This window comes from Gluconobacter thailandicus F149-1 = NBRC 100600, assembly GCF_000964465.1.
Taxonomy (GTDB): domain Bacteria; phylum Pseudomonadota; class Alphaproteobacteria; order Acetobacterales; family Acetobacteraceae; genus Gluconobacter; species Gluconobacter thailandicus.
This window is the reverse complement of record NZ_BANH01000011.1, coordinates 57,672-101,773: the sequence shown is the minus strand read 5'-3', so window position 1 is coordinate 101,773 and position 44,102 is coordinate 57,672. Positions and strand designations below refer to the sequence as shown.

Below are 44,102 nucleotides of genomic sequence, written 5' to 3'. Positions count from 1 at the left end.
TGCGCAGAAATGCTCACCCGTGATTTTCCAAACAGGCTCTAAGATGATATGTTATGCATAGCATATAGTATATGCGCGATTGAGATGCGGTGTCATATGATTTTCAATATTTTTATAAAAATTAACCTTATAAAGGTAAATATTTATTCTCAGAGGGTATTGTAAAATAAAACTTAAAAAATAGAATGACAACGATTTTTCGATGCCATTCTAAATTGGGTTAATACTTATAGTATAATTGGTGGTGCACTCGAAATCCATGTAGGTAAAGAGATATCATTTTCTTTTTCCCAGAGTTTTTGCTCGCTTTGACTTCGAGAGGATAGAAAAGCAAAGGCGACATCTATGTCGCTTGCGGAAGTCAAATCTGAATATGCTTGGGGCTGAGAGAATTGAGACAATTTGGATACCAAATTGCTGAAGTGTTTTGGAAAGTCCTCTACCTTATAAAGGTGTATCTGCTCCCATGCGTGCATCCATTGGCGATTGCATTCAACGGTTCCTGATTTTGTATGAGGGTCAGGAGTCAGCCAACAGACCGACCGTCCTGAATGTGGATTGCGAAGACCGATATTGAATGTGTCTTCTTCTACCGGCTCGATTTTGAAAGGAATTACCTTTCCAAATCGGTCATCAAACTGGAGGTGTAGAATATCGTCTTCTGTTTCGCAGGTTAAATAAAGTGTATCAGGATCTTCACTAATTATAATTCCATAAATAGGCACATAATGACTTGGGTCAGCATTTTCTGTTACACTCACCACGTTTCCGGTTTCTCTATCTAGACTTGCACGGGATGAATGAATTGAAAAAATATTATAGACTTGAAAGCTGACCGATCCTGTATAGCCTTTCCAAGGCTGTATTTTCTTTATTTGCCCATATAGGGACAATTCGTAATTCTGTCGAATTTGTCTGACAATTTTTCTGACACGAAGAAGGAAGGAAGCATCTGGGGGATCGAGTGTGTCATTGACGTCGAAATCCTTGAAATAATTCATTGGCACAGGCGCATCCCTGATGTCGCTGCGTCTTTCTACCTTGTCCAGAAAATCAGCCAGACTGCGGCATGCGTAATGCCGGACACGAGCGTTATTCCATGAAGGATAGTTTTGAGTTCTTTCGGGATGTAGGGGATCCCACTGTATTTCTATGCCCTCTGAAGTAATATATGGGCCACTTACATCGAAGTGGTGAGGATTTATGTAACGACTGCTAGTCTTATCGAGTCGAAAAATTGATTTGACGATTTTGTTTGCGTCAAGGGAGTCAGTATTAGATCGACGAGTATAGGATTCGAATGGAGAAGAGTTTGGTGGTCGAGTTATGTATCCATTGCTTCCAAAGCAACACCAGTTGACTGCAATGGCCGATGCTTCTGGAAATTTCTTCAAGAAAGAATGCAAGTTTTGATTGTGACCTAAATCCAAGTATTCGTCGGAATCAAGAAACATCATCCAGTCAAATTTATTCTTAGCATCTGTAATGGCTTTTTCATATGTAAATTTTTGACGATGGTTAAAGCGAACGGATTTTTCAGACTTCTCCAGCCGCACATCGAAGGATTGCGCAGCTGCTTTGACAATGTCGGCGGTCTTATCTGTTGAGTCGTCATCATAGACGCAGATCGTCGTAAACCCTAGGGCAATGTGCCATCCTAACCACCACGCGATATCTCGCTCTTCGTTTTTGACAAATACAGCGAGGGCGAGGCGTTCTGACATTTCTTAACTTCCTTGATCCATAGTGAAGCTTTTGAAAGCTCCATTACGGCAATACCTTCGGGTCCGCTTACAGTAATATGGTTTTTTTCTCGCTGCAATCGGCAGGCGTTTATGATTTTTTCAGAAAAAGAAATAACAAAAATATTCCTATTTTAATAAGTAAAACAAAATAAAAATACAGAGGACCACCAATTAATCTGTATTTGTGGCCCTCTGTATATGTCAATTACTTGAGGCTTTTCTTAAGAAATCGATGCTTTCTACGCATGCGGCAGCAGCTTCGCGTCCCTTGTTTTCCGCGTCTTCGCGTGAGCGCGCAACGGCCTGAGCTTCAGTGTAAGTCGTCAGAATGCCGAAGGCGATTGGCACTTCGGTTGCAAGCTGGGCCTGCATGATGCCGATGGTTGCACCGAGAGAAATGAACTCGAAATGCGCCGTGTCACCCTTGATGACGCAGCCAAGGCAGATCACGCCTTCATACTTGCCAGATTTCGCCAGCTTTTGCGCCAGAAGGGGAAGTTCGAACGCGCCGGGAGCATCATAAACATCCACATCCGTAATGCCGCGCTCTTCCATCCACTCAAGCGCGCCGTTCTTCAGGCCGCCCGTAATCTCCGTGTTGAAGCGACTGACGATGATGGCCATTTTCGGTGCAGGCGAAAGACGAAGGTCCGGTGCGACGGGGATATGCTTGCTCATGCGGGCTGTTCCTGAAGAAAGTGACCCATCCGCGTCCGCTTGGTGGCGAGATAGGCTCTGTTGAAAGGGTTGGCCTCGATTTCCAGCCTCTCACGGGACTGAACATCAAAGCCGAAGCGGACAAGATTGGATTCCTTGTCCGGGTTGTTCGTCAGAAGGCGGAGAGAGGTTACGCCCAGATGCCGGAGTAGATCGGCTGCGGCATCCCATTCCCGCGCGTCGGCAGGCAGGCCGAGGGCCTCGTTGGCCTCAACCGTGTCCAGGCCCGCATCTTGCAGTTCATAGGCCCGGATCTTGTTGGCTAAGCCGATACCGCGTCCTTCGTGGCCTCGCAGATAGACCAGCACACCAGACTCTGCGGCGGAAATGCGTTCCAGAGCTTCCCGAAGCTGTGCGCCGCAGTCGCAGCGCAATGAACCAAGAGCATCCCCCGTCACGCATTCCGAATGCAGGCGGACAAGCGGCACGCCCTTGGACGGGTCGCCCTTTACGAGCGCCACATGCTCCACACCATCAACGGCCCGGAAAGCATGAATACGCAGGTCATGGCCGCCAAAAATGCTGGGGAGAGCCGAAACAGCAACCATCTCGCCAGTAGCCGGAACGGGTGTGCTGATCAGCTGGGCGTCATTCACGGGGCCACGTCCATGCTCACGGCACCACTCCTGAAGATCCGCAATGCTGACAATCGGAAGACCATGCTTTGCTGCATACCGGCGCAACTCCGGTAGGCGCATCATGCTGCCGTCATCAGCCATGATCTCACAGATCACACCAGCGGGTTCAAGGCCTGCAAGGCGTGCGATGTCGATCGAGCCTTCCGTGTGCCCATTGCGCGCAACCACACCTTCGGGGTGCGCCCGCAGGGGAAAGATGTGACCAGGCGAAACAACGTCCTCAGTCGTCGCATCCGGATTGGCAGCGACCACGATTGTCCGGGCGCGGTCTGCGGCGGAAATGCCTGTCGTGACGCCCGTGGCCGCCTCAATGGAAACCGTGAAGGCCGTTCCACGTGGATCTCGGTTGCGGCTGACCATGGGGGGGAGGCCAAGACGATCAACCTGCTCGGCTTCCAGTGGAAGGCAGACAAGCCCACGCGCTTCTCGCACCATGAAGTTGATGGCGTCCGGCGTGGCGAACTGTGCCGCCATAACCAGATCGCCCTCATTTTCACGGTTCTCGTCATCCACCATGACGACCATTCCGCCTGCGCGGATGGCCTCGATGGCGGCTTTCAGCGATGGCTTCATGATGCAACCTTTCCAAGTGTAGGGGAGAAGCGCAGCAGGTTCTCGACATACTTGGACAGCACATCGACCTCCACGTTCATCCGGGTGCCGATTTCCAGAGAAGAGAGATTCGTGTGTTCCCAGGTGTGGGGAATGATGGTCAGACCAACCTCGAACCCCGTCTGGTTGCCCCGAACAATCCCGTCATGCAGTTCGTTAACCGTCAGGCTGATACCATCAAAGGTGATGGAGCCTTTCTCCACGACATACTGGCGCAGATCCTGCGGCACAAAGACGCGCAGGGCATAGGAATCGCCAGCTTTCTGAACGCTGGCAAGGGTCGCGACATTGTCGACATGCCCTTGGACGATATGCCCGGAAAGACGTGTGCTGGCTGCAACGGCACGCTCAAGATTGACCTTCGAACCGGCCTTGAGTTGATCCAGCGGCGTACGGGATAACGTTTCGCCACTCAGGTGGAACGTCGCGAGGCCGGTGGCATCGAACGTCTCGACCGTCAGGCAAACACCATTGATCGCGACGCTTTCGCCGAGTTCCAGATCCGGAAAGCCCGTCTCGATGGTCAGGTCCATGGCCTTGTCCCGGAGGGAGACAGAACGGACAGTGCCCAGACGCTCTACGATTCCAGAGAACATGCGTTTTCCCTCAGCAGTCGAAGCGGGCTCTCGTCCCGCGATTGAAGTGTGATGTGATCGGTGTCGCCATCCTTGCGAATGGTCAGCCAGTCATCCCAGAGACCGGAATTGGACACGGTTTTTAGAAGGGCAGGTCCAGCTTCCACCATGGCCCAGTTCACGCCGCGATCTGCCAGCATGGCTGGGACAGCCAGAAGGTCCGTACTTGTCAGGACTTCGAATCCGGCCTGCTCCATCTCGGCTTTCCAGTCCGCCGGAAGGCGTCCGTGACGGTCGCACACCACCAGCAGGCGTCTGGCGCGATTGGCATGGTCTGGAACCCGACGCACGGTGAAGCGTGGCTTGTCCGCAAGAACGGTGCCAACACCCGTGATGATGGCGTCCGTTGCGCGACGAAGTCTGTGCGCCAGCGTCAGCGATGATTCGGACGTAAAAGTTGTTTGACCAGCAGGTGGAATCATGGAGCCGTTATGATCCAAAGCCTGCTTCACGCTGATCCAGGGCCGATGACGCATTACGCGGCTCTGGAACGGGGCCAGTAGCGCACGACAATCGCGATGAAGATCGGCCAGTTCCGGAACATCCTCCAGAAACGTGACATCACATCCTCCCGGCATTTCCTGAAGACGTGCAGCTCCCCCGGCGGCCTGAAGAGTAGGATCTGCAACTCCGATCCAGACATGTTCAACGGGGCTATTGCGCAGGGCCTCGCTGCATGGCGGTGTCCGGCCCGTGTGGTTGCAGGGCTCCAGCGTCACAAGCGCCGTTCGGACCTGATCGAGCACGCCGACATCCCGCGCCTGCGCAAGCGCCATGGCTTCGGCATGTGGCTGGCCAGCTTTCGGATGAACGCCAACCGTCAGGATACGGCCTTCGCCATCCAGCAACGCACAACCAACAGAAGGATTGGGTGAAGTCGCCCCGAGCGTGTCTATCGCGTGAGCAATGATCACACGAAAGCCATCCCGGATCGGAGCAAGATTTGAAGATGCGGAAAAGGCGGTCTGTTTCAACAAGGCTGCGGTCTTCGGTCCCAATCAGGGACGTCCGCAGGGCGCACGCCGCCCTTAACCGATGATGAGCGCAGGAACGGCGTGCATATGCACACTGTCCCTACCCGACATCGGGCAAGTGCTGCATTCTCTCTCATCCGGACTATGACCGTCGGCTCTGGAGTCTCACCAGATCTGCTTGACCCTTCTTCCATATAAGGAGGAAGGCGCTCGCGGGCTCAGATAGACCGAAATCCATCAATACCGCCGGTGGGGAGTTTCACCCCGCCCCGAGAACGTCTGTTCAGACTGGAATATGAGACCGGGAAATTACAGATTACAAGTGGAATCACATCAACACTGGTTAAAAACACCTCAAGTCTCACATTTCGTGATCTTGTCGGTTTGGGGAGCGGGCAAGAAAAAACCGCCGGAGAGCCCCCCGGCGGTTGATTCATTGATCTTTCGTCTGAACGAATAAAGATCAGTGTGTGGATGCATCCGTGTGACGCTGGATAGCATCCTGCGTTGCGTTGGCACCGCGGGACACGTTGTGACCCACAGCGCTCACGTCCTGGCCAGCACCATGAACAGTGTTGCAGGCCGAAAGAGAAACGGCAGCACCGGACAGCAGCGTCAGGGACAGTGCAACACGGGCGATGGACTTGATGGACATTAGATATAACTCCTCCGAAAGAGCGTTCGGTATCGAAACGCTATTCGAGATGGAAAGTTCATTGAAGGTAAGGATTTTGTGTGACTGAAATATTTCAAAATGAAACATAAATTCCCGCTCAAAATCATAACCTTATGAACAAAACCGCCTGTCAGACGCTATCCCCTTCGTATCACAGCAACGAGGACCAGATGTCTGCCCAAGGTCACCAAACTTCCGCCTCACCTGTCATTGTCTGGTTCCGGGAGGACCTGCGGTTCAGCGATCATCCAGCATTACAGGCGGCTACCGCCACAGGGCACCCGCTGATCTGTGTCTATGTTCTGGATGATGAAACACCAGCTCTTCACGCCCTTGGCGGTGCATCGCGATGGTGGCTGCATGGGGCTTTGTCAGACCTCAGAAGTACGCTGAGCCGCCATCATGGCACGCTTTTGACGCTCAAAGGATCGGCGGAAAAGCTGATTCCGCAACTCGCTAAGGAGACTGACGCGCAGGGCGTATACTGGCATCATCGACTACATCAGAAAGAGCGTGAACAGGACGAACAGATCGCGTCCGCGCTCGATAAACAGGGTGTTTCTTCAGAGGCGTCCTGGGGAACAGTTCTGCTGGACCCTAAGCAGGTTCAGACCAAGGAAGGGCGATTCTATCAGGTCTTCACGGCCTTCTGGAAAGCCTTCCAGAGTCAGGACGTGCCTGTGCCTCTCGATCCTCCTGCGCATCTGTCATTTCACCCGCTGCCCGATGACCTCCTGAGTAAATACCGTCTTGATGAGACAACCCTTCTCCCCACGCACCCGGACTGGGCAGCCGGCTTGCGCGCCACTTGGGAGCCGGGGGAAAGGGAAGCACACGAGCATCTCGAAGACTTCCTTCGGCATGACTGCGCCCGTTACGGCAAGGGTCGTGACGAAATGGGCCGGGAAGGAACGTCGCGTCTGTCGCCCTATCTTGCTTCTGGCGCCATTTCTCCCCGTCAGGTCTGGGAAGCTATCCAGAAAAAGGGCGCGCATGATGAAGGCGCGAGGATATTCCTCTCCGAAATCGGGTGGCGAGAATTCGCGAAATATACGCTCTTCCATCAGCCACGTTTGCCTGACGTTAGTCTTGGTCAGAAATTTGGAAAGATGCCGTGGCGAAAGAGCGAACAGGATCTGACTGCCTGGCAACAGGGGCGGACGGGTGTACCTGTCGTGGATGCTGGAATGCGCCAGTTGTGGAAGACAGGATGGATGCACAACCGCGCCCGGATGATCGTGGGATCATTCCTGACAAAGCATCTGCTGATTGACTGGCGTCAGGGCGAAGCGTGGTTCCGCGATACGCTTGTGGATGCGGACTGGGCGAGCAACGCCATGAACTGGCAGTGGGTCGCCGGGACAGGCATAGACGCGTCCCCGTTTTTCCGCATTTTCAATCCAACGCGTCAGGGCGTCAAATTCGATCCGGATGGCGATTACATTCGTCAATGGGTTCCGGAGCTTAAGAAGCTGTCTGGAAAAGATCTGTTCGAGCCCTGGAATGCAAAAGAGGAAGATCTGGAGAGAGCAGGCGTGACGTTCGGGAAAACCTATCCAAGACCAATCGTAGATCTGAAGGAAGGCCGGGACCGGGCCATGGCCGCTTTCAGAAGCCTGTAAGCCTGACTGTCAGCCGGGGAAAGGCCCGGCTGACAACGGAATTTCAGAGACCGCCGTTCAGGAAGTTGCTTGCGTCGGTGCGGCTCTTCTTGCCGAGAGCGTTCAGGCGGTTCTTCTGTTCCTGAGGCGCATTCTTCAGCGTCTGAAGTCTTTGGGTCTGTTCTGTGCGCGTGGTGTTCAGCTTGTCACGCTCGCTGTTGATCTGCTTCTGAATACGCGCCTTCTGATTGGCGGGAGCATTCGTGTACTGGTCCTTGAGGGACTGGATCTTCTGGGTACGCTGTTCCTGCGCAGCCTTGGACTGGGCCTGATAATTCTGAAGCCGTGTATTCGCGCGGTCTTCCTTCTGCGCCAGATTTCCAAGAAAATCATTCTGGCTGGTGCTGTTCTGCGTGGCGGCAGCCGGGTCAGCTGCATGAGCATGAGAAACAACAGTAGCGGAGCCCATCAGAAGGCTGATGGCGAGCATGGAACGGAAGAAAAGACGGGATTTCATGAAGTCTCCTGTAAATGTCTGGCGGGAAGACATCAGTTCATCATGGCGGGAATGTGGCCCCGCAGTGATGACAGGACTATTCGAGACCTTCTGCGATGGCAGAAATGCGTTCAAATTGCATAATTGTAATGTGCGTAATGTTGCGAATGCTTATGAGACCCTCCCGTTTGAAAGCACTCAGCACCCGACTGACTGTTTCGATAGTCAGTCCAAGATAATCAGCGATATCCGTACGGGGCATCGGGAGATCAAGTTCGATCTGATGTGGAGTTTCCTGACAGGCCGCGCCCAGAAGGCGGATACGCTCCATAAGAAATGTGGCGAGGCGTTCCCGGGCAGTCTTGCGGCCTAAAAGCGTCATCCGTGCCTGCAGGAGGCTGAGTTCACGGGATGCCTCCTGTCGCAGTCGATGTTCCAGATTGGGAAAGCGAGCTGTGAGTCTCTGCATGGAGGCATGCGGAAAACGACATAGAACCGCAGTGCCGAGCGCCTCTGCGCCGAATGCATAGCTTTTGGATGCCGCCAGCCCCAGAAAATCTCCGCCTTCAGCAAAGCCCGTAATTTGGCGTCGTCCATCAGGAAGAAGTGTGAAAATTTTGACACGTCCACCAGTCACAACAAAGAAATCGTGAGCCGGAGAGCCTTCCTCTATAAATGATCGACCATCCGGAACCGTCATTTTTGAAGACTCGCTTGCCAGGATAGCGAGATCACAGTCTTCGATCGCGCTGCAGATACTATGTTCACGCCCGATGCAGTGTGAACAGCGGTCATGAACTTCTTCCGGGGGGCGTGACGACGTCATGACTGTTTGTTCTCTCCCGGCATGAAACATTTCCTCTGACGGCCACACCTATAGCACATAATTCCCCAGACTTGATCCAGGTCAAGGTGAGGGAGGGGGAGGAGTGCTTTCTGAGGTCAACTATTGTTGATGGAACCTCCCGTATGAAGACGTCCGCTCTCGCGCTGGTCGCTGCCCTGGGTCTGGTAGCAACTCCTGCTTTCGCACAGACAACAGCTCCGCAGGCCACTGTTTCTGCTCCCATGACTGCGGCTCCTGTCCCGCAGGTCAATATCGTGCCGCCAGCTTCGGGTCATTGCGGCCTGTTCGAAACCTGCGCGAACACGAAGATCGGTCTCGGCAAGGGGGACTTCCTGATCCGTCTGTCGGCTCTGGGTGTGCTTCCGCAGGATACGTCTTCCCGCGTGAAGGTGATCGGCGGGCGCGTGAAGGCAACCAATCAGGTCGCTCCGGAATTCACGTTCGAATACTTCTTCACGGATCATATCTCCCTCGATCTGATTGCGGCCAGCACGCGTCATGAACTGGCTGCAGAAGACACCGCTCTGGGCAAGGTCGATCTGGGTAGCACATGGGTTCTGCCGCCAACGCTGACGCTGGCCTGGCATTTCCGTCCGCACAAGCGTTTCAACCCGTATGCAGGTGTCGGCCTGACGCTGGCGTTCTTCCACAACATCAGCCCGGCTGGTGGCGCCGTGCAGAAGCTTGACCTTCGCACGACGGTCGGCCCTGCAGCGAATGTCGGTTTCGACTATCAGCTCGTCGGCAACTGGTTCTTCAATTTCGACGCCAAGCAGATGTGGCTCTCCGTTCCTGCGTTCATCAACGAGCGCGGTGGAGCTGCCGGTCCTTACATCCACGCACGTGACAGCCTGAACCCGACGACGGTTGCCGCCGGTATTGAATATCGTTTCTGATCTGACGTCTTCAGACTGAACAGAGAAGCGGCTCATTCTTTCGGATGGGCCGCTTTTTTTGTGTAATTTTTAAGTCAGAACCATAAAATTTTTGCAATATGTTGCAGAGAGGCTTTAGAAAGTCCGAGTTTTCAGCTTCTAGTGGTTCCGGCTGACGGTGTGTGGGGTGTTTCCCTGCCATGAAATCGTCGGGGTTCAGGAATAGCAGGGCACTTTCTGCCTTTGCCGCTGTCGCGGCGAGGGCTGTCCAGCAGAGACGGGGTTTTCGAAAAGTATGCGTGTTGCGCGCGTCAGCGCTCTGGCCGTTGGCCTGCTGATTCTTGTCCTTCTTTTAGGTTTCTTTCTGAGAACTTGTCTGCTTGCTCCATCGCATGTGGCTGCGCCGGACGCGCCCATGCTGACGCGGCAAAATGGCAGTATCGTTGTCAGAGATGGCAGCCCTCTTCAGAAGCGCCTGGTTGTAACCCCCGTTGCGTCCTCCAGGGATACGACGGACGTTGTGCTGCCAGCTCAGGTTGTCGCTATGCCTGACCATCAGGTGAATGTGCTTGCACCTGCGACGGGCCGCATCATGAGTGTGGCCGTTCAGCTTGGGCAGCATGTCTCCCGCGGACAGGTCCTTGCGACCGTGGCTGCCAGTGATCTGGACCAAGCCTGGGCAGATGATCGTCGTGCCCGCGCCGCACTCGACTTTGCCAAGCGAGCCTATGACCGTGCGCGTGGCGTTCTGGCTGCTGGTGGAAACGCCGTAAAAGACCTCGAATCCGCCCGGAATGATCTCGCTCAGGCAGAAGCTGAGGCTCAGCGTACGCATCAGCGGCTCCAGGTTCTAGGCGCGCGTTCCGATTACGCTGCGCAGGGACAGGTTCCTCTGGTTTCCCCCATTGATGGCGTTGTCTCCACAACAAATATGGCCGTCGGGGAAAACATCACCGACTCAACGGCCGTTCAGATGACGCTGCTGGATCTTTCGTCTGTATGGGTTGCGGCAGCTGTTTCAGAAGATCGTACCGATGATCTGGTCGGTAACGTCACGCTGGATGTCACTTTCCCCTCAATACCGGGACGACATTGTGCGGGTCCGATGGCAACGCTGGATCCCGCTCTCAAGCCAGAAACCCGACGGGTGAACGCCTATGTAGTGTGCTCTAACCAGGACGGCAGACTGCGGCCAGGTGTGTTTGCCTCGGCAAAGCTCAATATTCCTGCAGATGCCTCCATTCTGGTGCCAAAGTCGGCGTTACTGATGAACAACGATCAGGTGTCCCTCTTCATCGAGACGTCTCCGCGCGTTTTCCAGAGACGTGTCGTGACGATCACTTATGATGAAGGCGATGATGTTCGGGTTCAGTCCGGTCTTTCAGCGGGTGAGCGGGTCGTGACAAGCGGCGCCATCCTGTTGAACGATGACTGACCGGACAGGCCAGCCACAATGATCGAACGTTTTATCGCCTGGTGCTTCGTGCGCCGGAACATCGTTTTTTTCGCTGCGGTTCTGCTTGCCCTTATGGGCAGCTTTGCATGGCGTATTCTTCCTGTTGAGGCTTACCCGGATCTGGGCGCCGTCAGTGTTCAGGTTACGACGCAGCAGTCGGGCCTGGCGGCTGAGGAAATGGAACAGCAGGTCACGATCCCGCTGGAACGTATGCTGGCCAGTGTGCCGGGTGTGGCAGACAGTCGCTCGACCAGTACGTTTGGCCTGTCGCTTATCACGCTGATTTTCCGTGACGGCACGGATGTGTTCTGGGCCCGTCAGCAGGTGGAAACCATTCTGGCCAGCAACACGCTGCCCAATGGTGCACAGCCAACGCTGGGTCCGATTTCCGGCCCGACAGGCGAGATCTATCGCTATACGCTGGAGTCCGATGACAAGAACCTGATGCAGCTTTCGGACTCGCAGAAATGGACTGTCATTCCTGCGATGCTGCATGTGCCGGGTGTTGTCAGTGTCGATAATTTCGGCGGTTTCACCCGTGAGTATCAGCTGATCCTGAACCCCTCGTCCCTGATGCGATACTCGATCGGTCTGGAAGACGTTCTGACAGCAATCAGGAACAATAATATCAATGCTGGCGGCGGTCGCGTTTCGCGTGGGGAACAGTCCTATATCGTTCGCGGTGTAGGAATGATCCATTCGCTGGCAGACATGGGCAGCATCGTTGTCGCACAGCGCCACGGTGTGCCGGTTCTGATCCGTGATCTGGGAACGGTACAGTTCGGGCATCAGGTGCGTGAGGGCATTCTCGGCAAGGACCATAACCCCGATACCGTCGAAGGGGTCGTGACCATGCTGAGCGGGGCGAACCCGTCCGTCGTGCTGGAAGACCTGCACCAGACAGTCGCCAAGCTCCAGAAGCAGCTTGCCCCCCAGCATATTCGTCTTGTCCCTTACATGGACCGTGACAACCTCGTTCTTTCCACGACCCACAAGGTCACGGAAACGATGATTGAGGGCATTCTGCTGGTCGGCGTCATCCTGACGCTCTTCCTTGGCAGTCCGCGCAGCGCCATCGTTACGGCAGTGACCATTCCGCTGGCCCTGTCTGTCGTCTTTACCCTCATGCATTTCTTCGGCATGGCGGCAAATTTATTCTCGCTTGGTGCGGTTGATTTCGGCGTAATCGTGGATGGCGCCATCGTCATCATGGAGACGATCCTTCGCATTCGTGAGGAGCGCCCGACCGAAGCCCTGAATGCTGAAGATGTCCTGACCGTCGCCAAGCGCGCCGGACACGCGATCTTCTCGTCCACGCTTGTCATTATTCTTGCTTACAGCCCGCTCTTTGCGTTTGAAGGCAGTGAGGGCAAGCTGTTCCGCCCGATGGCCTATACGGTCAGTTTTGCGCTCCTTGGCGCACTGCTCTGCGCTTTGGCGCTGATCCCGTCCCTGAGCTTTCTGGCCCTTCGCAAGCCGCGCCACATCTGGCGTAACAAGCCGCTTGAATGGCTGCACGAACGCTATACCCACTGGCTCGGGCACTTCATTGATCGCCCGTTTATTGCCTATATCGGCGGTGCTGGCGCACTCGTTGCCGTCGTGTTCCTTGGCATGACGATCGGCCGGGAATTCCTGCCGGATCTTGATGAAGGGGCTCTCTGGATTCAGGTTCAGATGCCCACGGGCATTTCCCTTGAGAAAGGGGAGCAGATCGCCAATGAACTGCGTAATGCTGTGCGGGAGTTTCCGGAAACGTCCTATGCCATCACGCAGCTCGGACGCTCCGATGATGGTACGGACCCCTGGACGCCGTCCCATATTGAAATGCCAGTTGGCCTCAAGCCTTACGATCAATGGCCGTCTGGTGAAAACAAGGCACAGTTCGTGCAGCGTCTGCGTGCCAGACTGGCCAAGGTGCCGGGCATTGATTTTGGCATCAGCCAGCCCATTCAGGATAACATGAGCGATCTGGTGGGCGGTGCTCACAGCCCGCTCGTCCTGCGTGTTTACGGTAACGATTTTCAGGAGCTGCGCCGGATTGGCCAGCAGATCGTTGATGTCCTGCATCAGGTTCCGGGAACGGCAGAAGCCTCGATCTTCCAGGAGCCCCGCATCCCGCAGATTGCCGTTACGGCTGACCGTCTGGCCGCGGCCCGCTATGGAATCAGCGTCTCCGATATTTCCGACATGGTGTCCTACGCCATCGGTGATGCGCCGATCTCTACCGTCTATGAGGATGACCGCTTCTACAACGCAACGCTGCGTATTCCGCGTAAGGATGCTCAGGATCTCCAGAGCCTTGCGCAGCTTCCCTTGCTGGATGCGGAGGGGGCCTACATTCCTCTTTCACAGGTGGCGCATGTAGATCTGCGCATGGGTGAGAGCAACATCGCTCATGAGCTGAGCCATCGCCAGATTACGATCCGCGTGGATAATGGTCAGCGTCCTCTGTCGCAGTATCTTGCGGACGCACAGGCGCAGATTGAGAAATCCGTCCATTACGACAAGGAAAAATACACGCTCGAATGGGCCGGAACGTTCCAGCAGCAGGAGCGTGCCCAGAAGCGTTTGACGATCGCTTTGGCCATCATGTTTGCCATGATGCTGGTCCTGCTGTTCATCGAGTTCGGCAAGATCCGTCATGCCCTGCTCATTCTGAGCGTCGTGCCTCTGGCAACGCTGGGCGGCCTGATTGCCCTGCATGTGCGCGGTGAAACCCTCAATATCGCCACGGCTGTCGGGTTCATCGCGTTGTTCGGTGTTGCGGTGCAGAACGGCATCATCATGATCTCCAGCATCAACCGGCATCGTGCGGAGGGACATCCTGTGCGCTCGGCCACCATCATGGGGGCTGCCGAACGGTTCCGTCCCGTTCTCATGACCGCCACGGTTGCGAGCGCGGGTATGCTTCCGGCTGCCATGGCGACAGGCGTCGGGACGGACGTGCAGCGCGGTCTGGCTACGGTTGTGGTCGGTGGTCTTGGTATTGCCACGCTTCTCACGCTTTTTGCGCTCCCAGTGTATTTCAGTGAACTCGAAATGTGGGTGGAGCGCCGGAATGCCCGTCGTGCCAAGCCTGCTGAAGAAAGCGGAGCCCAGTCATGAAGCGGCTTCTGAACGGTTCGACGGCCCTTCTGGGTCTGCTGGTTCTCTCAGCCTGTGCTGTCGGTCCGGACTTTCATCGCCCTGATCTCCCAAAAGGCATGGACTATCAGTCTGCTCCACGCACGCCCACGGCTGGCCATGGCGTAACGGGATCTGGTGTGCCCCAGACGTTCCAGAGTGGCGTGGATATTCCGGGCAAATGGTGGGAGATCTTCCAGAACCCATCGCTCAATGCACTGGTCGAACAGGCACTGGCCAATAACCAGTCCCTGAAAGCCATGCAGACCGGCCTGAAATCAGCCTGGGAGCAGCGCCGGATCGAAGGTGCCGGTCTGTATCCAACGCTTTCGGCATCCTTTAATCCGACACGGAACAAGACCTCCCGGGTTTACTCACCCGTTCCAAACAACAATAGCTGGCTCTACAACGTCCATACGGCCCAGTTGACCGTCGGGTATGTGCCTGACCTTTGGGGCGGCACGCGGCGTGCCATCGAGGCTGCTGGTGCACAGGCGGAAATTCAGAAGTTCCAGCTTGAAGCGACCGCCCTGACGATGATTTCCGATCTGGTCAATGCCACGATCGAGGAAGCCTCCACCCGGGCGCAAATTGCAGCGACGCAGGACCTCATTGCGTCTCAGAAATCTACACTGGCTCTGATTACGAAGCGTCAGAAGCTGGGCGATGCGTCCCAGCAGGATATGGTGTCCCAGCTTGCATCGGTCGCGCAGCTTGAAGCCACATTGCCGGGCCTGAAGCTGCAACTGGCCCAGACGCGCGACCAGCTTGCCGTTCTGGTGGGGGAGGCGCCCAACTCGCCTCTCCCAGAGTTCCGGCTCGAACAGTTCACCCTGCCTCACACGCTCCCAGTATCGTTGCCGTCTGATCTCCTGAACCAGCGGCCTGACGTTCGGGCTGCACAGGCCCAAATCCAGTCCGCCAGTGCACAGGTCGGGGTTGCCATCGCTAACCGTCTGCCCAATGTGCAGCTCAGTGCGTTGCCTGGACAGGCTGTCGGTACGATGAGCGATTTCTTCAAGCCAGGATATGGTAACTGGACGATTGCCGCCACGGTGATGCAGCCAATTTTCCAGGGTGGTTCTTTGCTACATGCGGAGCGGCAGGCGCGTGACAACCTGCTTCAGGCAAATGAAACCTACAAGGCCACAGTGCTGACGGCTATTCAGGATGTGGCTGACAGCCTGCATGCACTGGATTTCGATGCAGATGCCCTGCAGGCAAACCAGAGCGCTTATGACGCTACCGCCCAAAGCCTGAAGATTGCTCACGCGCAGCTTCGTCTTGGTGACGTCAGCGAACTTCTGGTGCTGCAGGCTCAGCAGGCCAATGCTCAGGCAAGGCTCGCGCTGGTTCAGGCACAGGGCGCGCGCTATTCTGACAGTGTTGCCCTGTTTCAGTCACTCGGCGGGGGCTGGTGGAATCGCAATGACCTTGGAATGACACCGGCGGCGCAGAAGGCGCTCGGAAAGTCTCTTGTCCCTTGGTAAGGGCGCTGGGGTGGCAGGTCCGGGACATGCAGGTCACGGGCTGCCTCCTTTCCAGTCGTTTCAGTCAGAGGTTCTGAAAGGCCTGTGCAAGCTCTTTCTGAGCCTCTGATGGATCTCTGAAGCCGGCATCGACCTGTCCATTCAGCCAACCATGGTAATAGGACGGAGATTTGTCAGACCCCGGCTCGGTCATTCCGTGAAAGCCATCCAGATAGCCTTCCAGAATGTCAGCATCATCCAGTTTCCGAAATTCCGGTATCGTTCTGACCGGCTCGAACTCGGCCATTTCGGTTCCTCATACAATAACGACAGCAAGATGCCTGACCGCAGGCCAGCCAGCAAATACTCTTGGTGTGTCCCACAACATGGAGCACACAAGAGATGTCTCTCAAAATTACCCCAATCCTCCAGGGTGCATCGGCTCAGACCCGATTACCCCAGCATCCGCGGCTGGGCCCGCCGGATTATACCGCGAAACTCGCGATTGATCCGCAGACATGCGAAGACGCATACCGCCTAAGGTATGAAAGCTATCTTACTTCCGGGTACATAGAACCTAACGCGACCGGTCGGTTCATTGATGACTATGATGCAATGGCCAACAGCCGCACCGTTGTCATCTACAGGAACGATGTTCCTCTGGCCTCTGTCCGGGTGTCCCTGCTTGTTGCCGGGAGCGGGCTTCGTTCTCCGGGGGCCGATACCTTTCCTGAAGCTGTAAAAAGGCTTCTGGCGGACACTCCCTTTTCCGCAAGTGGACCGGGCCGAGGTCTGGAACTCACCCGACTGGTGCGTAGTCCCGCAGCGCAGAACAATCAGGGCCTTGTGTTCCTGCTGTACCGGGTGGCCGGCTATCTGGGCATGATGGCTCATGCACAGGTGGGGTTTGCGTGCGTCCGGAAGAACCATGTGTCGTTTTACAAACGGCTTGGTTACCGACCTGAGACAGAGCTGCGCCCTTATCCGGGGCTGAACTGCCCCATGCAACTCATGTCATCGAACCGGCAACGGTATGACGAGATCCGGGCGTCCTTTCCTCTGATCGATCCATTCACGAGCGCCACTGATGGTCTCGAAAATCTACTTTCCGGCGGCAGTGTCGCTCTCTGGCTGCGAGGAGCCGCGTAATGTCTATTCTTCTCCTTCTTGTACTGTCCGCTCTTAATTTTCTTTCATTCAGCTGGGGAGTGCGAAGTCACTTTCAGATGGGAAATGGAATGCCATTCCCGATGAAGATCCTCTCCGCATGCAGTCTTGTTTTTTACGGAGTATTTCTCGTCTCCCTGAGATCTGTGCACATGGATTCCTGGACCTTGGCCGGGACGACATTTCTTTTTGTTTCCGCTCTGGCCCTTTTCTGGTGGACTATCGCTACAACCCGCAGAAATCGGCCAGATGTTGCACATCATGAAGCGGCTCCCCATCAGCTTTACTGCAATGGCCCCTATCGTATAGTTCGGCATCCTTTCTATCTGGCTTATCTCCTGTTCTGGCTCGGCACGGCCCTGAGCGCCGGGGCGTGGCAGTGGCTGGGCGCGCTTCTGTTTACCGTTTGGTATAGTTGGCTGGCCTATCAGGAAGAACGTCGTTTTATTCAGTCGGACCTTGGTGATATTTATGCGGATTATCAGAGAAAATCCTGGATGCTGTTTCCGGTACCCTGGTTAAAATAAAGAAAATAATGGCGGGCGATAGTAAATCGATACAAATTCCATTTCTGGAATATCTGAAAAATATCTGGAAATTGTTCCAGATCAGTCAGCATGAAGAAAATGCCCCCTCACTTCGTCATGAACAGGCATCGGTTCTATCGCACGTCATATGGTTGTTCTCCATTCTGGGAATCAGCAGCAGCACACTCTTTACCCTGAGGTTTGGTAACGGGTTTCGTCTGCTGGTTTCCACTTTCTATATTGCGATTGTTTGTCTCTACCTTCTCCTGATCGCCACCAGTCTCCGCTGGCGCCGTGACCAGAACCATGACGCCCTCATTCGGGTCTCCATTCGAATTCTTTTCGTGCTGGGGCTCGTATGGGGCGGTCTGGTCAATATATTCGCCATGATGGTCGAACATCCCGGTGAAGAGGGGGCTGTTTTCGGCCTGATCATGGGGCTGGTCTCAACGCCGATGCTGGGGGTGCCAATTCGTGCGGCGCTGGCCTTTTTCCTGCCTATCAGTCTGTTCTGTACTCTCGCGGCCCTTGTAACGCTCCAGCCCGTCGAGAACGTGGCATTACTGTCGTTTCTTGGTTTTCTGGCCTTTGCCTTCATCGGCATCGTCTACATGAACAAGACGTTTCTGGAACGGTCTATCGGTCGTCTGAATCTGCAACGCCAGCATGAAACCCTTCAGGTCTTCCTGCGGGAATACGAACAGGTTGTATCTGACTGGCTGTGGGAAACAGACGCGAATGGGTGCCTGCGGAACGTGACTGGACGCATGCGGCAGTTTTTCCACTCTGTCCCGGGAGAGATCGAAGGATGCACTCTTGGCGCTTTGGGGGTGCAGGCAGAACATTCAACACAACCGGATATTGATGACCATATTCGTCAACGAAGGGCATTCAAGGATTTGCCCGTCATCCTGCGTCAAGGGGACGTTGAACAGCATCTGAAATTTACGGGATATCCGGTGCATGGCCGGAATGGCAGCTTCCTGGGGTTTCGTGGTGTTGCTTCGGATATTACAGAGCAGTGGAAAGCCCAGAATCGCATCCGCTATCTGGCGATGCATGACGATCTGACGGGTAGCCTGAGCCGGACTGCTTTCCTTGAAGCCATGCACGAATGCTGTGCAAAGCAGCATCCTTTTGCCCTTCTCCAGGTCGATCTGGATCATTTCAAACCTATCAATGACGAGTTTGGTCATGCGGTGGGTGACAGTATGCTCAAAGCGCTGTCTGATCGTATCCGAAGCGTTATCGGCCCTGACCATCTGATCGGCAGACTTGGCGGCGACGAATTCGCCGTACTTCTTCATGACGCCAACGAGCATGAGGCTGTCGCACGCAGCCAGGATATTGTTCGTGTTCTGAACGGCGAACTGAGTACAGGGAAGGTTACGCTGGCGCCAAGCGTCAGTATTGGGATTGCAGTCTCACCGGGTCATGGAGAAACAACGGATCTTCTTTTTCGAAGGTCTGATCTCGCTCTTTATGCCGCCAAGGAGCATCGCAATATCTGCTGCCTCTTCGAGAACGGCATGGAAATCAGTTATTTCAACCGGATCAGGCTGAGAGCTGACTTGACGAAGGCCCTGGAGAGAAACGAATTTTTTCTGGATTACCAGCCGATCTTTGACACCCTCACGCGCAGGCCCGTCTCCGTGGAGGCGCTGGTGCGCTGGCAGCATCCGACCGATGGCGTGGTGGGCCCCAACAATTTCATTGCAACTGCAGAAAGCTGCGATCTGATTGAAGAACTGGGCGCCTATGTGTTGCACGCAGCCTGTAGTGAGGCAATGAACTGGCTCGTGCCTCTTCCTGTGGCCGTCAATATTTCTCCGAAACAACTTCGTTCGGGGAGGCTTCCGGCCATTATTCAGGACTGCCTTTTAAAAACATCCTTTCCGGCTGAGCGGCTTGTTCTGGAAGTGACCGAAAGCGTGTTCCTGGTGGAAACAGCCCGAACACTCATGCAACTCGCAGCAATCCGGGCGCTAGGCGTCCGGCTCGTCCTGGATGATTTCGGAACAGGGTATTCGTCTCTGACTTATCTGCGTGGCTTTGATGTGGATGGGATCAAGGTTGATGCCTCTTTTACAAGAGACATGCTTCAGTCCCGGAAAGTCGCAGCTATCGTTCGTACGATCGCCCGGCTGGCCTGTGACATGAATGTCTACGTGGTGGCGGAGGGAGTGGAGACAGACGAGCAGCTGAACTGGCTGGAGCAGAACGGCATCGCTTTTGCTCAAGGCTATCTGCTGGGACGTCCACAAAGCCCGGAAAAATTGCAGGCTCTTTTCAGTGCCTGATACGGCCCATCCTGAAAGTCGGGATGGCTGAAACCACCCCGACTGTGTGCTTAGCGCGGCGTATAAATAGCGCTCAGGTAATCGGTGGTGCCATCCACGCGTTCCAGATGGGGGTAACGCAGACCCTCATGATAGGGGATGGAAACCGTATTGATATGCTCTCCTGACTTCACAACCAGACGGATAGTCTGCTTGGGATCTTTCTGGGCATCCGTAATGGCGTGACGCAGACGATCGCTGGTGTAGTCCATGTCATTGACGGCAAGAATGGTTTCCCCAGATGTCAGACCCGCTTTGAAGGCGGGGCTCATCCAGTGAACACGGGCGGTCTTTCCGGACTTGGTCACGCTCATTCCCAGAGAGAATGTCAGGTCCAGACCGTGACGCATTCCTTCCATGGCTTTGATGAAGGATGTTGGCTTGTCCGTGTAAACAAGCTTGTAACCACCGTTTTTCAGGCCATCCAGTGGTGCATGGGGTTGGATGGTATCCAGACGGTCATGCAGGAATTTTGCCCAGTCGTAAGGTTGTACGCTGTTCAGTGTCGCAACAACTTCATCGAACTGATAGGGGCTGACAATGAAGCTGCCGTTATTCGTGCCAAAGAAGGCTTTGGCAAAATCGTCGAGAGACTTTTGCCCGTTCGACAGCTTACGGATCAGCGTATCGGCATCCAGCCAGATCAGCTGTCCTTCGACGTAGTAATCTTCCGAACGCTGCCAGTCGCGCCATGACAGAGGGGCACGCTGGGCAATGACCGGATCGTTGGTGGTGTCTTCAAGCGGGCGCCAGATACGGCCAGACTGGTTGTCATACGTCGCCGCCATATAGGCCAGCGCTTCAAAACCCTGATCTTTCGTCACGAGACCGGAGCGGGCTGCCAGCACATTCCCCCAGTACTGGGTCTGTCCTTCATAAACCCACAGCAGGGACCCACGCTGCGGAACATTGAAGTTTGGTGCCCACATGTCGGCCGGGCGGCGATATTTTCCGTTCCAGGAATGGGTGTACTCATGCGCCAGAAGGTCGCGTTCCGGGAAAGTTTTGTCCCATTCCGTGAAATAGCCCGGAGCTGCCGCATTTTCGCTGGACTGATGATGCTCAAGACCGATCATGCCCAGCTCTTCCGTCAGGGCGAGCAGGAAATCGTAATGATCGTAATGATGAGAGCCAAACAGCGTTGTCGCCTGGCGGACGAGATTACGATGGGCTTCGATCTGCGCAGGTGTGGCGTTCAGGGAGTCCGGATCATCTGCCACAACGTTCAGGGCCACGGGAACATGGTCCGGGCCAGTCAGATCGATTTTCCGGAAATACCGGCCTGCGTAAATCGGGGAGTCGACCAGTGTGTTGTAGGTGGTGGCGTTGAAGTGTGTCTCATCGCCGTAAGCTGCGGCGCGGAGAGCCGAGCCAATCTGCCAGCCATGTGGCACCAGAACGCTCGGCTTCACCGTAATGTCGCGTGTGAAATAGCCAGCCGGGTAAAGCGAAACCTGATCCCACTGCACATTCACGATCGAAGGCGTCATGACGACGCGACCCTGATCCGGGGCCACTGGTGAAAGAAGCTGAAAATGCAGGTCCAGTGTTGGGGTGGTTGCGGAAACCGGAATGTGGAAGGCGGCGACATTGACGTTGTCCCGCTTCCAGGAGACGGTTTTGCCACCAGACTGAACCTTCAGGCTGGCAAACTGCTCAATGACGCCGGTGGGAGAATGATCTCCCGGAATCCACATGGGATACAGAAGGATCATTTCACCTTTCTGCATGGCCTCTTGCGGAACCGGGACCGTTTCATGAATGGACATGATGTGGTGTGCGGTGTCAGTCGCATCGACCGAAACCGTGAGAGCGCCGGGAAAAGGCTTGTCCTGTGGGTCAGGGACGGCCGGGGGCATTGGTAATGGTGCTGGCTGTGGTTGAGCGAGGGCTGGAGAGACCAGCCCACTGAAAGCCGTCAGTGCGACCAGAAGGCGTAAGCGCATCATAGGACAGGTTCCGGTTTGTAAATCAAAATCGTTTCTGCCCTAATTGCCTCAGGCGATACACACAAGAGGCAATGAAGTCGATGATACTCAGGCTCTTGGTTTGTGGCCCATTTTACGTCCGACGATCATGTAATGATCGAGAAGCGTATCGTATCGCCCCATAGCAACATCCATGGCGGCAGTGGGGTAGGTCGTTGCGTAGTATCTGTCGTCAAACTGGACGGGATTTTTCCCCTCCCAGAAACCATCACTGCTGAAATGATTGATCAGGCCGACAGGACCATATGCACTATAAAAAGAACCGATATCTCCATAAGTGTTGAGATAATCCGTGACGCTGAAAACGCTCAGGGCGTCATTAAGTGTTGGTTTGTTAGGGAAAGAATATGCCTGTCTCAGTTCCTCTGTCGGCACATACTGCCATGCAGTGCGCACTGGATCGAGATAGTCCCGATAGTGTGAAACATCGCGCGAATGATAAATTGGAAAAACATAGAATTCGTAGCGAGGGTCATCAAACGGCAACAGCATTGATGAGCGATGTTGCTGGGGGGAAAGAACGCCTGCAACCGGGAAAAAGATTTTCTTGGCGTCCGAAAGCCAGCTGGCGATCCATGAAAATGTGCTTAATGCGGGTACGATGTAGTGGGATCGGCGAATATAGTCGAAGTCCAGCGCTTCCCCGCGGGATGCAATGAAGCGCGCTTCCGGAAAGCGCTGTTTGAGTTCGTCCAGATAGGGGGATGGTGTCAGCTGGCCATAGAAAATTGGCTTCTTGCCTGTTTTCTGGATGAGGTGTTCATAAAATTCCGGGGGAAGCACGGTGTAGTCTGGGTGTAGCCCCGTAAGGATTTCACCCCCACGGATGTTGATGACAAGATCATCCGGACCACCATACTGATCGTTGTCCGAACAGACAGGGAAAAGCTTCTCGTATTCTGTCGTTCTTCGGTCAGGAAAATTGTCGATATGCTGGCTATAGCCTTCGAGACTGATAAATGCAGCATTCGAATTAGGGATAAGGTGGCGGTAGCCGTCAGTGGAAATACGACCACGAACCCGGGAGTTAATGTGCTCCCGATCGTGAATCCCAAATCTCTGGCTGGTATTGATGTCAGGGATTGAAATGTTGAAAAGTGGAATTCTTACATTGCAGACGGTACCATAGCCGAGATCTGACTGTAGCTTCAGGGCAGACAGATACATCATCATGATGTTTCCGGTATTGCCGTGCAGCGATACTTTTATTGTAAGATCTTTCATAGCCTGCAGTCCGGTTGTAGTTTAAGGCGACCATATCACCCACTGAAACAGCGGTCCATTGCAGGGCTTCTGATGGACAGGATCAGTGCGTTCAGACGCTTTCCGGAATACAGGGCCGAATGGACCAGCCTGTTTCTAAAGGTGTCAGATAAAGCGGAACAGCATTGGGTAGCCGAACATTGATGGGGAGATCCATGCCGGCCCGAAGGCTCCTGAACAGGGCTCCATGTGCTACAAAGAGGGGGGTACCTCCCTCTTCCAGCGTTCTGTTGACGGCAGTGACTGCACGGGCCTGAAGGGTTGCAAAGCTCTCGGCGCCTTCGGGGGTGTAGCGATCTTCGATCCAGGGGGCGTACCATTCCCCCATGGGTTGGCCTTCCTGCACCCCGAAGCAGACTTCCTTGAGTTCCGGATCAATGATGAGGGGCAGATCGGGCCCTCCGCTTGCACGGATGGCATTCCGGGCGTGCTCTGCGGTGACAAGTGCCCGGGACAGGGGAGAGGCGATAATCCGGTCGAAGGGCCTTTCGCCGTTGCGGAACAGTTCTGAAAAAACCTGTCCGGCACGTTCGGCCTGGGCCAGTCCGGTAGAGTTCAGGGGAATATCAGTCCGACCTTGGGAAAGGCCTCGGAGATTCCAGTCAGTTTCACCATGACGCAGATACCAGTAAGGCTTGGCAATGATCTTCGGCATGATGAAACCTTCGAAGTTGGGGAAAACTCAGTCGAAGAGAGAGGAGACCGAGCTTTCGTCTGCGACAGCGCTCATGGCGCGTGCCAGAAGATTAGCAGTCGTAATCTGGCGAATGTTTGGCGTGTCGAGCAGCGCCTGGGTGGCGGGGATGCTGTCCGTCAGGGTCAGCATGTTCAGAGGACTGTTTTTCACGCGTTCGCACGCATTGCCAGTCAGAACGCCGTGAGTGACATAGGCCTCGACGCCTTCTGCGCCACGACTCATGAGGGCATTGGCCGCGTTGCAGAGTGAACCACCACTGTCTACGATGTCATCCACCAGAACGCAGTAGCGGCCGGAAACATCCCCGATCACGTTCATGACTTCCGAAACGCCAGCGCGTTCGCGCCTTTTGTCGATGATGGCCAGATCAACGTTCAGGCGCTGGGCCAGTTGACGGGCACGAACCACCCCCCCGACATCCGGCGAAACGATCATCAGTTCGCGGTCCGGCAGACGCGTTTTAAGATCGCGTACGAAAAGCGGGGCTGCGTAAAGGTTATCCGTTGGAATATCGAAGAACCCCTGGATCTGCATGGCGTGCAGATCCATCGTCAGAATACGGTTGGCGCCAGCTTCCGTCAGAAGGTTGGCGACCAGCTTGGCGCTGATGGGCGTACGCGGGCCGGACTTACGGTCCTGACGGGCATAGCCGAAATACGGCATAACGGCCGTGACACGTTTGGCAGAGCCGCGGCGCAGCGCGTCCAGCATGACCAGCAGTTCCATAAGATGGTCATTTGTCGGCATGCAGGTGCTCTGCACGACGAAGACGTCCTCGCCGCGGACGTTCTCCTGAATTTCGACAAAGACTTCGCCATCGGCAAAGCGTTTGACTACTGTTTTGCACAGGGGCATCCGTAGTTCGTTCGCCACAGCACGGGCCAGCGGCAGATTACTGTTGCAGGCAACGATCTTCATGAAAACGGCCTCGTCCGGTATCCGTCAGGGGGGAGAATTGCGCGCTTTCTAACAGCGCACCTCCCTGCTGTCATCTGTTCTGCGACATTCTTTGAGAATGCAGGCAGACTTGATGTGGCAAGAGATGCAGGCGAAACACATCAGGAGACTGTCTGGGCGACCCCTTTCAAGGTCGCTTCACGCTTTGGAAAAGGTCAGGATATGCCCCTGAAAGACTGTACAGGTTTCGTTGGCAGAAGACTTCTGATTCAGGACCTTCCCAATGAGCGGGAAGCCAGAAATGTTGTATTCATTCCCCCAGGAAACGGCCCGGAATGGGGACTTTTTGACCCTTCAGGCCGCAGTGTTCCGGAGGCCATGCTTTATACGGGAGCTGGAGGGCTTCACACGCCGCTCTGCTCACGGACGGTCCAGACGCTTCCGGACTGCCCGGTTGTCAGCGATGCGTTCGATTACGTTTTTGTCGGAAATCTGGATCCGTCTTACGCTTATTTTCTGGCTAATTCTTTTTCGCGGCTCTGGAGTCTGCCTGCCTATCGCAGAAGCGGACTCAGGATCGTTTTCAGCGGTTCGCACTCCATCGCACAGATGATGCAGCAGGATTATTTCCGAATCATTGTGACGGCCCTGGGGCTGACGGAGCAGAATTTCCTGCAGGTTGTTGCGCCCGTTCGCTTTCCCAGAATCACAGTCGCAGCAGCAGCGTTTGAAGAGCTTTCACTGGTCCATACGGTATTTGCCGATCTGGCCCATCATGTTGGTCGCCAGGTTCTGCCGGAAGGAGCGCAGGTTCAGCCAGGACGTGTCCTGTTTTTCTCACAGGAAACATTGAAACAGGGAAATGTGCGGGTTGAAAACGAGGCGGTGCTGACTGCGGCGCTGCGGGAACGGGGCATTGGAATCGTTCATCCTCACCAGATGACCTTCCGGGAACAGCTCAAGCTGTGGGCCTCAAATCCGCTGGTCATTGCCTATAATGATGCTTGTCTGCATACCAGTATCTTCTTTCCGCAACGTCGGGTGATAACCTTGGCACACGGGTCGGATATGTGGGTCAATCAGTGTCTGGTAGATATGGTGAATGGAAATGATGCCCGGTATCTCCACGATACGGCCAGCCTGGAGCCTGTTGGCGCGGGACATGGCTTCCATATGAACTACCGTATTCCTGACCCGGAAAGGCTTGCGAGCGAGTTGGTGGAATTCGCGCTCGGGTAACGTCGTAAAAAAACGGCGCACAATTCTGTTTTGTGCGCCGTGATGTTGATCAGAACTGATAGGCCAGACCTGCATGCAGCGTCAGGTCGTTCGACAAGCTGCTGGAATAGCTACGAAAACCTGTGAAGCTTCCGGCAATGGAAAATCCGCCGTTGCTTGAAGGGTATGCGTTATTGAAGGCGGCCTGCGCGCGGTGTGTATAGGAATAATCTCCGCCTGCCGTCAGGTGCAGATGTCGCGTCATGCGGTAGTCGGCTCCCAATCCACCCTGCCAGAGGGAATGTATTGATGAGGTCTGCCCGTACTCAAAACCTGTATGGCTCTTCAGAACCTCCGCCCAGCCAAAGCGACCCCGCAGAACCAGTCTGGATGTAAGGGCATAATCTGCCTTGATTCCTGCTCCAACGAAGAAATTTCCCAAATCATCGAAGCTGTCATAACCGGTTGACAGATATCCGCCCTGGGCAAAAGGCGTCAGAAGCAGCGACTGGGAAAGAAGCAGGAAGTCCTTGCCGATTTCACCGCGCGTTGAAGTCGCCTTTGCGTTGTCATTGCCCCCGAAGCGGAACGTTTAGGGAGAACTTCCCCTATTGGGTGAAACAAGGCGGTATTTGTTGTTCCGCTGTCCATCCTGCAGCCCGAACTGGGCAGAAGCATAGAGATTGCTGATTCCAAAAGCATTGAACATGACCGAACTGTCTGCACGGAAGCCCGGAGTCCATCCAATGCGCTGGCTCTTGCTACTCCCTATGTCTTCATAGGGGCGTGTTCTGCCTCCGCCCATATATTCGGTTCCGGACAGGGATGTTGTCGTGGAAGACAGAGCGTCCTGAAACGATCCTGTGATGGAAAGACCGATCTCGCGGTTGACTGCAACGACCGGGGCAGGTTCTGCGAAAGCAGATGAGCCGGTCAGGAACGATATTCCCAAGATGGCCAGAAATATCTGATCCGATAGCGGACGCATGTAAGAACTCCGAGACACCAAGAGACTCAAAGCCCTAGCAGCTTGTTACGTTGTGAAACAATATCCCATACCTGTGTCCCAGACGGTTTATTTACTTTTTGTCGCATTTGTCACAGGCAGAGGCGTATGATCACGGCCGGAATAGTTGGTCACGATCGTTCGGACGGCCCCTGCTGCTTCTTCAGCTGCCATGCTCGCCGTATCCCCCCACGCACCATCAAGGGAATGTGCCGGAATATCGTGAAGCTGTGTGGCGGCGCCGGCTTCCTTGCCGTCCGGTGTGAGAACATGCCATGCGATTTCGATATGCTGTGAGGGCTTGCCATCGAGGGAGCCACCATCCGCCAGCTTAACGACACCACGAACTGTAAAATCTGCACCCTTGGGCTGGGTCTGAACCGAATTCGTTGCATCTGGCAGGGACGCATAGAAGGCGCGGGCCAGAGACTTGTCGCCGTCCCCGGGAGCACCCGTTACGCCAGAAAAATAGATTTTTGCCGCGCGATGCATCAGGCTGTGCTGGTCCTGCTGCATCATGTCTGCCTGAATACCGGTCAGCAGATTGGCCAGTTCCGGCGCTTCCTGTGTTGCTGCGCCCTTGAGTGCCATGGCATCGCCGGCACTCCATCCGGCCATATCAACAGCAGGCCCATCACTTTCCGCCCGGGCTTTTCCGTCCGGCGTCATGATGACGTAATGCGGGATAACGCTGGCATTGTGCGTGCGGGCACTCATCTTTACCCACCAGTCGCCCGGTTTTGTGGGTTGGGCGATTGCTGGAACGGACTGCGCCACCATGGCCTCCGCCAGTGCATGAGCCCAGAGCTGAGCGGCATCATCAGAGAGCAGGGAGTCCGCAGGTGTCGGAACAGCCAGTCGGGCTGGTGGAAGATTCGCCGTTGCCAGTTGCCGTGCACGCTGGCCGGGATCCGAAAATGGATGGGGCATGTCAAAACACCCAGCCAGACAGAGTGGCAGCAAAACAGGCAGGAAACGACGCATTGGTGCTCCGGGGTAGGGAAGGGACATCATGGAGTTTAGGAGACCACCGTCATGATGTCGAAACAGCGGCTTAACGGCGGATCAGGATGTAGTTGATCGTCACGTCGATATCAAAGTGATCGCCCTTCATGTCCGGCGGAACAGGTGGCAGATGCGCGCCCTGGAACATACCGGTCGTGGCTGCGTCCAGCGAATACGAACCCGATTGTCCCGTCAGGCGGACAGTCTTCACATGTCCGAAGCGATCCAGAACTACGTGCACGGAGGACGGTCCATCCTCGCCCGCCCGGGCTGCGTCTTCCGGATAATACATATGCGAGCGGATCCAGCGATCAATCTCGCCGCCGTAATCTTCGCTCACACCCTTGACGCTGGTACGTGTCTGATAAGGCGCATTGATGGCGCCATTCATGCTGAGCGGCCCCAGAGACATATCGATCGGGCCACCTGAACCGGCGGGGCGGCCGCGGCGATGACGATACGGAGAAGGCTGTTCGCCGAAAGAATAATCCATCGGATGAGACAGTGGATTGCTGTTGTTCGGTCGTACGGAGCGATGGGCCCGATGGCTGTGAGGCGTTGTCTGCTGACTGCGCTGGCTTGGCGCACTCCCGGGTGTGACAGGCGCCGGACTTGGGGCCGTCTTGGGAAGTTCGGCGGAGGGCTCCTGAGGTACAGGTGGCGCCGAAGGTGTTTCCGGTGTGGGAACGGCAGGCGTGGGGGCAGATTGCTGCTGCTCGGGCTGCTGCTGTTCCTGCTCAGTCTCTTGTGGGCTCTGCGGTGACGGCGGAGGAGGGGCTCCTCCTTCTTCATGAGCGCGTGGGCCCTGCATGCTGCTTTTGGATGGCGGCTGGTCAAACACCATTTCGACCTGTGGCTCATTTCCGGCAGGGGAGCCATGCATACCGTGATGCTGCGTGAGCAGGAGCGCCAGAACGGCCGCATGAATACCAGCAGAAATGCAGAACGGAACTGTAGGCCCAGGCTCCACAATGGTCTGCGGACGCATCATTGGCGTCAGAACAGGGCGAACTGCCGTGGCGGGTGGAACATAGTCCTGCAGTCTGGACCGTAGCCCGGATGGCGTGTGAACCGGACCTACAGGCGTGCGTGATCTTCCCGCGAACAGCTTGGGTTCGCGGCGTTCAGCCTTACCGCTGGAAGTTGGCATCGTCCCGCTCATACGTCGCGGCTGTGCCCGGAAGAGGAAAGGTGGCGGCAAGTCATCGCCAGGCTTTGTGCACCAGGGCGGGCGGGTGTGTCATCCGGCAGGCTGGTATCCGGTCTGGGGGTGGGCGTTGCGTCAGGAACCATCATGGCAGTAATGGACCTTTCACGAAAGAGACAAAGCGCCTCGTAATCCACAGGAAAGACAACTGCATGACAGACAGTCTCATATCGTGTCTTTCTGTTGATCCGGACGTTGCCGCCGCCGTCGAACGGATTGGGCCCTGCCGTCTCCGGGGACATGATGGGCAGGAACCTTATGACGCGCTGTTACGGGCCATTGCCGGGCAGCAGCTTCACGGTGCGGCTGCCCGACGAATTTTCGGTCGTCTGTGCCTTCTTGGGCATGCGTCTTCCGAAGACGGACCGCCTCCCGTGCCAGAAGCTCTACTGGCCTTTCCTGAAGAAACTCTGAGAGCTTGTGGTTTGTCTGCCAGTAAGCAGGCTGCCATGCGAGGCGTGGCTCAAGCCCGGCTGGAAGGTCTCGTGCCCACGCGTCTGGAGGCAGAAAGACTGGACGACGAGGATCTGATCCAGCGTCTGATCACCCTTCGCGGTGTTGGTCGATGGACTGTAGAAATGATTTTGATGTTCACGCTGGGCCGCCCGGATGTCATGCCTGTTGATGATTTCGGCGTGCGTGAAGGCTGGCGACGCATCAAGAGGCTGGAGACTGCCCCCAGACCCAAAGACCTCAAGACCGAAACACTCCGCTTTTCTCCGCACAGATCCGCCCTTGCCTGGTATTGCTGGCGGGTCGCGGAAGAGGGGAAGAAGACAGCTCCGAATATATTGACAGGTTAAATGTTCTGCCCCGTCAGGAACGCCATCATTTCAGAAATGAAAGGGCGTGGCTGTTCTGCATGAAGCCAGTGCCCTGCACCTTCCAGAGTTCGAATCCGGGCGTGAGGGAACAGGGCATGGATGAGCGGGTGATGTTCAGGCCTGACATAGCTTGAGTTCCCCCCTCGCAGGAACAGGGCTGGCCCTTCATAGGGAGCAACCTGAAGATCGGGCCAGCCTTCGATCTGGCCAATTCCCTGCGTAATCTCGTCAAATCCGATCGCCCATCCCGGAATGCCATCAAGAGAGACATTCTGCGCCATCAGTTCGGCTACAGCCCGACTTCCGGTGATCGGCTCCAGAAGGTCCAGGGTTTCGCTACGTGTAAGTTCTGGCGGAAAAGTGATGGCGTCCAGCTTTGTGATCATGTCTCCGTGCCCTTGCTGGGTCCGGGCGGGGGCCATATCCGCCACCATCAGGCGGGTCACGCGGTCAGGATCGGCCAATGCCAGCATCATGGCGACCTTTCCGCCCATCGAATGACCAACGACTGAAAAACGCTCGATCCCAAGATCATCAAGCGTTTCCAAAACATCCTGCGCCATGGCGGGATAGGTTACAGGACCATGCGGGCTTCCCCCATGGTTGCGGAGATCCAGGGCAATCGTCCGGAATGTCTGTGAAGCTTCACGCTGAAGAAATCCAAGATTGCGGGCTCTTCCGAAAAGACCATGCAGGAAAACAACCGTTTCCGGTCCATCTCCACGTTCTATGGCGTTGAGCTTCATGCATGATCCTTCCGTGACAGCAGTTGATTGAAAACAGCGTTGCGGCCAAACAGAACTACACCTGCCGTCGGGGAGACCACTTGTCCACCAGTCCCACCCGTAACGAATTGCGTTTTCGTCTGAAGCGTCACATGCGCTCGCTCCTTCGTCATCCGGCGCAGGCCCCGGTGACGTTGCGCGCGATGGTGCGTGCCGATGAAATCTGGCTCACCATGCTCGCCGCAGTCGTGGGCGCTTTGTCTGGCCTCTCCGTTGTATTGATTACAACCGTGACGCTGTCTTTGCACAGTGTTCTGTTCGGGAAGGGCAACACCCTGAACGGGCATCTGTCCGGTCTGACATGGCTGCCTCCCTGGCGTGTTCTGACGGTTCTGACGCTGGGCGGTCTGGCGCTCGGGCTCTTTGGAATTTTCGCCAGTAGAATCATGCCCCGTCGGCCTGTCGATCCGATCGAAGCCAATGCCCTGCATGGCGGGCGCATGTCCGTGCGGGACAGTCTCATCGTCGTGTTCCAGACGATCCTGTCCAATGGTATCGGCGGGTCTATCGGCCTTGAGGCAGGTTTTACCCAGATTGCTTCCGCATTGGGTTCGCGGATCGGGCAGTCTTTTCGTGTAAGGCGCGAAGACCTGCGTGTTCTGGTCGGCGCAGCTGCCGGTGCGGCCATTGGGGCTGCGTTCAATGCGCCGGTCGCAGGGGCATTCTACGCCTTTGAACTTGTGATCGGCTCTTATTCCCTCGTCAGTTTGCCGCCTGTCGCGATTGCGGCTCTCGCGGGTGTAGGGGTTGCGCATCTTTTTGGGCATGTTCCGGCGGCGGTCATGATTGCCGATCCGGGCGCGCTGACGTGGAATGGCAGTTTCAGCGTCGTCGTTATCAGCATTCTGTCCGCTTTGACGGCGATTGGCGTTATGCATTGCGTTACCCGGACGGAAACCCTGTTTCGTCTTCTTCCCGGCCCAGTCTGGCTGAAGCCCACTGTCGGGGGGGTGCTGGTCGGTGGTCTGGCCGTTATTCACCCTTCCGTCCTGTCAGCGGGACATGATGCCATGCGCGTGGTGTTCGCCGGATGGATCACGCCCTGGATGGCTCTGTGGCTGCTGCTGCTCAAGGCTATGGCATCCTGCATTTCGATCGGGTCCGGCTTCCGCGGGGGACTGTTTTTCGCATCCCTCTATCTGGGAACTCTGGCCGGAACCGTTTACGGTGCCCTGATGCAATGGCTGGGTCTGGCTCCCGTTTCCCTGACCGCATGCGCGCTGATCGGCATGAGCGCCATGGCCGTTGCTATCATCGGCAGTCCCATGACCATGGTATGTCTTCTCCTTGAGCTGACAGGCAGTATTTCCATGAGTGGGGCAACATTCGTGGCCGCCGTCCTGTCTCTCCTGACCGTTCGGCGCTTGTTTGGATACAGCTTTGCCACATGGCGCTTCCATCTGCGGGGGGAATCCATCCGCTCTGCCGTTGATATCGGCTGGATGCGGTCCCTGAACGTGCGCCGGATGATGCGCGGGCAAGTACGGACAATCCCGTCCGATACTCCGCTCAACCGGGCACAGGCCCTTTTCCCGCTCGGTTCAGCCCAGCGGATCGTTCTGCTGGACCGGGACGGACGTTATGCCGGAATGGTCAACGTAGCGGAACTTCAGGCCGTGCCATCAGCCGCAACACCTGTTGCGGCTCTGGCACATTTCGAAAATGCCATGCTGACCCCGCTCCTCAATGTCCGTGAAGCGGTAGAACTGTTCGAACGCGCTGAAGCCGATGCACTTGTCGTCGTGGAAGATCTACAGTCCCGACAGGTCGTGGGTATGCTCACGGAACATCACGCCCTGCGCCGCTATGCCGAAGAACTGGAACGCAGCCGTCGGACGCTTGCCGGGGAAGAAGGCACCGTTTCATGATGGTTGACCCTTGGCATGAGCCTCCATGCGCTTCACCATAACAGTCTGTTCACAGGAGAATTATCTATGTCCCATACGCCTGAAGATCGTCTCGCCGCTCTCGAAATCACCCTGCCGGAAGCTGCTGCACCCGTCGCCAATTATGTGACAACCGTTCTTACGGGGAACCTGCTTGTCGTGTCCGGCCAGCTTCCGCTGGTGGACGGCAAGCTGCTCATCACAGGCAAGCTGGGCGATGAAGTGTCTAACCATGCTGGTGTGGCCTGTGCCCGCGCCTGCCTGATCAACGTCATTTCCCAGGCAAAGGCTGCGCTGGGCGGTGATCTTTCCCGCATCAAGCGCGTTGTACGTCTTGGCGGCTTCATTGCCTGCACGCCGGAATTCACAGAGCATGCTGTTGTCATGAACGGCGCTTCCGATCTGGCTGTCGAAGTCTTTGGCGATGCAGGCCGTCATGCCCGTTCGACAATCGGTGTTCCAAGCCTGCCGGTCAACGCACCGGTTGAAGTGGAAGCCCTGTTCGAAGTCGTCTGATTCTGACTGGCGGGAGGTCTTCAAGGCTTCCCGCTTTGACAGGACTGAGGTCGTTTTTCCTCATCTGAGCCACACGTTTATTATAATACGTCAGACAGATTTGCAGGATCAGCCCTCATGAATGACTCTTCGGAGCTGGAATGGTCTCTGACGCTGCATGCGTCCATTCACGACATTGGTGCTGCCGAATGGGATGCCTGTGCGGGAGACGAGAACCCGTTCGTGTCGTTCGGATTTCTGTCCGCGCTTGAAGACAGTGGTTCCGTTGCGGATCGAGCCGGCTGGTTAGTGCGTCATGCTGCCCTCCGTGCGCCGGATGGCACAATTCTGGCGTTAGCCCCATTATATGGAAAAGCCCATTCCATGGGCGAGTATGTCTTCGATCAGTCCTGGGCTCGTGCCTATGAAGCCGCCGGTGGCCGGTATTACCCTAAATTCCAGTGCGCCGTTCCCTTTTCGCCGGTTCCTGGTCCACGTCTTCTACTCCGAAAAGACCTGCCAGATCCTGAGGCTGTCGGGCACGCTCTTGCAGCGGGGCTGAAGCAGGCCGCTGCGCAACTTGGTCTCTCTTCCGTTCACGCGACCTTCTGCAACGAACAGTCTATGGCGGCTTTCGAAAGAGCGGGATACCTGACACGGCTTGGCGTCCAATATCATTGGCACAATCAGGGATATGGCAGTTTTGAAGACTTCCTGAACGCGCTGTCCTCCCGCAAACGCAAGGCCTTGCGTAAGGAGCGGAAAGCCGCGCAGTCCTGCGGGCTGACATTCGTGACGCGGCGCGGGCAGGACATTACGCCTGCTGACTGGTCCGCGTTCTATCGCTTTTATCAATCCACCATCGACCGGAAATGGGGCAGCGCTTACCTCTCGGAAGAATTTTTCCCATTGCTTTCAGAGCGACTGGGGGACCGTGTGGTTCTGATGATGGCCGAACATAAGGGCAGGCCGGTCGCTGGAGCTCTGAACCTGATGGGACAGGATGCGCTTTTTGGCCGGAACTGGGGATGTGAGGGGGACTGGCCCTTCCTGCATTTCGAACTCTGTTACTATCAGGCCATCGACTTTGCGATTGCTCATGGCCTTAGCCGCGTTGAGGCCGGCGCTCAGGGGGAACACAAGATCCAGCGCGGCTATCTGCCAGCTTTTACCCATTCCGCTCATGCGATTGCTGACTCCGGCCTGTGCAATGCTGTGGCGGCTTTTCTGGACGAGGAGCGTGCGGCCATTCGCGATGAAGCAGAAGCCCTTGCGGCTTATTCTCCATATCGTCAGGACGACTCGATCTGATCGTACCGGTTAACGATTAGGAAAGGGTCTCACGGGTAAGCTCCGTCCTGACAGCGGGATGCCGGAGCTTCAGTCGTGGAGAACAGTACTTATATTGCCCTTTCGCGCATGGACGCCCAGCAGCGCGCCATGTCGGTCGTTGCCGAAAATATGTCGAATGCCTCGACAGTTGGCTACAAGCGCGAGAGCGTCCTGTTCAGCGATTACCTCTCCAAACAGCATGGAGCCAACCAGCCAACCGGCTCTGAGACGCAGACCTATACGCAGGATCGCGCAACCTATCGGGATTTCCAGCAGGGCGACCTGCAACAGACCGGAAACCCGCTCGATCTCGCGTTGGGTGGAGAAGGCTACTTCCAGGTGCAGACGGCCAACGGTGTGCGACTGACGCGCGCCGGGCGTTTCGAGAAGCAACAGGACGGAACAGTCGTCGATGAAGCCGGTAATGCGCTTCTGGACCGCGAAGGGCAGCCGATCGTCCTGCCGACGACGGATCATCAGCTGACGATTTCCTCGGATGGTGTGATTACGACTGAAACCGGTGAGGCCGGACAGATCGGAATTGTGACGGCTCGGGATAACAATACGCTGCAGGCAGAAGGCAGCCATCTTCTGCGCTCCGACCAGCCGACCAATGCTGTTGATCGCCCTCAGATCATGCAGGGCATGGTGGAAGGCAGCAATGTGCAGATGATGTCCGAAGTCACGAAGATGATGGATATCCAGCGCAATTTTGATTTCATGGCGCAGTTCGTGAATGCCGAAGCGACCCGCCAGCAGAACGCCATCGACAAAATCGTTCAGGTTTCAGCCTGACAGTTTTCCTGACGGGACAAGGATACATTCCACATGCGCGCACTCGACATCGCCGGAACGGGCATGCAGGCCCAGCAGACCAACGTTGAAACCATTTCCAACAATATCGCGAACATGAGTACCACGGGCTACAAGCGCTCACGTGCCGAGTTCCAGGATCTTATTTACCAGAATATTCGTCGTGTCGGTACAAGCTCTTCCGATACGGGCACGACGGTTCCGTCCGGTGCGCAGGTCGGTCTCGGTGTAAAGACTGCGGCGATTTACCGCATTAACGATCAGGGTAGCCTGGAGCAGACAAGCAATTCGCTGGATCTTGCCGTGCAGGGAAAAGGCTATTTCCAGATCCAGCTTCCGTCAGGGCAGCTTGCCTATACCCGTGACGGCACATTCTCGATGGACAACACCGGTTCGCTCGTTACAGCGGATGGTTACCAGCTGAGCCCAACCATCACGATTCCAAATAACGCCCAGAGTGTCAGCATCGATCAGTCCGGGCAGGTGAGTGTAACGGTCGCCGGGCAGAATAACTCCACAGTGGTTGGCCAGATCCAGCTCGCGACCTTCACGAATGAGAATGGCCTTGATGCCATGGGTCAGAACCTGTTCACGCCAACTACCGCCTCTGGGGACGCGATGTTGGGAACACCAAACACGACCGGCTATGGCAGCGTCATGCAGGGGTATGTCGAGAACTCCAACGTCAATGTCGTGACGGAGATCACTGATCTCATCACTGCGCAACGTGCTTATGAGATGAATAGCAAGGTCATCACATCTGCTGATGATATGATGCAGACTCTCAACAATCTGGGTGGCCGTTAATCATGGCGCGTGGGCTGTCATGCCTGACGCTGTTGACGTTGCTGGCATCCGGGTCTGTGCATGCGGCAAGCCTGCGAACCAATATCAGCGTTGATCACCCGCGGGTTCGACTGTCCGATCTGTTTTCTGGCCTGACCGCCGGGCAGGATGCTGACATTGGCGACGCTCCTGCGCTGGGGAGCAATTACGTTGTTGGCGGTCCTCAGCTTACGGCGATTGCCGCTCAATTTGGGGTGGACTGGCCGGACGCTTCGCCTCTCGTCTCCACAACCCTAACACGTGCAACCCGGATGATTGAAGACGACGACGTGCTGCCCGCGTTACGGCAGAGCTTCGATTTCCCGGCAGATGCACATGTTGAAATGACCCTGACCGGTTTTCGGCCGGTTGCTGTTCCTGCTCAGGAAACAGCAGCCCCTACCGTTCTGCATCTTGATCGCCCTCCTCATGGGGGAGGACATTTCAGTGCCCGTATGGAAGTTCCTTCCCTTGTGGGCGGGAAAGGAACGGCATTTTCTGTCACCGGCACCGTTACGATGGAAGTCAAGGCTGTTGCTCTCCGGCATTCCCTTCGGCCGGGACAACCCATTCTGCCTGAGGATGTTAGTGTAGCACTGGTCAGATCTTCGGACGTTCCGGATGATGCGCTGCAATCGGTGGACGATGCTGTGGGTCTGGAAGCAAGAAGTAGTCTGTCTGCGGGGCAGGTGCTGGCGTCTTCGCAGCTTGTTCATCCGCAGCTTGTCAGGCGTGGATCCCCGGTCGTGCTGTCTTATTCCCAGTCAAGCCTCCACCTGACTGTGTCCGGCACTGTCATGGAAGCGGGAGGAAAGGGCGACATGGTGCATGTCTATAATGCAGGCAGTCGTATGGTTCTGACTGGTCGCGTTATAGGCAGGACGGAAGTGGAGGTTATTCCTGGCATTACTCCACTTTCAGCAGATACTCGAAATCGTCCTGAGGCAGTCAGCCTGCCGACGCTCTGATACGTCAGGCTTTCTCCGGTTGAGAGCTGGAACGGCCCAGCCGGTGAATGCGCTGAATGATTTTTGCAACCAGTCGACGCATCCATTTCCCAATCGCATCCATCCAGAGATAGACGATTGGTGTCGTATAGAGCGTGAGAAGCTGGCTCACGATCATTCCACCCAGAACAGAAACACCCAGCGGCGCGCGCATTTCACTGCCATAACCATGGCCGATAATCAGCGGAACAGCGCCAAGTGCGGCAGCCAGGGACGTCATGAGGATAGGGCGGAAGCGGGTGATCGAAGCCTTGAAAATAGCGTCTTTTGGCGACAGCCCTTCAAACCGTTCAGCATGAATCGCGAAGTCGATGACCAGAATGGCATTCTTTTTCACGATACCTGTCAAAAGAATAATACCGATCACGGCCACGACGCTGAATGGCAGCCCGAAACACCACAATCCCATGACGGCTCCAATGCCAGCGGATGGCAGCGTCGAGAGAATGGTGATGGGATGGATCAGGCTTTCATAAAGAATACCCAACACGATATACATGACAGCAATGGCGGCTCCGAAGGCGAGCAAAGCGTTGATCATGACCTTGGTCGTATCGCCCGCAGTGCCTGTAAACTCACCTAGAATACCGTCAGGAGCGTGCGTATTCTTCATGGTGTCCTGAATCAGTTTGACACCCTGGGCATAAGTCACGCCCTGAGCCAGATCGAAGGAAATGGCTGTCGAATAATAGCCCGAACGATGGGTGACATCGAGTGGCTGCTGCTTCCACAGAACGGAGGCCACATTATCCAGTGGGATCATGGTTTCCATGGCAGACGAGACGGCTGAACCGCTCGATTTGTTACCGGAAATCTGGTTGGCGAGTGAGTTCTGGATAGAAGATGATGCAAGAGAGGCGAATGTACTTTCCGTCGCACTTGTAGAGGCCTTGGCCCGGACAAGGTTCGAAGCTATGCCACCGGCCGCGGTACCAGCGGATGTGGAGATCCAGATCTGATGTAGCATGTTCGGATCCGTGCGGTATTTTGGATCCAGAACCATGACGACACGGTGGGTCGTAAGCGGCAGGTGGATGGTTGAAACAATGGCCTGACCGTAGGAATCATACAGCACATTCTGGATAAGCTGCGGTGTCACCCCATATCGCGCTTCGGTGTCCCGGCGCACGGTAATGTAAGCTGCGACAGACTGACTTTCTGTTGCGGATGAGACGTTGATCATCTTTCCGGAAGCTCGCAGAGCGCCAAGCATCTTCGGCAGATAGTTGGTCAGGCTGGCAATATCTTCGCTGCGCAGCACATAACGGTAAGCGCCGGTGTTTTTCTGGCTGCTACCACCCTGGCTGTTCCCGCCGACATTCCAGAACATGACGTCTGCGCCCGGCTGGACTGGCACAGCTTTGCGGATACGCGCGAGAACTGTGGCGACAGGGGCGCGCTCACTTTTTTCCTTCAGGTGCAGATAGAGTTCGCCAGAATTCTTGTCGTCGCTGAAAATGGTTGTGGACGTGACATCCGGATCTTTCTGGACAATCGCGCCTACAGCCCGCAGCCGACGGTCAATTTCATCAAAGGACATGGTAGCATCCCCTTTGATACGACCGCCAATCAGGGAAATATCCTGCTCCGGAATAAATTCCTTTGGCATGATAATAACGGACCCGACCAGTAGGACGAAGCTGAGGGGAAGGGTCAGACCCATCAGGACCGTATGGCGAAGGCACCAGTGCATGGAGCGGGCATACAGGCGCACCATGCCGTCCAGTCCTGCTTCCGTGATGCGGATGATCGCACCACTCAGGCCAGTACGTGGTCCTGTGCCGTGGTCAATCTCCAGCATGCGGGCGCACATCATGGGCGTCAGGGTGAGGGAAAGCCACATCGAAATCACGATGGCGGAAATCATGGTCATGCAGAACTCGAACATGATCGAGCCTGCCGTTCCCGGAAGGAAAAGAAGCGGGATGAAGACGGCCACGAGGGAAGCGCTGATGGACAGGACGGTGAAACCGATCTCGGAGGAACCGAGGATACTGGCTTCATAACGGTCCATGCCGTTTTCCATGTGGCGAGCGATATTCTCCAGCACCACGATTGCATCGTCCACGACAAAGCCGACGGCAATTGTGAGGGACATCAGGGACAGCACGTCCAGCGTAAAGTTGAAATACGCCATGGCGGCCAGCGTGCCTGACAGGGCGATCGGTACAGTGACGGCAGGAATGACGGTCGTCATCACTTTCCGGAAGAATAACAGGATGACCAGCACCACCAGAATGACGGAAACCACCAGGGCTTCCTTGGCATCGTCGAGTGCAGCCCGGACGGAGCGTGAGGTGTCCAGCCCTACGACCAGTTTCACGCTTCCGGGCAAGCCGGCTCTCAGTTTGTCGAGATTGGCGTTGATCCCATTGACGATTTCGACGGTATTGGCGTGAGGTTGCCCTGAGACGACCATCGTAATGGCGCGATGACCATTGATGTAGCTGGTCTGGTAAACGTCCTGAACGCCGTCATAGACCGTGGCGACGTCTTTGAGGCGGACCGGATAGAAGCTGTTTCGGTATCCGACGATCAGATCCTGATACTGGTCCGCCTTGACTGCCTGATCGTTGGTGGACAGCAGCATCCGTTTGCCATGGCTGTCGATGAAGCCCTTTGGTGTGAAGGCATTGGCCGAGGCGAGAGCCGTACGGATGTCTTCAAATCCGATGCCCCATTTGTAGAGCGGGCCGGGGTTGAGCTCCACGCGGACTGCAGGGTTTGAAGACCCTACAACCTCTACACGACCAACCCCTTTGACCTGAGCGAGGTACGGTTTGACCTGAATATTCGCCACGTCATACAGCTCAGCCTGAGTCAGCTGATCGGTTGTGATGCTGAGCAGGTAGACTGGAAAGCCACTTCCATCGAGTTTGAACGCCTGTGGATCGTCATCCAGGGTTCCGGAGGGAAGGTCACTTCGTGCTGCTCTGAGTGCGGCCTGAACGTCTCGCAGGGCGCCATCAATGTTTCTGGAAGAGGAAAATTCCAGAAAAATCTGCGCCTGCCCCTGGCTGGTATCAGACTCGATGTGTTGCAGATCGGCAATCGAGCCGAGGCGTCGCTCCAGCGGTGTCGTGACGGAGGTCGCCATCTGTTGTGGGTCAGCGCCCGGCTGGGTGGCCACGACCATGATGTTGGTTGTGGTGGCGTCCGGCATCGTCGCAACGGGAAGTAAAGGATAGCAGATGAGACCCGCCATGAAGATGGCGATGGACATCAGTGTCGTTGCGACGGGACGATCTATGAACAGGCGGCAGAAATTCATGCCGACAGCTTATCCTCGATTACAGCCTTTTGGTCATTACTATTAGGACACGAAAAGTCATTTCATTGAATGAATATGGTCAGTAATCGGGCATTCCCTCGGGCTGGGCGGAGGGTTGTCGGCAGTAATAGAGTTCTGTGAGCCGCGGGGGGAGAAGGTCCGCCAGGCGTGCACCGAAAACAAGCCATTTGGGGAAAGTCACGCGTCGTCGGCCACGTAGGGTTCCCTGAAGTATCCGTTGAACGGCTTCATCTGTTGAAACAAGCCCTGGCATGGGGAAACGATTTTCTTTGACCATGGGGGTATCAACAAAACCGCAACAGACGCTGGTCAGCGTAATTCCTGCCTTTTCGAGCGTTGGGGCGGTTGCAATCGTGAAGCGATCAAGAGCAGCCTTGGAGGCTGAATAGGACGGGGTACCGGGATAGGATACAAAACCGGCTACAGACGCCATCATGCAGATCTGCCCGCGTCGCCCATGTTGATCGCGTGCCTGCTTCTTCATGACGTCCATGGCTGGGAAGAGCGTATTTAAAGAGCCAAGAAGATTTGTCTCAATCATGAGACGGGTATGCTCTTCGCGCTCCGGAGCGGGGGCCGCCCCTCTGGCCGGGGGAAGGCCGCCCGTAATGCCAGCGCAGGCGAAGACCATGTCCAGCCTGCCAATGCTTTCTTCGTGGATCCATTCAGCCATGGCCTGCCGGTCCCGGGTATCAATGACACGACTTCTGACCGTGGCACCCTGCGTCTCGCAAAGCCGCCGTGTCACGTCCAGACCTTCAGAATGGCAGTCTCCCAACACAAGGTGCTGGCCTGGCCGCCCCAGGCGGCGTGCCAGTCCTTGACCGATCCCTGAGGCAGCTCCGGTGATGAGAATCTTCACCGTGTCGTACAACTGCCTGGGGGTGTCTGACCGGCCATGAGGGTGCGGACAAACGAATGCGCATCGGTCGTTACGGAACTGAGAGTGCCGTTATGACTTGCGCCGGCATAGGTGTGATGGGTGACGGGTGTACCGGCAGCACAGAGTGCGGAAACCAGACGCTGCTGCTCGCTCGGGGAGGAGTGAAGATCCTGTGTGCCGGTCGCGATCATGACGGGAGTGGAAAGTGACAGGGACGGATATTCAGCCCATTTCAGTGCCGGCGCCAGAACAGCTTCCGCTCCGGGACGCAGCATTGTAGCCGGTGTCAGGCCCGAGCGGTGTGCCACGGGAAAGAAGTCTGAACTGCATGTCGTGGCGGCGTCATGCATGAGGGCCAGTGCCCGTGTCGTGAACACGGCGTTCGGATCAAAAGACGGGTCGGCCTGCGACAGGGAAGCACCTAAAGACAGAAGTTCGGGCACGGCTGGTGAGAAGCTGTGCGGATTGCGTGGATGGAGCAGATCCTGCACGCCCTGTGCGTCGAGATAAGGTGGAGCGATGGCTACAGTCCCGACGATATGCAGTTGTGGCGCGTAAGTGGCTGCCATGGCGGATGCTGCAAGGGCAGCCTGCGCGCCCTGTGAATGGCCGCTGAGAACGGTTGTCAGGGAGATGGCCGGGAAGCGGGCATGGGCGGCGCGAACAGAATCCAGCATGCTCATGCCTTCGGAGCGTGCATTAAGCAGCAGGGCATCCCCCGGTTCTCCGAGGCCCGGATAATCCGTTGCCACGATCGCGAAGCCCTGTTGGAGCCATGGCGCATAGAAATGCTCCTGCACGGTTCCCAGACCCATGACAGAGGGTGCGCAGGTCAGGTGGAGGCCACTTTCTCCATGTCCCCAGGCCAGAACCGGCCAGCCGCCAGCGGGAGGTGTGCCGCGCGGGATCAGGACTTCGGCAGAAACACGCACAAGCTGTTTCGGATTTCGGGCGTCCGAACTGCGGTATGTCAGACGCCAAGCCTGCCCCGGCATATGGGAGATCATGTGATCGATCTGAATGGCCTGTCCGGCCGCAACCGGTGCGCTCAGGGAATAGGAATCCCCATCGTCCTGAGACGCACAGCCAGAAAGAAGTGCGGCATAGGATGACAGACCGAGAAGTGCGGCAACACCGAGTGTTTTGCGAAAGCGGTTAAAGGTCATGGCTGCTTGTGATCTCCAGCGCAGGGAAACGCACCATAGCAGCGGAGGTTGTTGTCGGGGAGCCATCCCGACTTGGAGGACGGGCCATCCGGCGCTACAGAAGAGGCATAGTAAGAAAAGGATAGACCATGAGCGATACCCCTCCCGATCGTCTGTGCGCCAGCCCGGATAGCCCGTACTACAACGAAGAAGTTCTGATGCGTGGCGTTGGTGTTCGTCTCAAGGGCGAAGAAAAGACCAACGTTGAGGAATACTGCATCAGCGAAGGCTGGGCCCGTCTGTCTGTTGGCAAGGCTGTGGATCGCAAAGGCCGTCCGATGACGCTGAAGGTCACGGGTCCGGTTGAAGCCTGGTTCAAGGACGACGCGAAAGACGCATGATGACGCAGGTCAGCCCCCGCCGGATCATCATCGACACGGATCCGGGTCAGGACGATGCCGTGGCGATTCTGCTGGCGCTGGCCTCGCCAGAACTGAAGGTGGAATCGATCACGACCGTTGCCGGTAACGTGCCGCTTTCCCAGACGACGAAGAATGCCTGTGCTCTGCTTGAGTTGGCAGGGCGCGAAGATGTGCCTGTTTATGCTGGAGCCGCTCGTCCGCTCTACAAAGCACCTATCAGCGCCGAGCATGTACATGGGGAAACGGGAATGGCTGGTGCAAACCTGCCTGAACCTCATCTTCGTGCCCGGTCTGTCGACGCCGCGACGCATATCATTGACGTACTGCGGAAAGAGCCTGCGGGAACCATCACACTTGTCTGTCTGGGCCCGATGACAAATCTGGCCCACGCCCTGACGCATGCTCCCGATATTGCGCCGAAAATTGCCCATCTCGTGGCGATGGGCGGTGCACAGCGGGAAGGTGGTAACATCACGCCAACGGCTGAGTTCAACTTCTTCGTTGATCCTCACGCAGCGAAGATCGTGATGGCTGCGGGCATTCCCACCACACTTCTGCCGCTCGACGTGACCCACCGTGCCATTGCCACACCACGTAGGCTCGCACCGATTGCGGATCTGAAAACGCCTGTTGGGGATATGGTAGTTCGGATGCTGGGAGCGGAAGACCGTTTCGAGAAGATGAAATATGGCTGGGAAGGTGGTGCGCTTCACGACCCGATGACGATTGGCTGGCTGCTTCGTCCAGACCTGTTCAGCGGTCGGGAATGCAATGTCGAAATTGAAGTCGAATCCCCGTTATGCTTGGGGCAGAGTGTGGTGGACCTTTGGAAGGTAACCAATCGTCCTCCCAATGCGTTATGGATTGATAACGTTGATTCTGACGCGTTCTACACCCTTCTGATGGAACGACTGGCCCGTCTGATATAGGGTTTTCTCTATCGCCAGTCCCGTGACTTTGGAGCATCGAACATGGCAGACCCGACCCCACAGGATCGCTTCTCCGTTGTCATCATTGGTGGTGGTGCTGCAGGCATCACTATTGCCGCACAGCTGAAGCGCCAGAGGCCAAATCTCTCGGTGGCGATCATCGAACCTTCAACAACACATGCTTACCAGCCGGGCTGGACGCTTGTTGGCGCAGGCGTCATGACGCTGGCGGAAACGCTGCGTCAGGAAGGCGGACTGATTCCGAAAGACGTCACCTGGCTTC

The 44,102-nt window shown here is 56.0% G+C and carries 41 protein-coding genes and 1 riboswitch (1 of these 42 only partly in view); of the genes, 19 read left to right on the top strand and 22 right to left on the bottom strand.

The features are described from left to right. Positions 1 to 227: 227 nt before the first annotated feature. The 6 genes from B7444_RS04095 to B7444_RS04070 all read right to left on the bottom strand — a co-directional run bounded on the left by B7444_RS04095 (position 228) and on the right by B7444_RS04070 (position 5,976). On the bottom strand, positions 228 to 1,724 hold the full coding sequence (locus tag B7444_RS04095) for a glycosyltransferase family 2 protein (protein ID WP_007284488.1): 1,497 nt from the start codon (positions 1,722 to 1,724) through the stop codon (positions 228 to 230). 222 nt (positions 1,725 to 1,946) lie between these two features. Next, positions 1,947 to 2,423 carry a 6,7-dimethyl-8-ribityllumazine synthase gene (ribH, locus tag B7444_RS04090; protein WP_007284487.1) on the bottom strand — a complete coding sequence of 159 codons (477 nt, stop codon included), beginning with the start codon at positions 2,421 to 2,423 and terminating at the stop codon, positions 1,947 to 1,949. Next, complete coding sequence (locus tag B7444_RS04085; protein ID WP_007284486.1) at positions 2,420 to 3,673, bottom strand: bifunctional 3,4-dihydroxy-2-butanone-4-phosphate synthase/GTP cyclohydrolase II; 1,254 nt, start codon at positions 3,671 to 3,673, stop codon at positions 2,420 to 2,422. Before B7444_RS04085 ends, ribH begins: the two co-directional genes overlap by 4 nt. Beyond that, positions 3,670 to 4,308, bottom strand: coding sequence for a riboflavin synthase (locus tag B7444_RS04080; protein WP_007284485.1), 639 nt, complete (start codon positions 4,306 to 4,308; stop codon positions 3,670 to 3,672). Before B7444_RS04080 ends, B7444_RS04085 begins: the two co-directional genes overlap by 4 nt. Then, a complete protein-coding gene (gene ribD, locus B7444_RS04075; protein WP_231502830.1) occupies positions 4,290 to 5,324 on the bottom strand; it encodes a bifunctional diaminohydroxyphosphoribosylaminopyrimidine deaminase/5-amino-6-(5-phosphoribosylamino)uracil reductase RibD in 1,035 nt (344 codons plus the stop codon). The genes B7444_RS04080 and ribD overlap by 19 nt, the downstream gene beginning before the upstream one ends. 118 nt (positions 5,325 to 5,442) lie before the next feature. Further along, a riboswitch (FMN riboswitch) is annotated at positions 5,443 to 5,602 on the bottom strand. A gap of 182 nt (positions 5,603 to 5,784) precedes the next feature. Then, the gene (locus B7444_RS04070; protein WP_007284482.1) at positions 5,785 to 5,976 is read right to left on the bottom strand and encodes an entericidin A/B family lipoprotein; all 192 of its coding nucleotides are present in this window, start codon (positions 5,974 to 5,976) and stop codon (positions 5,785 to 5,787) included. Positions 5,977 to 6,167: 191 nt separating this feature from the next. Between B7444_RS04070 and B7444_RS04065 the strand changes: the two genes are divergently transcribed. Next, the gene (locus B7444_RS04065) at positions 6,168 to 7,619 is read left to right on the top strand and encodes a cryptochrome/photolyase family protein (protein WP_007284481.1); all 1,452 of its coding nucleotides are present in this window, start codon (positions 6,168 to 6,170) and stop codon (positions 7,617 to 7,619) included. A 43-nt stretch (positions 7,620 to 7,662) separates the two neighbouring features. On the opposite strand, the gene B7444_RS04060 is transcribed toward B7444_RS04065, so the two are convergent. Together B7444_RS04060 and B7444_RS04055 are read right to left on the bottom strand one after the other, a co-directional pair. Then, positions 7,663 to 8,115, bottom strand: coding sequence for a hypothetical protein (locus B7444_RS04060; RefSeq protein ID WP_035729479.1), 453 nt, complete (start codon positions 8,113 to 8,115; stop codon positions 7,663 to 7,665). A gap of 76 nt (positions 8,116 to 8,191) precedes the next feature. After that, the gene (locus B7444_RS04055) at positions 8,192 to 8,794 is read right to left on the bottom strand and encodes a Crp/Fnr family transcriptional regulator (RefSeq protein ID WP_007284479.1); all 603 of its coding nucleotides are present in this window, start codon (positions 8,792 to 8,794) and stop codon (positions 8,192 to 8,194) included. A 269-nt stretch (positions 8,795 to 9,063) separates the two neighbouring features. Between B7444_RS04055 and B7444_RS04050 the strand changes: the two genes are divergently transcribed. From B7444_RS04050 to B7444_RS04035, 4 genes are all read left to right on the top strand, one after another. Beyond that, complete coding sequence (locus B7444_RS04050; RefSeq protein ID WP_007284478.1) at positions 9,064 to 9,837, top strand: OmpW/AlkL family protein; 774 nt, start codon at positions 9,064 to 9,066, stop codon at positions 9,835 to 9,837. Between the two features lie 274 nt (positions 9,838 to 10,111). Continuing rightward, positions 10,112 to 11,251 carry an efflux RND transporter periplasmic adaptor subunit gene (locus B7444_RS04045; RefSeq protein WP_007284477.1) on the top strand — a complete coding sequence of 380 codons (1,140 nt, stop codon included), beginning with the start codon at positions 10,112 to 10,114 and terminating at the stop codon, positions 11,249 to 11,251. An 18-nt stretch (positions 11,252 to 11,269) separates the two neighbouring features. Then, positions 11,270 to 14,380: an efflux RND transporter permease subunit gene (locus B7444_RS04040; protein ID WP_007284476.1), complete on the top strand. Its 3,111-nt coding sequence runs from the start codon at positions 11,270 to 11,272 to the stop codon at positions 14,378 to 14,380. Continuing rightward, positions 14,377 to 15,888 (top strand): efflux transporter outer membrane subunit, encoded by a 1,512-nt coding sequence (locus B7444_RS04035; RefSeq protein WP_035729473.1) that lies wholly within the window; start codon positions 14,377 to 14,379, stop codon positions 15,886 to 15,888. The genes B7444_RS04040 and B7444_RS04035 overlap by 4 nt, the downstream gene beginning before the upstream one ends. 64 nt (positions 15,889 to 15,952) lie before the next feature. On the opposite strand, the gene B7444_RS04030 is transcribed toward B7444_RS04035, so the two are convergent. Next, the gene (locus tag B7444_RS04030) at positions 15,953 to 16,174 is read right to left on the bottom strand and encodes a hypothetical protein (protein WP_007284474.1); all 222 of its coding nucleotides are present in this window, start codon (positions 16,172 to 16,174) and stop codon (positions 15,953 to 15,955) included. Between the two features lie 95 nt (positions 16,175 to 16,269). On the opposite strand from B7444_RS04030, the gene B7444_RS04025 reads away from it, so the two are divergent. From B7444_RS04025 to B7444_RS04015, 3 genes are all read left to right on the top strand, one after another. Beyond that, positions 16,270 to 17,016, top strand: coding sequence for an N-acyl amino acid synthase FeeM domain-containing protein (locus B7444_RS04025; protein WP_016737913.1), 747 nt, complete (start codon positions 16,270 to 16,272; stop codon positions 17,014 to 17,016). Between the two features lie 170 nt (positions 17,017 to 17,186). Further along, complete coding sequence (locus tag B7444_RS04020; protein WP_224777876.1) at positions 17,187 to 17,561, top strand: methyltransferase family protein; 375 nt, start codon at positions 17,187 to 17,189, stop codon at positions 17,559 to 17,561. A gap of 71 nt (positions 17,562 to 17,632) precedes the next feature. Next, positions 17,633 to 19,861, top strand: a complete 2,229-nt coding sequence (locus B7444_RS04015) for a putative bifunctional diguanylate cyclase/phosphodiesterase (protein ID WP_231502829.1) — start codon at positions 17,633 to 17,635, stop codon at positions 19,859 to 19,861. Between the two features lie 50 nt (positions 19,862 to 19,911). Here the strand turns inward: B7444_RS04015 and B7444_RS04010 are convergent, their stop codons facing one another. The 4 genes from B7444_RS04010 to B7444_RS03995 form a co-directional block, all read right to left on the bottom strand. Continuing rightward, positions 19,912 to 21,849 carry a M61 family metallopeptidase gene (locus B7444_RS04010; RefSeq protein ID WP_007284047.1) on the bottom strand — a complete coding sequence of 646 codons (1,938 nt, stop codon included), beginning with the start codon at positions 21,847 to 21,849 and terminating at the stop codon, positions 19,912 to 19,914. Positions 21,850 to 21,936: 87 nt separating this feature from the next. Further along, a complete protein-coding gene (locus B7444_RS04005; protein WP_007284048.1) occupies positions 21,937 to 23,112 on the bottom strand; it encodes a hypothetical protein in 1,176 nt (391 codons plus the stop codon). A 91-nt stretch (positions 23,113 to 23,203) separates the two neighbouring features. Next, a complete protein-coding gene (locus B7444_RS04000; RefSeq protein ID WP_007284049.1) occupies positions 23,204 to 23,806 on the bottom strand; it encodes a histidine phosphatase family protein in 603 nt (200 codons plus the stop codon). A 27-nt stretch (positions 23,807 to 23,833) separates the two neighbouring features. Next, complete coding sequence (locus tag B7444_RS03995; protein WP_007284050.1) at positions 23,834 to 24,766, bottom strand: ribose-phosphate pyrophosphokinase; 933 nt, start codon at positions 24,764 to 24,766, stop codon at positions 23,834 to 23,836. Between the two features lie 114 nt (positions 24,767 to 24,880). Here B7444_RS03995 and B7444_RS03990 point away from each other — a divergent pair, with 114 nt between their 5' ends. Further along, a complete protein-coding gene (locus B7444_RS03990) occupies positions 24,881 to 25,984 on the top strand; it encodes a glycosyltransferase family 61 protein (RefSeq protein WP_007284051.1) in 1,104 nt (367 codons plus the stop codon). A 49-nt stretch (positions 25,985 to 26,033) separates the two neighbouring features. Here B7444_RS03990 and B7444_RS17090 read toward each other — a convergent pair whose 3' ends face one another. The 4 genes from B7444_RS17090 to B7444_RS03975 form a co-directional block, all read right to left on the bottom strand. Further along, positions 26,034 to 26,405 (bottom strand): hypothetical protein, encoded by a 372-nt coding sequence (locus tag B7444_RS17090; protein ID WP_007284052.1) that lies wholly within the window; start codon positions 26,403 to 26,405, stop codon positions 26,034 to 26,036. 150 nt (positions 26,406 to 26,555) lie between these two features. Beyond that, complete coding sequence (locus tag B7444_RS17085) at positions 26,556 to 26,951, bottom strand: hypothetical protein (protein ID WP_007284053.1); 396 nt, start codon at positions 26,949 to 26,951, stop codon at positions 26,556 to 26,558. Positions 26,952 to 27,038: 87 nt separating this feature from the next. Further along, entirely contained in the window at positions 27,039 to 27,953 is a 915-nt protein-coding gene (locus tag B7444_RS03980) for a hypothetical protein (protein WP_035729469.1), read from the bottom strand. Between the two features lie 70 nt (positions 27,954 to 28,023). Next, complete coding sequence (locus B7444_RS03975; RefSeq protein ID WP_035729467.1) at positions 28,024 to 29,136, bottom strand: energy transducer TonB; 1,113 nt, start codon at positions 29,134 to 29,136, stop codon at positions 28,024 to 28,026. Between the two features lie 197 nt (positions 29,137 to 29,333). Here B7444_RS03975 and B7444_RS03970 point away from each other — a divergent pair, with 197 nt between their 5' ends. After that, on the top strand, positions 29,334 to 29,984 hold the full coding sequence (locus B7444_RS03970) for a DNA-3-methyladenine glycosylase family protein (RefSeq protein WP_007284056.1): 651 nt from the start codon (positions 29,334 to 29,336) through the stop codon (positions 29,982 to 29,984). Here the strand turns inward: B7444_RS03970 and B7444_RS03965 are convergent. Both B7444_RS03965 and B7444_RS17340 read right to left on the bottom strand, forming a co-directional pair. Further along, positions 29,981 to 30,751, bottom strand: coding sequence for an alpha/beta fold hydrolase (locus B7444_RS03965; RefSeq protein WP_007284057.1), 771 nt, complete (start codon positions 30,749 to 30,751; stop codon positions 29,981 to 29,983). The two genes, B7444_RS03970 and B7444_RS03965, sit on opposite strands and share 4 nt — an antisense overlap. After that, positions 30,748 to 30,882, bottom strand: a complete 135-nt coding sequence (locus B7444_RS17340) for a hypothetical protein (RefSeq protein WP_264780578.1) — start codon at positions 30,880 to 30,882, stop codon at positions 30,748 to 30,750. Before B7444_RS17340 ends, B7444_RS03965 begins: the two co-directional genes overlap by 4 nt. Here B7444_RS17340 and B7444_RS03960 point away from each other — a divergent pair, their 5' ends adjacent. From B7444_RS03960 to flgA, 6 genes are all read left to right on the top strand, one after another. Then, positions 30,883 to 32,658, top strand: coding sequence for a chloride channel protein (locus B7444_RS03960; RefSeq protein WP_007284059.1), 1,776 nt, complete (start codon positions 30,883 to 30,885; stop codon positions 32,656 to 32,658). It begins immediately after the preceding gene. A gap of 66 nt (positions 32,659 to 32,724) precedes the next feature. Next, complete coding sequence (locus B7444_RS03955) at positions 32,725 to 33,192, top strand: RidA family protein (RefSeq protein ID WP_035729465.1); 468 nt, start codon at positions 32,725 to 32,727, stop codon at positions 33,190 to 33,192. Positions 33,193 to 33,309: 117 nt separating this feature from the next. Then, entirely contained in the window at positions 33,310 to 34,482 is a 1,173-nt protein-coding gene (locus tag B7444_RS03950; protein WP_007284061.1) for a GNAT family N-acetyltransferase, read from the top strand. 75 nt (positions 34,483 to 34,557) lie between these two features. Then, positions 34,558 to 35,298: a flagellar basal-body rod protein FlgF gene (gene flgF, locus B7444_RS03945; protein WP_007284062.1), complete on the top strand. Its 741-nt coding sequence runs from the start codon at positions 34,558 to 34,560 to the stop codon at positions 35,296 to 35,298. 33 nt (positions 35,299 to 35,331) lie between these two features. Then, positions 35,332 to 36,123 (top strand): flagellar basal-body rod protein FlgG, encoded by a 792-nt coding sequence (gene flgG, locus B7444_RS03940; RefSeq protein WP_007284063.1) that lies wholly within the window; start codon positions 35,332 to 35,334, stop codon positions 36,121 to 36,123. A 2-nt stretch (positions 36,124 to 36,125) separates the two neighbouring features. Then, positions 36,126 to 37,109: a flagellar basal body P-ring formation chaperone FlgA gene (gene flgA, locus B7444_RS03935; protein WP_007284064.1), complete on the top strand. Its 984-nt coding sequence runs from the start codon at positions 36,126 to 36,128 to the stop codon at positions 37,107 to 37,109. A gap of 4 nt (positions 37,110 to 37,113) precedes the next feature. Here flgA and B7444_RS03930 read toward each other — a convergent pair whose 3' ends face one another. The 3 genes from B7444_RS03930 to B7444_RS03920 form a co-directional block, all read right to left on the bottom strand. Then, positions 37,114 to 40,419 (bottom strand): efflux RND transporter permease subunit, encoded by a 3,306-nt coding sequence (locus tag B7444_RS03930; RefSeq protein WP_007284065.1) that lies wholly within the window; start codon positions 40,417 to 40,419, stop codon positions 37,114 to 37,116. Between the two features lie 79 nt (positions 40,420 to 40,498). After that, positions 40,499 to 41,302 carry an SDR family NAD(P)-dependent oxidoreductase gene (locus B7444_RS03925; protein ID WP_007284066.1) on the bottom strand — a complete coding sequence of 268 codons (804 nt, stop codon included), beginning with the start codon at positions 41,300 to 41,302 and terminating at the stop codon, positions 40,499 to 40,501. Continuing rightward, the gene (locus B7444_RS03920) at positions 41,299 to 42,489 is read right to left on the bottom strand and encodes a lipase family protein (RefSeq protein ID WP_007284067.1); all 1,191 of its coding nucleotides are present in this window, start codon (positions 42,487 to 42,489) and stop codon (positions 41,299 to 41,301) included. Before B7444_RS03920 ends, B7444_RS03925 begins: the two co-directional genes overlap by 4 nt. A 128-nt stretch (positions 42,490 to 42,617) precedes the next feature. On the opposite strand from B7444_RS03920, the gene B7444_RS03915 reads away from it, so the two are divergent. The 3 genes in view from B7444_RS03915 to B7444_RS03905 are tightly spaced (at most 42 nt apart) and all read left to right on the top strand, a layout consistent with a single transcriptional unit that may run on beyond the window. Next, positions 42,618 to 42,869, top strand: a complete 252-nt coding sequence (locus B7444_RS03915) for a DUF3297 family protein (RefSeq protein ID WP_007284068.1) — start codon at positions 42,618 to 42,620, stop codon at positions 42,867 to 42,869. After that, on the top strand, positions 42,866 to 43,819 hold the full coding sequence (locus B7444_RS03910; protein WP_007284069.1) for a nucleoside hydrolase: 954 nt from the start codon (positions 42,866 to 42,868) through the stop codon (positions 43,817 to 43,819). Before B7444_RS03915 ends, B7444_RS03910 begins: the two co-directional genes overlap by 4 nt. Before the next feature lie 42 nt (positions 43,820 to 43,861). Continuing rightward, positions 43,862 to 44,102: the start of an NAD(P)/FAD-dependent oxidoreductase gene (locus tag B7444_RS03905; RefSeq protein ID WP_007284070.1), read on the top strand. The gene runs 995 nt beyond the window's last position; only the first 241 of its 1,236 coding nucleotides appear in the window; the start codon lies at positions 43,862 to 43,864; the stop codon falls past the right edge of the window.

Coding starts and splice junctions, on each gene's coding strand:
- B7444_RS04095 (WP_007284488.1), bottom strand. CDS start 1,724: ATGTCAGAACGCCTCGCCCTCGCTGTATTTGTCAAAAACGAAGAGCGA.
- ribH (WP_007284487.1), bottom strand. CDS start 2,423: ATGAGCAAGCATATCCCCGTCGCACCGGACCTTCGTCTTTCGCCTGCA.
- B7444_RS04085 (WP_007284486.1), bottom strand. CDS start 3,673: ATGAAGCCATCGCTGAAAGCCGCCATCGAGGCCATCCGCGCAGGCGGA.
- B7444_RS04080 (WP_007284485.1), bottom strand. CDS start 4,308: ATGTTCTCTGGAATCGTAGAGCGTCTGGGCACTGTCCGTTCTGTCTCC.
- B7444_RS04070 (WP_007284482.1), bottom strand. CDS start 5,976: ATGTCCATCAAGTCCATCGCCCGTGTTGCACTGTCCCTGACGCTGCTG.
- B7444_RS04065 (WP_007284481.1), top strand. CDS start 6,168: ATGTCTGCCCAAGGTCACCAAACTTCCGCCTCACCTGTCATTGTCTGG.
- B7444_RS04060 (WP_035729479.1), bottom strand. CDS start 8,115: ATGAAATCCCGTCTTTTCTTCCGTTCCATGCTCGCCATCAGCCTTCTG.
- B7444_RS04055 (WP_007284479.1), bottom strand. CDS start 8,794: ATGACGGTTCCGGATGGTCGATCATTTATAGAGGAAGGCTCTCCGGCT.
- B7444_RS04050 (WP_007284478.1), top strand. CDS start 9,064: ATGAAGACGTCCGCTCTCGCGCTGGTCGCTGCCCTGGGTCTGGTAGCA.
- B7444_RS04045 (WP_007284477.1), top strand. CDS start 10,112: ATGCGTGTTGCGCGCGTCAGCGCTCTGGCCGTTGGCCTGCTGATTCTT.
- B7444_RS04040 (WP_007284476.1), top strand. CDS start 11,270: ATGATCGAACGTTTTATCGCCTGGTGCTTCGTGCGCCGGAACATCGTT.
- B7444_RS04035 (WP_035729473.1), top strand. CDS start 14,377: ATGAAGCGGCTTCTGAACGGTTCGACGGCCCTTCTGGGTCTGCTGGTT.
- B7444_RS04030 (WP_007284474.1), bottom strand. CDS start 16,174: ATGGCCGAGTTCGAGCCGGTCAGAACGATACCGGAATTTCGGAAACTG.
- B7444_RS04025 (WP_016737913.1), top strand. CDS start 16,270: ATGTCTCTCAAAATTACCCCAATCCTCCAGGGTGCATCGGCTCAGACC.
- B7444_RS04020 (WP_224777876.1), top strand. CDS start 17,187: ATGGATTCCTGGACCTTGGCCGGGACGACATTTCTTTTTGTTTCCGCT.
- B7444_RS04010 (WP_007284047.1), bottom strand. CDS start 21,849: ATGATGCGCTTACGCCTTCTGGTCGCACTGACGGCTTTCAGTGGGCTG.
- B7444_RS04005 (WP_007284048.1), bottom strand. CDS start 23,112: ATGAAAGATCTTACAATAAAAGTATCGCTGCACGGCAATACCGGAAAC.
- B7444_RS04000 (WP_007284049.1), bottom strand. CDS start 23,806: ATGCCGAAGATCATTGCCAAGCCTTACTGGTATCTGCGTCATGGTGAA.
- B7444_RS03995 (WP_007284050.1), bottom strand. CDS start 24,766: ATGAAGATCGTTGCCTGCAACAGTAATCTGCCGCTGGCCCGTGCTGTG.
- B7444_RS17085 (WP_007284053.1), bottom strand. CDS start 26,951: ATGCGTCCGCTATCGGATCAGATATTTCTGGCCATCTTGGGAATATCG.
- B7444_RS03980 (WP_035729469.1), bottom strand. CDS start 27,953: ATGCGTCGTTTCCTGCCTGTTTTGCTGCCACTCTGTCTGGCTGGGTGT.
- B7444_RS03975 (WP_035729467.1), bottom strand. CDS start 29,136: ATGAGCGGGACGATGCCAACTTCCAGCGGTAAGGCTGAACGCCGCGAA.
- B7444_RS03970 (WP_007284056.1), top strand. CDS start 29,334: ATGACAGACAGTCTCATATCGTGTCTTTCTGTTGATCCGGACGTTGCC.
- B7444_RS03965 (WP_007284057.1), bottom strand. CDS start 30,751: ATGAAGCTCAACGCCATAGAACGTGGAGATGGACCGGAAACGGTTGTT.
- B7444_RS03960 (WP_007284059.1), top strand. CDS start 30,883: ATGCGCTCGCTCCTTCGTCATCCGGCGCAGGCCCCGGTGACGTTGCGC.
- B7444_RS03955 (WP_035729465.1), top strand. CDS start 32,725: ATGTCCCATACGCCTGAAGATCGTCTCGCCGCTCTCGAAATCACCCTG.
- B7444_RS03950 (WP_007284061.1), top strand. CDS start 33,310: ATGAATGACTCTTCGGAGCTGGAATGGTCTCTGACGCTGCATGCGTCC.
- flgG (WP_007284063.1), top strand. CDS start 35,332: ATGCGCGCACTCGACATCGCCGGAACGGGCATGCAGGCCCAGCAGACC.
- flgA (WP_007284064.1), top strand. CDS start 36,126: ATGGCGCGTGGGCTGTCATGCCTGACGCTGTTGACGTTGCTGGCATCC.
- B7444_RS03930 (WP_007284065.1), bottom strand. CDS start 40,419: ATGAATTTCTGCCGCCTGTTCATAGATCGTCCCGTCGCAACGACACTG.
- B7444_RS03920 (WP_007284067.1), bottom strand. CDS start 42,489: ATGACCTTTAACCGCTTTCGCAAAACACTCGGTGTTGCCGCACTTCTC.
- B7444_RS03915 (WP_007284068.1), top strand. CDS start 42,618: ATGAGCGATACCCCTCCCGATCGTCTGTGCGCCAGCCCGGATAGCCCG.
- B7444_RS03910 (WP_007284069.1), top strand. CDS start 42,866: ATGATGACGCAGGTCAGCCCCCGCCGGATCATCATCGACACGGATCCG.